At 58.1% G+C, this 56052-nt stretch carries 54 protein-coding genes and 1 pseudogene (2 of these 55 running past the window's edge); 29 read left to right on the top strand and 26 right to left on the bottom strand.

Annotation, left to right across the window (positions count from 1 at the left end):
- The 4 genes from AAEZ05_RS18230 to AAEZ05_RS18245 all read left to right on the top strand — a co-directional run.
- On the top strand, positions 1-450 hold the 3' portion of the coding sequence (locus AAEZ05_RS18230; RefSeq protein WP_350648352.1) for a carbohydrate porin. It extends 849 nt beyond the left edge of the window; only the last 450 of its 1299 coding nucleotides appear in the window; its start codon lies off the left edge, out of view; it ends in the stop codon at positions 448-450.
- Positions 451-605: 155 nt separating this feature from the next.
- On the top strand, positions 606-1034 hold the full coding sequence (locus AAEZ05_RS18235) for a MarR family winged helix-turn-helix transcriptional regulator (RefSeq protein ID WP_045058443.1): 429 nt from the start codon (positions 606-608) through the stop codon (positions 1032-1034).
- A gap of 51 nt (positions 1035-1085) precedes the next feature.
- Positions 1086-2342: a M20 family metallopeptidase gene (locus tag AAEZ05_RS18240; protein ID WP_350601018.1), complete on the top strand. Its 1257-nt coding sequence runs from the start codon at positions 1086-1088 to the stop codon at positions 2340-2342.
- 7 nt (positions 2343-2349) lie between these two features.
- Complete coding sequence (locus AAEZ05_RS18245; RefSeq protein ID WP_350648354.1) at positions 2350-2976, top strand: trimeric intracellular cation channel family protein; 627 nt, start codon at positions 2350-2352, stop codon at positions 2974-2976.
- Positions 2977-3103: 127 nt separating this feature from the next.
- Here the strand turns inward: AAEZ05_RS18245 and AAEZ05_RS18250 are convergent, their stop codons facing one another.
- The gene (locus tag AAEZ05_RS18250) at positions 3104-4006 is read right to left on the bottom strand and encodes a LysR family transcriptional regulator (RefSeq protein ID WP_045058446.1); all 903 of its coding nucleotides are present in this window, start codon (positions 4004-4006) and stop codon (positions 3104-3106) included.
- A gap of 169 nt (positions 4007-4175) precedes the next feature.
- Here AAEZ05_RS18250 and AAEZ05_RS18255 point away from each other — a divergent pair, with 169 nt between their 5' ends.
- From AAEZ05_RS18255 to AAEZ05_RS18265, 3 genes are all read left to right on the top strand, one after another.
- Positions 4176-4373 carry a tautomerase family protein gene (locus AAEZ05_RS18255; RefSeq protein WP_045058447.1) on the top strand — a complete coding sequence of 66 codons (198 nt, stop codon included), beginning with the start codon at positions 4176-4178 and terminating at the stop codon, positions 4371-4373.
- Between the two features lie 86 nt (positions 4374-4459).
- Entirely contained in the window at positions 4460-4813 is a 354-nt protein-coding gene (locus tag AAEZ05_RS18260; RefSeq protein ID WP_350648356.1) for a putative quinol monooxygenase, read from the top strand.
- Between the two features lie 70 nt (positions 4814-4883).
- Positions 4884-5498, top strand: coding sequence for a nitroreductase family protein (locus AAEZ05_RS18265; protein WP_045058449.1), 615 nt, complete (start codon positions 4884-4886; stop codon positions 5496-5498).
- A gap of 203 nt (positions 5499-5701) precedes the next feature.
- On the opposite strand, the gene AAEZ05_RS18270 is transcribed toward AAEZ05_RS18265, so the two are convergent.
- A complete protein-coding gene (locus AAEZ05_RS18270; protein WP_045058450.1) occupies positions 5702-6601 on the bottom strand; it encodes a LysR family transcriptional regulator in 900 nt (299 codons plus the stop codon).
- Positions 6602-6752: 151 nt separating this feature from the next.
- Here AAEZ05_RS18270 and AAEZ05_RS18275 point away from each other — a divergent pair, with 151 nt between their 5' ends.
- Genes AAEZ05_RS18275 through AAEZ05_RS18285 form a run of 3 tightly spaced genes read left to right on the top strand, consistent with a single transcriptional unit; the run spans position 6753 to position 8678 of the window.
- Positions 6753-7595, top strand: coding sequence for a DODA-type extradiol aromatic ring-opening family dioxygenase (locus AAEZ05_RS18275; protein WP_350648359.1), 843 nt, complete (start codon positions 6753-6755; stop codon positions 7593-7595).
- A complete protein-coding gene (locus AAEZ05_RS18280; RefSeq protein WP_045058452.1) occupies positions 7588-8259 on the top strand; it encodes an alpha/beta hydrolase in 672 nt (223 codons plus the stop codon). The genes AAEZ05_RS18275 and AAEZ05_RS18280 overlap by 8 nt, the downstream gene beginning before the upstream one ends.
- 17 nt (positions 8260-8276) lie before the next feature.
- Positions 8277-8678 (top strand): DoxX family protein, encoded by a 402-nt coding sequence (locus tag AAEZ05_RS18285; RefSeq protein WP_045058453.1) that lies wholly within the window; start codon positions 8277-8279, stop codon positions 8676-8678.
- A gap of 66 nt (positions 8679-8744) precedes the next feature.
- Here the strand turns inward: AAEZ05_RS18285 and AAEZ05_RS18290 are convergent, their stop codons facing one another.
- Entirely contained in the window at positions 8745-9626 is an 882-nt protein-coding gene (locus AAEZ05_RS18290) for a LysR family transcriptional regulator (RefSeq protein WP_045058454.1), read from the bottom strand.
- 158 nt (positions 9627-9784) lie between these two features.
- On the opposite strand from AAEZ05_RS18290, the gene AAEZ05_RS18295 reads away from it, so the two are divergent.
- From AAEZ05_RS18295 to AAEZ05_RS18310, 4 genes are read left to right on the top strand one after another with little or no spacing between them, the layout of a single operon-like run.
- The gene (locus AAEZ05_RS18295) at positions 9785-10801 is read left to right on the top strand and encodes an LLM class oxidoreductase (protein ID WP_350648361.1); all 1017 of its coding nucleotides are present in this window, start codon (positions 9785-9787) and stop codon (positions 10799-10801) included.
- On the top strand, positions 10798-11598 hold the full coding sequence (locus AAEZ05_RS18300) for a sugar phosphate isomerase/epimerase family protein (protein ID WP_045058455.1): 801 nt from the start codon (positions 10798-10800) through the stop codon (positions 11596-11598). The genes AAEZ05_RS18295 and AAEZ05_RS18300 overlap by 4 nt, the downstream gene beginning before the upstream one ends.
- A gap of 15 nt (positions 11599-11613) precedes the next feature.
- Positions 11614-12420 (top strand): TIM barrel protein, encoded by an 807-nt coding sequence (locus AAEZ05_RS18305; protein WP_045058456.1) that lies wholly within the window; start codon positions 11614-11616, stop codon positions 12418-12420.
- Positions 12421-12455: 35 nt separating this feature from the next.
- Positions 12456-13439, top strand: coding sequence for an LLM class flavin-dependent oxidoreductase (locus AAEZ05_RS18310; protein ID WP_045058457.1), 984 nt, complete (start codon positions 12456-12458; stop codon positions 13437-13439).
- Positions 13440-13551: 112 nt separating this feature from the next.
- Here the strand turns inward: AAEZ05_RS18310 and AAEZ05_RS18315 are convergent, their stop codons facing one another.
- From AAEZ05_RS18315 to AAEZ05_RS18345, 7 genes are all read right to left on the bottom strand, one after another.
- Positions 13552-13776, bottom strand: a complete 225-nt coding sequence (locus AAEZ05_RS18315; protein ID WP_052672971.1) for a hypothetical protein — start codon at positions 13774-13776, stop codon at positions 13552-13554.
- Positions 13770-14075 (bottom strand): dehydroquinate synthase/iron-containing alcohol dehydrogenase family protein, encoded by a 306-nt coding sequence (locus tag AAEZ05_RS18320; protein ID WP_052672972.1) that lies wholly within the window; start codon positions 14073-14075, stop codon positions 13770-13772. The genes AAEZ05_RS18315 and AAEZ05_RS18320 overlap by 7 nt, the downstream gene beginning before the upstream one ends.
- A gap of 74 nt (positions 14076-14149) precedes the next feature.
- The gene (locus tag AAEZ05_RS18325; RefSeq protein ID WP_045058458.1) at positions 14150-14932 is read right to left on the bottom strand and encodes a (S)-acetoin forming diacetyl reductase; all 783 of its coding nucleotides are present in this window, start codon (positions 14930-14932) and stop codon (positions 14150-14152) included.
- 60 nt (positions 14933-14992) lie between these two features.
- Positions 14993-16324, bottom strand: coding sequence for a carbohydrate porin (locus AAEZ05_RS18330; protein WP_350648365.1), 1332 nt, complete (start codon positions 16322-16324; stop codon positions 14993-14995).
- A 111-nt stretch (positions 16325-16435) separates the two neighbouring features.
- The gene (gene gabD, locus AAEZ05_RS18335) at positions 16436-17884 is read right to left on the bottom strand and encodes an NADP-dependent succinate-semialdehyde dehydrogenase (protein WP_045058460.1); all 1449 of its coding nucleotides are present in this window, start codon (positions 17882-17884) and stop codon (positions 16436-16438) included.
- Positions 17881-19560, bottom strand: coding sequence for a flavin-containing monooxygenase (locus AAEZ05_RS18340; RefSeq protein WP_045058461.1), 1680 nt, complete (start codon positions 19558-19560; stop codon positions 17881-17883). The genes gabD and AAEZ05_RS18340 overlap by 4 nt, the downstream gene beginning before the upstream one ends.
- Before the next feature lie 125 nt (positions 19561-19685).
- On the bottom strand, positions 19686-20486 hold the full coding sequence (locus AAEZ05_RS18345; protein ID WP_045058462.1) for an SDR family NAD(P)-dependent oxidoreductase: 801 nt from the start codon (positions 20484-20486) through the stop codon (positions 19686-19688).
- Positions 20487-20799: 313 nt separating this feature from the next.
- On the opposite strand from AAEZ05_RS18345, the gene AAEZ05_RS18350 reads away from it, so the two are divergent.
- A complete protein-coding gene (locus tag AAEZ05_RS18350; RefSeq protein WP_350648367.1) occupies positions 20800-22668 on the top strand; it encodes a sigma-54-dependent Fis family transcriptional regulator in 1869 nt (622 codons plus the stop codon).
- A 42-nt stretch (positions 22669-22710) separates the two neighbouring features.
- Here AAEZ05_RS18350 and AAEZ05_RS18355 read toward each other — a convergent pair whose 3' ends face one another.
- Genes AAEZ05_RS18355 through AAEZ05_RS18380 form a run of 6 tightly spaced genes read right to left on the bottom strand, consistent with a single transcriptional unit; the run spans position 22711 to position 29304 of the window.
- Positions 22711-23655: an electron transfer flavoprotein subunit alpha/FixB family protein gene (locus AAEZ05_RS18355; RefSeq protein WP_045058464.1), complete on the bottom strand. Its 945-nt coding sequence runs from the start codon at positions 23653-23655 to the stop codon at positions 22711-22713.
- A 16-nt stretch (positions 23656-23671) separates the two neighbouring features.
- Positions 23672-24436 carry an electron transfer flavoprotein subunit beta/FixA family protein gene (locus AAEZ05_RS18360; RefSeq protein ID WP_045058465.1) on the bottom strand — a complete coding sequence of 255 codons (765 nt, stop codon included), beginning with the start codon at positions 24434-24436 and terminating at the stop codon, positions 23672-23674.
- Positions 24437-24495: 59 nt separating this feature from the next.
- Positions 24496-25734: a CaiB/BaiF CoA transferase family protein gene (locus tag AAEZ05_RS18365; RefSeq protein ID WP_045058466.1), complete on the bottom strand. Its 1239-nt coding sequence runs from the start codon at positions 25732-25734 to the stop codon at positions 24496-24498.
- Between the two features lie 24 nt (positions 25735-25758).
- Positions 25759-26961 carry a 3-oxoadipyl-CoA thiolase gene (locus tag AAEZ05_RS18370; RefSeq protein WP_350648370.1) on the bottom strand — a complete coding sequence of 401 codons (1203 nt, stop codon included), beginning with the start codon at positions 26959-26961 and terminating at the stop codon, positions 25759-25761.
- Positions 26962-26985: 24 nt separating this feature from the next.
- Entirely contained in the window at positions 26986-28515 is a 1530-nt protein-coding gene (locus AAEZ05_RS18375; RefSeq protein ID WP_350648372.1) for a 3-hydroxyacyl-CoA dehydrogenase, read from the bottom strand.
- Positions 28516-28518: 3 nt separating this feature from the next.
- A complete protein-coding gene (locus tag AAEZ05_RS18380) occupies positions 28519-29304 on the bottom strand; it encodes an enoyl-CoA hydratase (RefSeq protein WP_045058469.1) in 786 nt (261 codons plus the stop codon).
- 237 nt (positions 29305-29541) lie between these two features.
- Here AAEZ05_RS18380 and AAEZ05_RS18385 point away from each other — a divergent pair, with 237 nt between their 5' ends.
- The 3 genes from AAEZ05_RS18385 to AAEZ05_RS18395 all read left to right on the top strand — a co-directional run bounded on the left by AAEZ05_RS18385 (position 29542) and on the right by AAEZ05_RS18395 (position 32954).
- On the top strand, positions 29542-30408 hold the full coding sequence (locus AAEZ05_RS18385; RefSeq protein ID WP_045058470.1) for an IclR family transcriptional regulator: 867 nt from the start codon (positions 29542-29544) through the stop codon (positions 30406-30408).
- Between the two features lie 61 nt (positions 30409-30469).
- Complete coding sequence (locus tag AAEZ05_RS18390; RefSeq protein WP_045058471.1) at positions 30470-31624, top strand: acyl-CoA dehydrogenase family protein; 1155 nt, start codon at positions 30470-30472, stop codon at positions 31622-31624.
- A gap of 55 nt (positions 31625-31679) precedes the next feature.
- Positions 31680-32954 (top strand): MFS transporter, encoded by a 1275-nt coding sequence (locus AAEZ05_RS18395; protein WP_350648374.1) that lies wholly within the window; start codon positions 31680-31682, stop codon positions 32952-32954.
- A gap of 103 nt (positions 32955-33057) precedes the next feature.
- On the opposite strand, the gene AAEZ05_RS18400 is transcribed toward AAEZ05_RS18395, so the two are convergent.
- The 4 genes from AAEZ05_RS18400 to salA form a co-directional block, all read right to left on the bottom strand.
- A complete protein-coding gene (locus AAEZ05_RS18400; protein WP_045058473.1) occupies positions 33058-34509 on the bottom strand; it encodes an aldehyde dehydrogenase in 1452 nt (483 codons plus the stop codon).
- Positions 34510-34536: 27 nt separating this feature from the next.
- Positions 34537-35682, bottom strand: coding sequence for an NAD(P)-dependent alcohol dehydrogenase (locus AAEZ05_RS18405; protein ID WP_045058474.1), 1146 nt, complete (start codon positions 35680-35682; stop codon positions 34537-34539).
- 48 nt (positions 35683-35730) lie between these two features.
- On the bottom strand, positions 35731-36669 hold the full coding sequence (catA, locus tag AAEZ05_RS18410) for a catechol 1,2-dioxygenase (protein ID WP_045058475.1): 939 nt from the start codon (positions 36667-36669) through the stop codon (positions 35731-35733).
- Positions 36670-36745: 76 nt separating this feature from the next.
- Positions 36746-38029 (bottom strand): salicylate 1-monooxygenase, encoded by a 1284-nt coding sequence (gene salA, locus AAEZ05_RS18415; protein WP_045058476.1) that lies wholly within the window; start codon positions 38027-38029, stop codon positions 36746-36748.
- Between the two features lie 126 nt (positions 38030-38155).
- Between salA and AAEZ05_RS18420 the strand changes: the two are divergent.
- The 8 genes and pseudogenes from AAEZ05_RS18420 to AAEZ05_RS18455 form a co-directional block, all read left to right on the top strand.
- Positions 38156-38323, top strand: a pseudogene (locus AAEZ05_RS18420) (LysR family transcriptional regulator); the annotation flags it as partial.
- A 59-nt stretch (positions 38324-38382) separates the two neighbouring features.
- Positions 38383-40350, top strand: a complete 1968-nt coding sequence (locus tag AAEZ05_RS18425; RefSeq protein WP_236695843.1) for an oxidoreductase — start codon at positions 38383-38385, stop codon at positions 40348-40350.
- Positions 40347-40889 carry a VOC family protein gene (locus tag AAEZ05_RS18430; protein ID WP_350648377.1) on the top strand — a complete coding sequence of 181 codons (543 nt, stop codon included), beginning with the start codon at positions 40347-40349 and terminating at the stop codon, positions 40887-40889. Before AAEZ05_RS18425 ends, AAEZ05_RS18430 begins: the two co-directional genes overlap by 4 nt.
- 170 nt (positions 40890-41059) lie before the next feature.
- Positions 41060-41986, top strand: a complete 927-nt coding sequence (locus AAEZ05_RS18435) for a helix-turn-helix domain-containing protein (RefSeq protein ID WP_350648379.1) — start codon at positions 41060-41062, stop codon at positions 41984-41986.
- Between the two features lie 40 nt (positions 41987-42026).
- Entirely contained in the window at positions 42027-42950 is a 924-nt protein-coding gene (locus AAEZ05_RS18440; RefSeq protein WP_350648381.1) for a LysR family transcriptional regulator, read from the top strand.
- 335 nt (positions 42951-43285) lie between these two features.
- Entirely contained in the window at positions 43286-44575 is a 1290-nt protein-coding gene (locus AAEZ05_RS18445) for an MFS transporter (protein WP_045058480.1), read from the top strand.
- Between the two features lie 4 nt (positions 44576-44579).
- A complete protein-coding gene (locus AAEZ05_RS18450; RefSeq protein ID WP_045058481.1) occupies positions 44580-45764 on the top strand; it encodes a M20 aminoacylase family protein in 1185 nt (394 codons plus the stop codon).
- Positions 45765-45975: 211 nt separating this feature from the next.
- Entirely contained in the window at positions 45976-47316 is a 1341-nt protein-coding gene (locus tag AAEZ05_RS18455; protein WP_045058482.1) for an OprD family outer membrane porin, read from the top strand.
- A gap of 233 nt (positions 47317-47549) precedes the next feature.
- On the opposite strand, the gene AAEZ05_RS18460 is transcribed toward AAEZ05_RS18455, so the two are convergent.
- Positions 47550-48023, bottom strand: coding sequence for a MarR family winged helix-turn-helix transcriptional regulator (locus AAEZ05_RS18460; RefSeq protein ID WP_045058483.1), 474 nt, complete (start codon positions 48021-48023; stop codon positions 47550-47552).
- A 255-nt stretch (positions 48024-48278) separates the two neighbouring features.
- Here AAEZ05_RS18460 and AAEZ05_RS18465 point away from each other — a divergent pair, with 255 nt between their 5' ends.
- A complete protein-coding gene (locus AAEZ05_RS18465; RefSeq protein WP_350648384.1) occupies positions 48279-49232 on the top strand; it encodes a PDR/VanB family oxidoreductase in 954 nt (317 codons plus the stop codon).
- A gap of 36 nt (positions 49233-49268) precedes the next feature.
- Positions 49269-50348 (top strand): Rieske 2Fe-2S domain-containing protein, encoded by a 1080-nt coding sequence (locus tag AAEZ05_RS18470; protein WP_045058486.1) that lies wholly within the window; start codon positions 49269-49271, stop codon positions 50346-50348.
- Positions 50349-50430: 82 nt separating this feature from the next.
- Here AAEZ05_RS18470 and AAEZ05_RS18475 read toward each other — a convergent pair whose 3' ends face one another.
- On the bottom strand, positions 50431-51048 hold the full coding sequence (locus AAEZ05_RS18475; RefSeq protein ID WP_045058487.1) for a dTMP kinase: 618 nt from the start codon (positions 51046-51048) through the stop codon (positions 50431-50433).
- Between the two features lie 193 nt (positions 51049-51241).
- Positions 51242-52066 carry an alpha/beta fold hydrolase gene (locus AAEZ05_RS18480; protein WP_350648438.1) on the bottom strand — a complete coding sequence of 275 codons (825 nt, stop codon included), beginning with the start codon at positions 52064-52066 and terminating at the stop codon, positions 51242-51244.
- Positions 52067-52488: 422 nt separating this feature from the next.
- Here AAEZ05_RS18480 and AAEZ05_RS18485 point away from each other — a divergent pair, with 422 nt between their 5' ends.
- On the top strand, positions 52489-52899 hold the full coding sequence (locus AAEZ05_RS18485; protein ID WP_052672973.1) for a helix-turn-helix transcriptional regulator: 411 nt from the start codon (positions 52489-52491) through the stop codon (positions 52897-52899).
- A 10-nt stretch (positions 52900-52909) separates the two neighbouring features.
- On the opposite strand, the gene AAEZ05_RS18490 is transcribed toward AAEZ05_RS18485, so the two are convergent.
- The 3 genes from AAEZ05_RS18490 to AAEZ05_RS18500 all read right to left on the bottom strand — a co-directional run.
- On the bottom strand, positions 52910-53857 hold the full coding sequence (locus tag AAEZ05_RS18490) for a helix-turn-helix domain-containing protein (protein WP_045058488.1): 948 nt from the start codon (positions 53855-53857) through the stop codon (positions 52910-52912).
- Positions 53858-53992: 135 nt separating this feature from the next.
- Positions 53993-54556, bottom strand: a complete 564-nt coding sequence (locus AAEZ05_RS18495) for a cysteine hydrolase family protein (protein ID WP_045058489.1) — start codon at positions 54554-54556, stop codon at positions 53993-53995.
- An 80-nt stretch (positions 54557-54636) separates the two neighbouring features.
- Positions 54637-56052: the 3' portion of a catalase gene (locus AAEZ05_RS18500; protein ID WP_045058490.1), read on the bottom strand. 51 nt of this gene lie beyond the right edge of the window; 1416 of the gene's 1467 nt are visible here — the last part of the coding sequence; its start codon lies off the right edge, out of view; the stop codon is at positions 54637-54639.

Genomic DNA, 56052 nt, shown 5'->3' on the forward strand with positions numbered 1-56052 from the left:
CAAGTGTCCGGCCGCGGCGGTCATTACCTGCTGGTTGATCAGGCCGTGTGGCGTTCGCAATCGTCCGAGGGCCGCAGTCTGCACGCCTTCGGCCAATACTCGGCGGCCAGCGAAGCGGCTTCACCTTTCAGCAAGTGGTACGGCACCGGCGTGGTTCTTTACAAACCGTTCGAAAATCGCCCGCGTGACACCGTCGCCCTGGGCTATGGCCGGGCGGTGCCCAATCCACGCAGCCGGGATGTGCAGCAGGACGCCGCGCTCGCCAATGGCGCATCGTTTCCGAATCTGGACAGTGCCGAACAATTGATCGAGCTTGGCTACGGCTACCAGGCCACTCCCTGGCTGACGCTGCGCCCGAATGTGCAATACATCATCGAACCAGGCGCGTTTTCCGGGCAGGACATCGACAATGCGCTGGTGTTCGGTTTGCAGGTGAAAGCTGCGCTCTGAACGGGTCACGCAGCAATGTGCCGGACGGATTCAAGCTTGTCCGGCAACGGGGGTTCACGGCTCCAGGGCTCAACACAGAGAGCGACCAGTCATCAGAATATAGTTGAATGTTTCAACTATATAGCTATACTTCAGCCATTCGACTGGAGCCTGCCATGTATTCCGACTTTCTGAATTTCAAGCTGGATATGACCAGTGCCCTGCTGATGGAGCACGCGAACGCCGTGTACCGTCAGCACTGGGATCTGGATGTCCGCGGATTGCGGGTTTTGCGTCTGATTCAGGCCTGCCCGGACATCACTCCAAAAGAAGTTTCATCACGCGCCTTTCTCGAAAAAACACTGCTCTCCAAGACGTTGGCGCAGCTGGAGTCGCGTGAGCTCATCTCGCGCGCCCCTCACCCTGTCGACCGCCGCAGCGTTGGTTTGCGCACAACCGCCGAGGGCTCGCGGATCGCTGACGAGTCCTCTGTCGTCGGTTCTCAACTGGAAGACCAACTGGTTTGCGCGCTCTCGCCCAAGGAACGCGTGGCACTTGATGGCCTGCTTTCAAAGCTGATGGAAAGTCTGCTTCCGCCTTCCTGACACCGTCTCTCTCCCACTTTTTGCGCCCTCTTTTACATAAAGGAGTACCCCATGTCGTCCCTAGAAAAGTTGATTCCCGATCTTGATGCCTTGTTACCTGAGCTGGAAGAGGTCTACAAGGACTTGCACCGTCATCCTGAACTGTCGATGTATGAGTATCGCACCGCAGAAATCGCCGCCGAATACCTGGTGCGCTACGGATACGAGGTGACACGCGAAATCGGTGTCACCGGTGTTGTCGGCGTGCTGCGCAACGGTGACGGCCCGGTGGTGATGCTGCGCGCCGACATGGACGCGTTGCCGATGGCCGAAGCGACAGGCCTGCCCTATGCCAGCGACGTAGTCACCCGTGACGAAGACGGCGTTGAGGTTTCTGTCTGCCACTCCTGTGGGCATGACATGCATGTCACCTGGTTGATGGGGGTTGCTCGGGTATTGTCCGAAAACCGCAGCACGTGGCGGGGTACTCTCCTGGCTGTTTTCCAACCGGGTGAAGAAGTGGGTGTGGGCGCGCAGAACATGATCGACGACGGCATGCTCGATCGCTTTCCCAAGCCAGACATCATTCTGGGGCAGCATGTAATGGTGGGGCCAGCCGGTACGGTGGGTCACCGCAGCGGCACCATCCTTTCGGCAGGTGACAGCCTGAAAATCAAGATGTTCGGCCGTGGGGCTCATGGCTCACAGCCACAAACGTCAGTAGATCCGGTGATCATGGCGGCATCGACGGTGCTGCGCCTGCAGACCATTGTGTCGAGGGAGATTTCCCCGCTGGATCAGGCAGTCCTTACGGTTGGTTCGTTACAGGCTGGCACCAAGGAAAACATCATCCCGGACAATGCGACGCTGAAACTCAACATGCGCACCTACGACGAGGGCGTGCGCAAGCACATGCTGGGCGCCATCAAACGCATCTGCTGCGCTGAATGCTCCGCATCCAACGCACCACGCGATCCCGAGATCACCACCATCAACCGCTACCCGTTGACGGTTAATGATGAGCGCGCCTCTGCCCGTTTGGCTGGTGCATTTGGCGCCTGGTTTGGCGACAGAGCCTATGAAACGGCACCGGCCGCCGCGAGTGAGGATTTCAGTGTGTTCGGCCGCGCATGGAAGGTGCCCTACGTGTTCTGGTTTGTAGGTTGTACAGACCCGCAAGTGTACGAACAGGCCAAGGCCGAGGGGAAAATAAACAGCATCCCGAGCAATCACTCGCCCCACTTCGCGCCTTTACTGCACCCGACAATGCGTACCGGGCTCGAAACGATGCTTTGTGCAGCATTCGCCTGGTTCGGGAACGCCGAATAGCACAGTCATGGACACCCACCTTATTTACACCGTCATCGATCTGCTCGGCACGTTTGCATTTGGTGTAAGCGGTGCAGTTGCCGCTCGCCAGCAGCGATTGGACCTGTTCGGCATTGCTACCATCACGTTCATCGTTGCATGCGGTGGCGGGATTCTTCGGGACCTGTGCCTGGGCACATTGCCGCCGGCCGGGCTGTCGAGTTGGCGCTATCTGATGGTGTCGCTGTTCGCTGCAGCGTGGGTGGTGTGTGCTTACCCGATGGTGTGTCGAATGAAATCACCGGTGCAGCTGTTCGACTCCATTGGCCTTGGACTGTTTGCGGTGGCAGGCGCGAAAAAGGCGCTGGCCGTGCAGGCCGGCGCCGAGGTCGCGATAGTTCTGGGGATGATCAGCGCTGTCGGTGGCGGCGTACTCAGGGATGTTTTGCTGTCACGCGTGCCAGGCATCCTGCAGCGGGAAATCTACGCGTCAGCCGCGTTGGCAGGCGCAGCTGTAGAGGTTTTGTTCAGCTACAGCGGCGCCAATTCGGTGGTGACCTCGTGGCTGACCGCCGCGGGATGTACCACGCTGCGCATGGCGTCACTTCACTACGGTTGGCGGCTGCCCTCTATTGGCGATGATCCTGATAATTAGCTAGCCAGTGCTCTGGTCGCGAGCATGGAGTATTTCTGGGTGGTCGTCGTTGTCGCTAGTGTTGCGCTGGTGATTTCCGTGACCCGGAAGACTTTCAATTGAGACCTGCTGCACCTGTCAGCCTGAATCACTGCCAATGCGCACACAGCCTGACCAGTTCATCGACCACATACCTGACCTTCGGCCGCAGATGCGACACCTTCGGCCATACGGCATGCACATCGACAGCTTCGGGTTCATAACCTTGCAGAACCTCCACCAGCCTGCCCGCCTGGATATCATCCTGGAACAGGCTGCGTGGCATCTGGCACAAACCGGTGCCGGCGACCGCCGCGAGAATCATGGCTTCCCCGTCGCCAATCTGATGGGTCGACGGTGGTGCGTATCGTACGGTTTGCCCCGCCTGCATGATCCGCCACGACAGCGGCTGGCCGCGTCGATGCCCGACAATGCAACGGTGCTGGCTCAAGTCTTCCAGGGTCTGCGGAATGCCAAAGCGTGTCAGATAGTCGGGGGCGGCACAAATGGCCCAGCGTTGCCGGGTCAATCGCCGAGCCACCAAGCCGCTGGTGTCCTGGAGTTCTCCGAACCTGACCAGCAAATCGATGCCCTCCTCAATCGGATCAACCAAGTGGTCGGAGAACGTCAGGCTGAGTTGCAAAGCCGGGTACTTGTTGGCGATCTCAAACAGCAATGGGGCCACGACCCGACGCCCGAATGCCACAGGAATGTCGACTCGCAGGCGTCCCGAGGGCTCACCACCACCGGGCCCCAACCCGCTCTCTGCGGCACCGATTTCTTCCAGGGCAGTAGAGCACGCCACAAAATAGGCCTCACCATCTGCGGTCAGGGAGATACGACGCGTCGTGCGATGAAACAACTGTGTGCCCAAGCGTTCTTCCAGGCGCGCAATGGCTTTGCCAACGGCGGATTTTGACACGCCGAGGCGTTCGCCAGCCTGGGTGAAGCTGGTCGAGCGCGCCGCCACGACGAACGTGATGACGCCTTGAAACGAATCGATAGGTACCATGCAGAGGCCCGGTAATTGTAGAGTTTAGATCTACCCAGACTATAGTTTTAGGCTATTTATCGCCAGCATACTCGACAGTAAGATGGGCTCCAGCAATGCAACGGCGCAGATCGTGTTCGCACGCCGCGCACCGCTCTCCCGATCATCAAAGCCCAAAAAGGACATCACCATGCCCGTCGTACGTGTGAGCTGGTTCGAAGGTAAAGAACACGCGCAAAAAGCCGCGGTTGCCGCCGACATCACTGAAAGCATCGTTAAACACACCGGTACAGATGCTAATTACATCTACGTCATCTTCGAGGACGTTGCGGCTTCGGATTGGGCTGGCGCTGGCAAGCTTTTCGGGGAAGCACCCGCCAAGTCCTGACGCCCCCGACCTGCACTGCATGCATCGGCTACACCTGCAATGCTGCCGTGCAGGTATTTGTGATAAATCTGCCGGAGAAAACCACCATGCAGCCGCATATTTCCTGCCTGTTCTCTCTCGCGGTCAAACCCGCAGAGTTCACTGAGTTCAAGGCATTGATCGCCACCATCGTCGCTGCAACTCGTGCTGAGCCGGGCACACTGGTTTACGAGTACAGCGTCAATGAAGACAACAGCACCGTTCACATCCTTGAGCGTTACAACGTCGATGCCGTGGTGAGCCACGTAGACACCACGTTCGCGCCTTTCGGCCAGCGCTTCCTGAAGCTGTGCACCATCACTAGCCTGGTGGTCTATGGCACCCCCGATGCTGAAATCCGCAAGCGCCTGGACCCGTTCGGCGCCGTTTACATGACCCCGTTCGACGGTTTCAGCCGCTGAGTTGAAACGAGGCGCAGGCTCAAGAGTGACAACCGTGTCCTGCGCATCCCTATCCCGCACAGAGGTCACCATGTCCGCTATCGCTGAAGTTATTAAGTCCCGCATCTCCGCCAATAGCTACGACACTGAACGTTCATTGACGGACGCCCAGGTCGCCGAGCTGGTCAATCTGGCGACCCACGCCCCCTCCGCTTTCAACCTGCAAAACTGGAAGTTTCTGGCCGTGCGCAGCACCGAAGCCAAAGCGCGCTTGTTGCCATTAGCGTTCGGCCAGCAAAAGGTCATGGATGCCGCCGTGACGTTTATTGTCTGCGGCACCCTTAACCCACATGTAACCTTGCCTGCTGCATTGAAGCCGACCCTGGATGCCGGAATCATTGACCAGTCCATCTACGACATGTGGGTGGGTGCGGCTCAAGGCATGTACCAGGAAAATGCTCAATTGCAGCGCGACGAGGCCATTCGCTCTGGCTCACTCGCGGCAATGACCCTGATGTTGGCCGCCAAGGGCCAGGGCCTGGTTTCGACGCCGATGATCGGGTTCGATCAAGCTGCAGTGGCCAAGGAATTTGGCCTGTCAGATGAAGAAGTGCCGGTGATGTTGGTCACGGTTGGCTACCCGGGCGCGGCCAACTGGCCACAAAAGCCGCGTAAAGCCGTGAACGACGTCTTGCAGTTCGTTTAATCTGCCGCCCCGCATGTTCGGATTATCCGGGCATGCGCGGGTATTTTTGACCGGTTGGCATTAAAGCAACCCATGCTTCAACTCTCTGTATCTGTATGAGAAGGCTGAACAGGGCGACTACTTCCTGGCATTCAAGAATTCGCTGGAGTTCGCCGCTGACCTGCACAGCTTTTCGCAGCCCTGATGCGTGCCAATTAAACCCTTTAGCGCTCCCACTCGGGATGTGCGAAACGTTCAGTCAGAAAGCTGATCAGCGCCCTCACCTTGCTCGCCAAGTGCTTGCGCGTGGGGTAAACCACGTAAATGCCCAACTCGATGGAGCGGTACTCCGGCAGGATTTCCACCAGGGCTCCGCTGCGTAAATCCTCACCGACCATAAAGCTTGGCTGCAGGGCAATGCCGCCACCCGCCAGGGCGATGCTGCGGCACGTATCGCCATTGTTGCAACGCACGCTGGAACGGGTGCGCACGCTGACGCGACCATCGGGCCCGTCGAACAACCATTCATTGCCAGTCGCAAAGTTGGTATAGGCAATGACGCCATGGTCAGCCAGGTCCGCCAGAGTGCGGAGCGGCGGATGACTGGCCAGATAATCGGGGGCTGCACACAGGCACATACGCGTGCCAGCCAGCCGTCGCCCCACCAGGGACGAATTCTCCATGCGCGCAATGCGTATGGCCGCATCAAAGCCCTCATCCACCAGATCCACCAAACGATCATTCAGGCTGATATCCAACTCGACATTCGGGTGGGCGTTCATGAACGCTCCCCACAGCGGCGCAAGGTGCAGAACGCCGAAACTGACCGGCGCATTCACTCGTAGTACACCGCTTGGTTCCGGCGCGGCGGACGAGACAGCCTCCTCGGCCTGATCCATCAGGGCCAGCACCTCTCGCGCCTGATGGTAGAACTGCCGGCCTTCCTCGGTCAGCGAGAGCTTGCGCGTGGTGCGATGCAGCAACCGAGCCCCCAACCGCTCCTCAAGGGCACTTACATACCGCGAGATAGCCGCCTTGGACATTTCGAGGGCGTCGGCTGCGCCTACAAAAGTACCTTTATCGACCACCGTGCAGAACACCTGCATCTCCAACGCCCTATCCATAACTGTCTCACTTAGTGGAACTATCTATCACATGTGGCCTTATTTATCTCAAATTCACAACCTATAAACTGAGCCCATCGAAACAAGCATCAGCGCGGCATTTCCGTCGTCCTGCCTGCCTTGACCCGTTACTCCTTTAGAGCATTCCACCATGAACACCCCGTTCCCTCTGCTGTTTGTGTCTCATGGTGCTCCCATGTTCGCCATCGAGCCTGGACTTGCAGGTCCCCGCCTGGCTCAGGTCGGTCGCGACCTGCCGCGACCTGACGCCATCGTCGTCCTCTCTCCGCATTGGATGACGCGCGGCGAAGTCCTTGTCACGGCGAGCACCGCGCCTGCGACCATCCATGATTTTGGCGGTTTTCCCGACGCACTGTATCAACTGACCTATCCCGCACCGGGCGCTCCAGCCTTGGCTGGGCACATCGTAGACCTGTTGCAGGTCGCCGGCTGGCAGTCGCGACTGGAAGCTCAACGCGGGCTGGACCATGGCGCGTGGGTACCGCTGTTGTACCTGGCACCCGAGGCGGACATCCCGGTGGTCCAGGTCTCCATGCCGGCCAGTCTTGACACCCATCAGGCGTGGAAGCTGGGCGACGCGCTGAAGCCACTGCGGGATATGAATGTACTGATCGTCGCGTCAGGCAGCCTGACCCACAACTTGTACGAGTTCCGCGGCGCAACCCGCGAGAGCGCTGCCTACGTCGATGCGTTTGCCGCGTGGACAGCCCAAACCCTGCAGGACGGTAACACCGGGCATTTGCTGGACTTCATGCACTATGCCCCGGCTGCTCAGCGGGCTCACCCCACCGACGAGCACTTTCTGCCCTTGCTGATCGCCCTGGGCGCGGCCGGGGAAGGCTACAAGACACAGGTATTGGAGGGCGGCGTGACCTACGGCGTGCTGGCAATGGACAGTTACTTGTTTACCTCGGCCCCGTCCAATGGACACGAACCTATTCAACTGACTCAAGGCACTCTCGACCATGCGTGACACTACATTTTCCGACGCAGCCCGTGAACCACAAACCGGTCTGTTTTTCCGCAAAGGCTGCAGTACCTTCACCCCGAAAGGCCGCTTGATTCTGCTGCATGGTGTGGGTTCGAACGAAGGCAATCTTGCTTCCCTGGCCGAATCACTTCCCGAAGAGTTGGAGGTCATTCTGGTGCGCGCGCCCTTGCATGTGGGCCCCCAAGGCTTCGCCTGGTACCCAGTGAACTTCACCAACAACGGCCCATCCTTCAACCAGGAACAGGCTGAAGCCAGTCGCTTGCTGTTGCAGCGCTTTATCGAAGCGCTACCCGCCCTGCCGACGGTCATCGCAGGTTTCAGCCAGGGCGGCATCATGAGCGCGAGCCTGGGTGTCACTGAACCCGAACTGGTGGTGGGCTTTGCGATATTGAGCGGCCGCATGCTGCGCGAGATTGCGCCTCGGATCGCCTCAACCGAGCGTCTCAAGTCAGTCACGGCGTTCATCGCCCACGGCCACCAGGACGCCGTCCTGCCGGTGGACTGGGCAAACGAGGCAGATGCCTGGCTGGATCGTATCGGCGTCAAGCACGAAACCCATTTCTACAACATGGCCCACGAGATTATCGGTGAAGAACTGGCCGACTTTTCTCAATGGCTAAGCCACACGCTGTCCCTTGCCAACTAAACAAAAGGAGCTACACCATGATTGATTCTCGCACTGCACCCTACGCCGCAGTCGTGATGCGTCTGGCACTCGGCGTCATGTTCATCGCCCACGGTTTGACCAAAGTGCTGGTGTTCACGCCAGCGGGTACCGCAGGCTTTTTCGAGTCCATTGGTTTTCCGGGCTTCCTGGCCTATCCGGTCATGGCGTTCGAAGTGATCGGCGGTTTGATGCTGGTACTCGGGGTCTATGCCCGCTGGGTTGCCGCTCTGGCCGTGGTCCAGTTGTTCGTCGCGGCGACCGTGCACTTCGGCAATGGCTGGAGCTTCACCAACGCCAACGGCGGCTGGGAATATCCGATCTACCTGAGCGTCACGGCACTGGTCGTTGCATTGCTGGGTGAAGGCGCCTTTGCGGCCAAGCCATCCAACAATGCTTGATTGAGCCCCATATAACAGCTGCCGGCGCCCAGTGCGCCGGCATTTGCGCTTGTGGCACAGCGGGGTTCACGTCAAGCGTGAGGCCATGAAGCTGACAAACGCCTTGATCTTGGGCAGGGGCTGCCGGCTGGATGGCCACAGGATGCTGAACGTACGGTGATCACTGATGTAGCGGTCCAACACCGGCACCAAGCGCCCAACCGCGATGGCGTCCTCGATAAAAAAATCGGGCAGGCAGGCAACGCCCTGCCCCGCCTCCGCCATAGCCAGTAAGGCTTCAATCGCGTTGGATGTCGCCGATTGCCCCAGCTCCAGCGTGTCTTGCCCTTTCTTCATCACCAATGGCCAGGGATCAAGCTTACCGCTGGTGGGATAGCGGTATCGCAGGCAAGCATGGTTCGTAAGGTCCGCTGGCCGCGAAGGGACCCCCCTACGCGAAAGGTAGTCTGGCGATGCAACCAACCGATGGCTGTAGCCATTGAGCTTACGCATCATCAGTCGGGAGTCGTCGACTTCGCCGATGCGCATCACCGCATCGAAGCCCTCCTCGATCACATTGACCAAGCGATCACTGAACTCCAGCTCCAATTCCACTTCGGGATACGCTTGCTGAAACGCAATCAAATGAGGCATCAACCGCATGCCGAGCTGTGGCAAACCGAGGCGTAACTTGCCCTGGGGATTGCCTGCAGCCTGCGTGAGCTCTCGCTTGGCGACTTCATACTCAGCAAAAATCCGTTGGCAACGCTCCAGAAAAAGACTGCCCTCCGCCGTCAAGGTAATCGCCCGCGTGGAGCGATGGAATAGGCGCACTCCCAACTCTTCCTCAAGCCGCGCGACGGCCTTGCCAACGGCCGACGAAGACACCCCGATCCTGCGTCCGGCCTCAGTAAAACTGCGGGTATGCGCCGCCTGAACGAATGCGCTGAGCGCGCCGAAATGATCCATAAACAGCCTCGCCTATTTGAGCTTTATTTTCATAAATGATCGGAATTGCATCCTGTTTTTCTTTCTAACTATACCGTTTATAGTCCCCTCCATCGTGACTTTAGGGAGTGTTTCTTGCCTTCAACGTCGCGGCCATCCGCTAATACGAGCCTACCCCGATGACCTCTCAGACTCGCGCGCGCGCAATCGCCCAGGACCTTCAGCAGCACCCCGGCTATGCCCGTGTATTCAAACCGGGGCATTTGACCTTCGGTTTCATTGCTCCGCTGGAAAGCTACCCCAACAGCCCAGGCCCCACCTTGCAGGATCACGCGCAGATGGCTCAACGCGTAGACGAAGCTGGATTTTCCGCGATCTGGCTGCGCGATGTGCCGTTCTATGACCCTAATTTTGGGGACGTTGGCCAGATTCTCGATCCACTGGTCTATGCGGGCTACCTGGCTGCCGTTACCGAGCAAATTGCGATTGGCACCGCGGGTATCGTCCTGCCGTTGCGTGATCCATTGATTGTTGCCAAACAGGCCGCGAGCGTGGACCAACTGCTGGGCGGGCGGTTCATCCTGGGGCTGGCCACCGGCGACCGGCCGATCGAATACCCGGCGTTCGGACTGAATTTTGACAACCGCGCCGAACGCTTCCGGGACGCACTGGGCATCATCTGCGCGACCACGCAAAGCCATTGGGCCACGCATACGTCGCGTTTCTATGGCCAGTTGAACGGTGAAATTGACTTGATCCCCAAACCCGTCGGGGCGCGCTTGCCCACCCTTATCGTCGGCCACGCGGGCCAGTCGCTGGAATGGATCGGTGAACACACTGACGGGATTCTTTCCTACACCTCCAACCCCGCGTTGATTCCCCAGGTGATCGAGCGCTGGCGTGCCGTCTGCGGCAACGAGGTGCACAAACCCTATGGCTACGGCACGTTGTTTGATCTGGATCGCGATCCGAACCATCCCGTTGAGGCGGGACGCGTGCTGCGCGCCGGGCGTAATACCCTGATAGAGCATTGGAAACGCCAGCAGGATCAGGGCGTGGGTCATGTCGCCCTGCACTTCAAACCACAGCGCCGCCCTGCCGCTGAAGTCATCGACGAACTGGCTGAATACCTCCTTCCGCATTTTCCAAGCATCGCCCTCCCCGTTGCCCCTCAACCTACGCAGGCCGCCCGATGAAACACCCCCTTCACCACATGGATTTTATCTTCCAGACCGCCATGGGCACCTATCCTCTGGCCGCACAGTGCGAAATGCTCGCCGAGCATGGCTATCAAGGCTTGACGATGTCTGCGTGGAGCCAAGACCTGAAGTCGATTCCTCGCGTCAAACCGACCTGGGGCCTGGACGTAGGCGCGGTCTACTTGATCTACCGCAAGGGCCTGGAATCATTCGTGACCCAGGTTTTCGAGAGCATTGAAGGTTGCACCACGATTGAACTGGCGCTGCATTCAGGTGATGAAGTCACGAATTTTGACCGCCGCATGCTTGAGCGCCTGTTGCCTATTTGTGAGCGCAGAGGCCTGAACATCAACCTTTATCCCCACGCACGCTACGGTATGCAAACGACCTCGGAAGCCGTCGCACTGTGCCGGGAGTTCAACCATCCCCTGCTCAATATCGTGTTCAACGGTTATCACTGGTACGCCACTGAAGAACAAGCGTTGGAAGAACGCCTTGATGCGATATGGCCTTGGCTCCAACACGTGAATATTGCCGGCACACGTCGCTCTCCATTGGGTTGGGGTGGTCTGGCGACCATCGAACCGCTTGATGAAGGCGAGATGGATAATTTCGTTCTGCTGGGCGCCCTTGAGCGCCGCGGTTTTACCGGGCGTGTTGGCGTGCTGGGGTGGCAAAGCATGGGTGGCGACGTCTACGGCAACCTGCGCCGCTCAGCCGCGGCATTTCGCTCCATGGAGCAACGCCTGGCCGCACACCCTGAATGGGCCTTATTGACCGAAACGCCACGCTAGGCGAGGAGACAGACCGTGGCCCATCGCGTCCATGCACTCGATTCATTTTTTTACTCTTCAATGGGCGTTTACGCCTTCCAGTCGCAGTGCGAAATGCTCGCCGAACTCGGTTATGACGGCCTCACCGTTTCGGCCTGGGGCGGCACGCCGCTGACCGACCTGCGCCTGCTGCCGCGCGTGGGTGAACTGTATGGCCTGCGCGTCGAAGGCCTCTACCTGGTGCTGCACGAAGGTCGCAATGATCACCTCATAAGGCGAATCATCGAAAGCGTCGAAGGGGTGGAACTCATCGAACTGGCGGTCCAGACCTCGGTCAACGGCAGCCCGGCCATTATGCGGTTCATCGAGTCGGTGCTGCCTATTGCAGAACGTCGAGGCTTGAGAATCGCGCTGTACCCCCATCTTCATCACGTCACCCAGACCACGGCTCAGGTGATTCAGATCTGTGAATACTTCGCTCATCCGCGCCTGGGTGCATCGTTCAATGGTTATCACTGGTACGCCAGCCAGGAAGGCGGACTTCAGCAGCGTCTTGAAGCCATGCAACCCTGGTTGATGCAAGTCGTACTTTCAGGGAGCGCGCTCAGCGAACTGGGCTGGGGCGGCGTGGCCACCATGGAGCCGGTTGACCGTGGAGAGCTGGACAACTTCGCCGTGGTCGCAGCGCTGAACAGCGTGGGATACACAGGCAGCATTGGCGTGCTCGGCTGGGACTACGGCGGCGATATTTACCTGAAGCTGCAACGCTGCCTGGTAACCCTTAGGGACATTGATAGTCGCCTGGAACGTCATCCGCATTGGTCGGACTTTTCATCGCTGTAACGCCCTCTCCACCTGGTATGAAAAAGGAGTCTGCAATGACTGCCCTCTCTGTGCTTGACCTGATGATGATAGGCGAAGGTAAAACCTTCACTGACACCCTGGATGACGCGGTCGCACTGGCGCGACAAGTGGAAGCCCATGGTTACAAACGTTACTGGGTTGCCGAGCATCATGACCTGCCGGGCATCGCCTCTTCGGCCACCACCCTGCTCATCCAGCATCTGGCAGCGGCCACACGCACCCTGCGGGTGGGCTCCGGCGGCATCATGCTACCCAACCACTCCCCGTTGATGGTGGCCGAGCAGTTCGGAACATTGGCCACCTTGTTCCCTGGCCGCATCGACCTGGGTATCGGTCGAGCACCAGGTTCTGCAGGGGCAGCCATCCGCGCCTTGCGTGGTGACGCTTCTGAGCGTGACTTCACTCAGGATATTCAACACTTGCAGGATTACCTGGCAGACAACGGGCATCAGCCGGTGCGGGCGATTCCCGGAGCCCACGACGTGCCACTTTGGCTCCTGGGCTCAAGCATGGCCAGCGCAGACCTTGCCGCCAAGCTCGGGCTGCCCTATGCCTTCGCGTCACACTTCGCACCGCGCTTTTTGATGGATGCGATCACGCACTACCGTACGTCGTTTCGCCCATCGGCGACGCTCGAGCAGCCCTATGTGATCGCAGGCGTCAATGTTTTTGCAGCCCCGTCGCGGGCCGAAGCCGATTACATCGCCAGCTCTCACCGGCAGTGGGTGTGCAACCTGTACACAGGTAAAGCAGGCCCGCTGCCCCGTCCCTCGGAGGGCTTCATGGATAAGCTTACAAATAGTGATCGGCACACGCTCAATCAGGCGATGCTATGCACCGCAACAGGTGACCAGGACGACGTCAGCAGTTGGCTACGCCAGTTCATTACAACGACCCAAGTCGATGAAGTGATCATTGATGCGCGCATTTATGACGCCAAGGCGCGTTGCCGCTCCTATCAACTGATCGCCGAATCCCTTGCCGATGTAATGGCTTGAGCCGGTCTGAGTTTCGTGATCAAAAAAGGCGCCGGCAATCCGGTTGAACGATTGACGGCGCCAAACCGTTTCAGCGCTATGGACGCCTCAAAACGGGTACTCAATCAAATCGCTAGTGCACAGCCTTTTGTCGCTTGAACGCCTGCATCAGTGCGTCCGTCGCCACGATCGCGTCATACACCAGGTCCGGCGTCACCGTGAACGGCATGTTGTGCATCGTGTCGTTTTTATCGCAGGCCAACTCCGCCAATTTTCTCCACTCCGCTTCCTTGAAGTGTTTGAGACCCAAGTCTTCGAGCGTCAGTGGCAAACCGACGGCTATCGCAATGTCTACCACTTCCTCGATTCGGCCAGAATGCGCGTGTCGCCTAGAACCACGTCATCACCCCCACGTGCCGCTTCCACGTGCCTGTTGATTTCGCTGTCGGAACACTGCCCGCCAAACACGGCCAACTCCGCGCGTTGTTCGTTCTTGAACCCCGGCATCGCTTTCTCATGAACCCGGCCGACGATAAATTGATCGCAGATCAAATAGCCATTGGCCCCGAACGCTTTGCCATGTATCGCTAAATCCACCAGCGCATCGGCCTGGACCAGAAATTTGGCCGGCGATGCAATGCCTTTGGTAATAGTCATCTCATTCCCTCATGTCGCCTGGGCAGAACGCTCAACGTGTGCACGCTTGAGCGATCTTCTGCGCTGATGACGAATCAGTTAAATACCATTCCGCCATCAATGATCACGGCCTGACCGGTCATGTAGTCGGAGTCAGGGCCGGACAGGAACGACACGCAGGCTGCCACGTCTTCGGGCTGGGAAAGCCGCTTCAAGGTGATGTGCTGGGCAAACTGTTCCATCCCCCACTCAATGCTTTGACTGGCGTTATCAGCCACATCCTGGGCAACCTTGCGCATCATCGGTGTATTGACGATGCCAGGGCAGTAGGCATTCACGGTGATACCCAGGTGCGCCAATTCCCGCGCCGCTGTCTGGGTGATGCCACGCACGGCAAATTTGGTTCCGCCGTACACCGCCAGATTCGGATTGCCGATATGGCCCGCCTGCGACGAAGCACTGATGATTTTGCCGCCATGTCCCAACGCCTTGAACGCGTTGACTGCCGCCTGTATGCCCCAGAGCACACCGCCCACGTTGATGTCGAACGTTCGCCGATAGATCTCTGGCGTAATCGCCTCGATGGGAGCAATGGGCGCAATGCCTGCGTTATTGATGAGCACATGCAGGTCACCCAGGCCATCCACCGCTGCCTGGACGGCCTTGAAAACATCCTCCCGATCGGCCACATCGACCGTTATCGCCAGGGCTTTGCCGCCCGTTTTCCTGATGTTTTCAGCCACTTGATCGGCCGTTTCAAGATTCATATCGGCGCAGGCTACGGCGAAACCATCCGCCGCCAAGCGCACGGCAATGGCTTCTCCGATCCCTTGACCGGCACCGGTTACAAAAGCAACTTTTCCCAAGGACTTACTCATGCTGGTGTTCCTTCTTATTCGTGATGGGGGGTTAAAGACTGCTCACACATCTGCCCAGGCTCAGAAACTCGCCTGCAGCTTCACACCGGCGACCCAGGCATTGTCCACCTCGTAAACGCCACCTGGATTGCGCACGTACTGCACGTTCGGGCGCACGGTCAGCCAATCGGTGACGTGCACGCCGTAATTGAGTTCGATGTTGTATTCGCTGTGCTGCACGGGAACGTACTGCGGGTCGTTGTAGTCACTGATGCCGGTGCTGTCATTGATCAGGCGCTGGCGCTTAGTGACGTCGTCATTGACCTTGAGGCGGGCGATGCCCACGCCGAGGTCATCTTTGGGCCGCGCATCAAACGGGCCTTTGTAGACCGCGCCGATATTCTGGAAGCTTTCGATGCCACTGGTGGCCTTGTCGTGCACGGTCAAGCTGGCAAATACGCTCAGACCGCGTGAGGCATCGCCGTTATGGGCAGTGAGCTGCTGTTGGCCAATGATCCATGCGCCGTGTTTGCTGCTGCGCGACTTTGGCGCCTGCCCGGTCAACACCTGCGGGTTACCGTTGACGTCGTCGTACAGGTCGTTGGCGCTGGCACTGCTGTGGTAGTAACCCAGGCGGTATTCACCGGGTAAGGCTTCTTCGCCGAGGGTTGGCTTCCAGATAATCTCCACCGGTACCAACGCGCCTTTGGTACCACTGCCGCTGAGCTTGAAACCGTTGCCTGTCTCCAGATACGACGGATTCTGCTCATACACCCCGACCTGCACCGCCCAGTGTTCATCGAGGTTATAGCGCACACGCCCGCCCCACTGGCTCACCGGCCCGCTGTACCAGATATCGCCGGCGACGTTGCCGATGGGGGCACTGCAAAACGACAGACTTTGAAAGTCGCATGGGAAGCTGGCGAAGTCATCGTTGACGCCCACGCGGCCGAATTTGAGGTCCAAGGCGCTGTTGAAAAATTTCTGGCGGTACCACATCTGGGTCAGGCGCCAGGTTTGTCCCCTGCCCCACACTTCCTGCACTGAGCTGAGTTGCGGTGCGCGGGGGTCAGAAACGCGATCGTTGGAGAGGTTGTTGCCATTGCGCTCCGTCACCAGCAGTTGGAACTCGGCCTCATTCCAGCCCAGTAATTTTTGCAGATCCAGGTGCGTGCCCAGTGCCCATTGCGCGGTGTAGCGCGCCGTGCGGTCATGGTTATAGCCCCCGTGCACATTGGTGGCGGCTTCGCCGACATAACCGACGATCACGTCAACGCCCTGCTCCAGCAGCTCACTGCGTACCCCTCCCCAATCTCCGGTCCCCCATTTCGAGTAAGCGTCGTCGGCAGAGGCAGGCACAGCGATGCATGACAGGAGCCCGAGCCCCAGCGGCAATTTCCAAGCGATGTTCATGTCGATTTACCCTATTGTTTTTATGTTTACGACACAGCGTTGACCGGACCGCAGGGCAGCGCCCTTGCGGTCACTCAAGAAAGCAATCAGTTGAAAATGGGTCGATACAGATCAAATGCCGGCCAGGCACAGGTATTTGATCTCCAGGTAATCCTCCAGCCCGTATTTGGAGCCTTCCCGGCCGACACCCGACGCCTTGACCCCACCAAACGGTGCGGCTTCGGAACTGATAATCCCGGTGTTGACGCCAACGATGCCGTACTCCAGCGCCTCGCCCAAACGAAACACCCGGCTGAGGTTCGCGGTGTAGAAATACGCCGCCAGGCCGAACTCGGTGTCGTTGGCTTTAGCGATAACTTCGGCGTCATCGAAGAAGCGAAAGACCGGTGCAAGCGGACCGAAAGTTTCTTCCTTGGCGACACGAGCGGTGCCCGGCACATCCACCAAGATCGTGGGCTCAAAGAAATTGGCGCCCTGGGGGTGCGCACCACCGCCCTGGACAACCTTGGCCCCTTTAGCCAAAGCATCCTCGATATGCTCGCGCACCTTGGCGACGGCCTTGCCATCAATCAGCGGCCCAAGCGTGACGCCCTCGGTAAAACCATCGCCAATCTTCAGAGCGGCCACGGCTGAGGCAAGTTTGTCGACAAAGGCGTCATACACCTTGTCTTGCACATACAGTCGATTCGCGCAGACGCAGGTCTGCCCTGCATTGCGAAACTTCGACGCGAGTGCGCCTTCAACGGCAGCGTCCAGATCGGCATCGTCGAACACAATAAAGGGCGCGTTGCCGCCCAGTTCCAGAGAGACTTTCTTGATGTCGTGGGCACATTTTTCCATGATCTGGCGACCGATCTCAGTGGACCCCGTGAAGGAAATCTTGCGCACCACCGGGTTGCTGGTCAGCTCCTCGGCAATCTCTGCCGCTGCGCCCGTCACCACCGACAGCACCCCCTTGGGAATGCCCGCCTGTTCGGCGAGGTAAACCAGCGCCAATGCCGAGAACGGCGTCTGGGATGCCGGCTTGATGACCATTGTGCAACCAGCGGCCAGCGCCGGACCGGCTTTGCGGGTGATCATTGCGCTGGGAAAATTCCACGGCGTGATGGCGGCGCACACGCCCACGGGCTGTTTGATGACCAGCAAGCGTTTGTCCGTTGCGCCCGGAATAATATCGCCGTAGACCCGCTTCGCCTCCTCCGCATACCACTCGATATAGGAGGCACCGAAGACGATTTCACCCAGCGCCTCAGGCAGCGGCTTGCCCTGTTCCAAGGTCATGATGTGAGCCAGGTCGCGCTGGTTTTCGATAATCAAGTCGTACCAACGCCGCAACGCATTGGCGCGGGCCTTGGCAGAAAGCTCACGCCACGCCGGCAGAGCGCGCTCGGCCGCTTCGATGGCGCGGCGGGTTTCAGCCTTGCCCATGCGCGGTACTTGGCCAATGGTGGCGCCCGTCGACGGGTTGTTCACCGTGATCGTGGCTTCGTTGTCTGCAGCCAGCCATTCACCGTCGATAAAGGCTCGATGACGCAAGAGTTCGGGGTTGTTCAAGCTCATTGCAGGTTCTCCGTTACGCGACGTTTGGGCGCCCCTTCGACACTCACGGCCTTGAACTTGAAGCCCCGGTAGTCATCGTTCTTGACCGCTGCCAATTGCTCGCTGAACGCGCCCAACCCCCCCATGTAGAAATACACCTTGTTGCTTTTGCCGGGGATATTGGCGCCGAAGATCCATGAGTCAGTCTTGGCAAACAGCGTCTGATCGGCAATGTCCTGGCAGGTCTTGCCCCATTCCTGCTCGCTTTGCGCAGACGGTTCCACACAGGCCAACTCGTTCTGCTCCATGAAACCAATCAGATCGGAGACCCACTCCACTTCGGTCTCAATTGTTGGTGGCAGATTGGTAAACGGACCGTTAGGCCCCAGGATCATGAACATATTCGGGAATTTGGCGGTGGCCACCGACAAGTAGCTGGACGGTCCGTCCGCCCAGTGATCCTTCATCAAGACGTTATCGCGGCCGCGAATATCGATGCGTTTGTAGTTACCGTCCACGGCGTCAAAACCGGTGGCAAACACCAGCACATCAAGCTCGTGTTCTATGCCATCGGCCGTCCGAATGCCCTTGGCGGTAATTTCTTCGATCGGGTTGGCCTTGACGTCAACCAGAGACACATTGGGACGATTGAAGGTCGCGTAGTAACCGCTGTCGCACAGCGGGCGCTTGGCGTAGAGATCGCGGGGCATCAACTTGCGGGCGATTTCCGGATCCTTGACGATCTCGGCGATTTTCTCGCGAACGAAATTTTGCGCCTCGATATTGGCCTCTTCACTGGTGGCGATATCGTTGAAGGTTTGGAACATATAGCGGAAGCCGCCGCCGCCATCCCAGGCGCGCTGGAAGATGGCTTTGCGTTCAGCTGCGTCCACACTCATGGTCGGAATGTCGCTTTCGGGGAAGCCGAATGCCAGGCGCGAGGACCGCACCTCCTGCCAGATGGCGTCGTAGTTACGTTTGATATCGTCGACGTATTCGCGACTGACCGGACCGTTGCCCACCGGCACGGTGTACTGGGCAGAGCGTTGGAAAACGGTCAGGTGGCCAACGGTCGGTGCGATCGCGGTGATGACCTGGCAACCTGTCGAACCCGTACCGATCACACCTACGCGCTTGCCTTCCAGTACGGCATCGGCCGGCCAGTTGGCGGTGTGATACATGCTCCCCTTGAACTGATCGAGGCCTTTGATCTTGGGCACATTCGTTGCGGACAACAGGCCTAGCGCCGTCACCAGGTATTTGGCGCTGTATTGACGACCGTCATCGGCCGTGACCAGCCAGCGGCTGCTCTGCTCGTCGAACACGGCGGCAGTGATGCCTGTCTCAAGCTGGATATCGCGCCGCAGATCGTGGCGATCCACGGCGTGGTTCAGGTAGGACAGGATCTGGGGCTGGGTCAGGTAGCGCGTGGTGATGTCCCACGCCTGGCACAGCTCACGGTCCCAGGAGAAGCAATAGACAAACGATTCACTGTCGGATAAGGCGCCGGGGTAGCGGTTCCAGAACCAGGTACCGCCTATACCACCGGCCTTGTCGAAGGCGCGCACCTTCAAGCCTAATTCATCACGCAATTTCTTGAGCATGTAAATGCCGCCGAAACCTGCGCCGATCACGATGGCGTCGTAGTTGATAACGTCGGTGCCAACGGAACGTTTGGCCAGAACTGTAGTTGTCATTATGTTCTCCTGTTTCGATCAGTGCGCCTGCAGGCTTCACTCAACAACAAAGCTGCAGGCAAGCCGTATCCGCTCCCTGAATAAGGATTCAGCGGACATGAACCTGGTAAGTGAACGGGGGGCAGTTAGAGCGAGAAGCCGCCATCAACAGCGATCGCCTGCCCGGTAACGTGGGGAGCGCACGCCAGGTAAACCGCCAATTGGCCCATGTCTTCCACGGTTTGCGCTTCCCCCTGAGGCAGCAGGCTGGACTGATGCCGCTCCCAGGATTGCACTTCGGTTTCGCCGGGTTGCGCCCAACGCGCAGAAAGCCCCTCATCACCGCGCCACATTCCGGTGCCCACCACACCGGGGCAGAGGGCGTTAACCGTGATGCCTTCGCGGGCAACTTCCTTGGCGAAGGCATTGGTAAAACCAATCACGGCGAATTTGGAGGCGCTGTAGTGAGAGAGGTCCGGGAAACCGACTTTGCCGGCAATTGAGGCAAGGTTGATGATGCGGCCGAAGTTATGCTCACGCATCAGCTTGAGTTCGGCTTGGCAGCAGAGGAATACGCCACGGGCGTTGATATTCATGATGCGGTCCCACTCGCTGACGGCCAGTTCATCGACCCGACCGAGGCTGACCACGCCCGCGTTGTTGACCGCCACATCCAGGCGGCCAAATTGCGCTCTGACCTGCTCAATCAAACTGACGACACTCTCGGGTTTGCTGACATCAACTTGCAGGGCCACAGCCCGACGACCCAGGGCCTGGACCAAGGCGGCAGCCTCTTGCGCGATGCCCAGGTCGTAATCGGCCAGCACCAGTTCTGCACCGGCCCGGGCCAGGCTCAGCGCAATACCCTGGCCAATGCCACGGCCAGCGCCGGTCACCAGGGCAACCTTGCCGTTCAGGGAGAAATTCACAGCGTTGAATTCGCTCATGTATTGCCTCTGTCGTTATTGTTGTTGAGATGCGACCGTTCGACGCGGCCTGCTGAGACTGACAGAGCAAGTCGGGTGCCAACCTCTTGCTGTCGGGCTATAACGCCCGGAATAGAGCGCTAGACGCATGATGGATCGCTGCTGCCCGACCGGCCGCCGCAAGACATAACCGCTCGTGTCTCCCGCGAGGCGCTGCGAATACTGAGCGGTTATGTCTCACCGGCACCGGCCGACTGATTCAGCTTGAAGAGATTGGCCAAGCCGCCTTTAATGGCCATCAACAGAAAAATAAGATCCAACCTTCGGAGGTACCATGTCCTCTGGTTTTTCGAAGACTCATGTGGAACACGTGAGTCGCGTACTGCGCACTGCCCAGAATGCCCCGACCCTGCCGGTGCCCAACGCCATCCTCGATTCCTGGCGTCGCTCGGTGCAGCATTACAAGCTCGACCCTGGGTCCCTGCAGGGGCCAAGGGTGCTGGAGGCTCACCAGATCAATGAGCACCGCCAGCGTGTCGACGACTTCCTGCATCTAGCAGGTGATGAAATGTCACGGCTTCACAGCCGCGTACGCGACGCCGATTACTGCGTGATGCTCACCGATACGCTGGGATGTACCGTCGACTACCGGATCGACTCAGCCCTGCGCGGCGAGTACCGGCGCTCCGGCATGGACGTCGGCACGTGCTGGTCGGAGAAGGAAGAAGGCACGACAGCGGTCAGCGCGGTGTTAATCGACAAGCTGCCGGTCACCGTGCACAAACTCGATCATTTCCGTGCAGCGTTTATCGGCAATACCTGCTCTGCGGCGCCGATATTTTCACCTGGCGGCGAGATCCTGGCGGTATTGGACGTTTCTTCAGTGCGTGCTCCCGATGACCGGCGCAGTCAGCATTTGATTCGGCAAATGGTCATTCAAAGTGCTACCGAACTCGAAAACGCGTACTTCATGTACAGCACCCAAGACCTATGGGTACTAAGGGCACACCCTCTGCCCGGTTATGTCGACAGCCAACCGCAATGCCTGTTCGCCTGGGACCGGGATGGCCTCATAGAGGCGCTCAACCCCGCTGCGCGGCGCCTGCTGCTACAGCGTTGTGGCCGAATCCCCGCACATGTCGACGAAGCCTTTGCCTCAGCAAAGCTGCCCGCCGCTGGGGACGACAACATCCACTTTCTGCCGTCGATGGGGTTGCACGTGCGCCTCAAGGCGCCCCGCCGCCCCATTAGCGCCCCACTGGCCAGCAGCCCGGCATCAGCGCTGGACCCCAAGGTTGCGCAGGCGCTGGAGCTGGCGGTACGTGTCAAGGATCGCGGTTTGCCCGTGCTGATCCATGGTGAGACCGGTGCGGGCAAAGAGTTTTTTGCCCTGCAACTGCATGCCGCCAGCAAGAGTCGAGACAAGCCCTTTGTCGCAGTGAACTGTGCAGCGATTCCCGAAAGCCTGATAGAGAGTGAGTTGTTCGGTTATGCCGCTGGCGCCTTTACCGGCGCTTCGACCAAAGGCATGCGAGGACTGTTGCAGCAGGCTGACGGCGGCACATTGTTTCTCGATGAAATCGGCGACATGCCCCTGGCCCTGCAAACCCGCCTGTTACGAGTACTCAGCGAAGGCGAAGTGGCCCCCCTGGGCGGTGCACGCACCCAGTCCATCGATATTCAGGTGGTGTGTGCCAGCCACCGTGATATTGCCACGCTGGTTGAAGCTGGCAGCTTTCGTGAAGACCTGTTTTTCCGCCTGAGCGGCGCACGCTTCGATATTCCGCCGCTACGCGAACGCAAAGACAAACTGGCGTTGATCAACAGACTCCTGGACGATGAGTGCGAGCGCTCGGGCGAGCGTGTTGAACTGAGCGAGTCTGCGCTGGAAATGCTCTTGAATTACAGCTGGCCGGGCAACATGCGCCAACTGCATCACGTGCTGCGATACGCCTGTGCTGTGTGTAAAAGCCAGGTGATCGGCGTGGACGATCTGCCAGCGACGCTCGGCGCGAGTACGCCGGTAAAAGGCCAGGATACGGCCAGCGGCAGCCCGGAACGCCAGGCGTTGATCGACACGCTTGTGCGCAACCGCTGGAAACCTCTGTTGGCCGCGCGCGAACTGGGGGTCTCCCGTGCAACGCTGTACCGCAAAGTGAACGCGCATGGCATCAAAATGCCCGGCAAGGGCTCGTACGATTGAGTCTGTGCCAGGCGAGCTTTTCGCTCGCCTGGCGTGCGGTGCTTACAGAGCCTGCTGCAGCTCAGGGATGGCTTCGAACAAGTCCGCCACCAGGCCGTAATCGGCCACCTGGAAGATCGGCGCTTCTTCGTCCTTGTTGATCGCGACGATCACCTTGGAGTCTTTCATGCCGGCCAGGTGCTGGATCGCGCCGGAGATACCGACGGCGAAGTACAGCTGTGGCGCAACGATCTTGCCGGTCTGACCGACCTGCATGTCGTTAGGGACAAAACCTGCGTCGACCGCGGCGCGGGAAGCACCCACGGCAGCGCCCAGCTTGTCAGCCAGGGCGTACAGGTGTTTGAAGTTATCGCCGTTCTGCATGCCACGGCCGCCGGAAACGACGATCTTGGCAGCGGTCAGTTCCGGACGATCCGATTTGGCGAGTTCTTCGCCAACGAAGCTGGAAGTGCCAGCGTCGTGAGCAGCAGCAACGGTTTCAATCGATGCCGAACCGCCTTCCGCCGCCACCGGGTCAAAACCGGTAGCACGCACGGTGATCACTTTCACCGACGCGTTCGACTGAACGGTGGCAATGGCATTACCGGCGTAGATCGGGCGCTTGAAGGTGTCGGCGCTTTCTACCGAGATGATCTCGGAGATCTGGTCAACGTCCAGCGCAGCAGCAACGCGCGGCAGGATGTTTTTGCCGTTGGAAGTGGCGGCAGCCAGGATGTGACTGTAGCTCTTGCCACCTGCTTCTTGGACAAGAGCAGCGATCAGAGGCGCAACATTTTCCGGCAACTGATGCGCATAGGCGGCGTTGTCGGCCACCAGCACTTTAGCCACGCCAGCGATTTTCGCAGCGGCTTCAGCCACGGCGCCAGCGTCAAGGCCGGCAACCAGAACGTGGATGTCGCCACCGATTTTGGCAGCAGCAGCTACGGTATTCAGGGTGGCTGGAGCCACTAATTTGTTGTCGTGTTCAGCGATTACCAAGATAGTCATGATTAGGCTCCTAAGCTCAAAGCACCTTTGCTTCGTTTTTCAGTTTCTCGACCAGTTCAGCCACCGACTTGACCTTGATACCCGCGCTGCGTGCAGCAGGCGCTTCGACTTTCACAGTCTTGTTGGTGGAGGCGGTGGAAACGCCCAAAGCATCCGCAGTCACTACTTCGAGAGGCTTCTTCTTGGCTTTCATGATGTTTGGCAGGGACGCATAACGCGGCTCGTTCAAACGCAGGTCGGTGGTGACGATGGCCGGCAGTTTCAGGGAAACCGTCTGCGCGCCGCCGTCGATTTCGCGGGTAACGGCAACGCTGTCACCGCTGATTTCAACTTTCGACGCGAACGTGCCCTGGCCATAACCGCTCAATGCCGCGAGCATCTGGCCAGTCTGGTTGTTGTCGCTGTCGATCGCTTGTTTGCCAAGGATCACCAGCTGTGGCTGTTCCTTGTCGACAACAGCCTTGAGCAGTTTGGCAACGGCCAGGGAAGTCAGATCTTCAGTGGATTCGACGAGGATGGCGCGGTCGGCACCCAGGGCCAGCGCAGTGCGCAGTTGCTCCTGAGCGGTGGACGGGCCGACGGACACGACGACGATTTCAGTCGCAACGCGCCCTTCTTTTATAGAGAGCTCTTTCAGGCGTACGGCTTCTTCCACGGCGATTTCGCAGAAAGGGTTCATCGACATCTTGACGTTAGCAAGGTCAACGCCGGAATTGTCCGCCTTGACGCGAACTTTCACGTTGTAGTCGACCACCCGCTTGATGGCTACCAGAACTTTCATGGATAACTCCATAGCAACATAGTGAACCCGATACGCCACCGGCATACCGGGAAAAAAGATCAGTGCTCGCCCAGTTGCTCGATCACACCGCTGGCCTTCAACTGCGCCAGACGCTCGTCGTCCAACCCCAGCTGACGCTTGAGCACCTCATCCGTGTGCTCGCCCAGCATCGGCGCCGGACGCAGGTATTCCACCGGTGTGCCCGACATCTTGATCGGGCTGCCAACCGTCACGAAGTCTGCCTTGAGCGGGTGTGGAATGGTCACCAGCATGTTGCGCGCCTTGACCTGAGGTTCATCCAGGGCCTGGGCAATGCTGTTGATCGCACCGATGGGCACGCCACGCGGATGGACTCGGTCAATCCACTCCTGTGCCCGACCATCCAGGAAGTGCCGTGACAAGATCTCGATGATCGCTTCGCGATTGGCCACACGGTCGGCGTTACGCGTAAATCGAGGGTCTGCCGGCAGGTGGCCCAGGCCAATGGCGTCGCACAGCGCGACAAACTGCGAGTCGTTGCCGCAGGCGATGATGAAGTCCTGGTCGCTGGCACGGAACACCTGATACGGCACGATATTGGCGTGAGCATTGCCATAACGCCCCGGCGGTTTGCCCGAGGCCAGGTAGTTCTGGCTCTGATTGCACAAGGTTGCGACCTGCACGTCCAGCAGCGCCATATCGATGTGCTGCCCTGCACCGGTTTTTTCCCGGCTGAGCAGCGCCGCCTGGATGGCAACCGTGGAATAAAGGCCGGTCATCAGGTCGGAAAAAGCCACGCCAACCTTCTGCGGACCGCCACCGGGCAAGTCATCGCGCTCGCCGGTAATGCTCATCAGCCCGCCGATGCCCTGCACGATGAAGTCGTAACCGGGTTCGGCCGCACGCGGGCCGGTCTGCCCGAATCCTGTGACGGAGCAGTACACCAGCCGAGGGTTCAACTGCGACAACGAGGCGTAATCCAATCCGTACTTGGCCAGGGAGCCAGCCTTGTAGTTTTCGATCAGCACATCACAGCCGGTCGCCAGTGCACGCACCAACTCCTGCCCTTGCGGGCTAGCCAGGTTCAGCGCTACCGATAACTTGCCGCGATTGGTTGATTGGTAATACGACGCTTCAGAGGTCAACTCATCGCTCTGGCCTTTCATCCAGGGCGGGCCCCAACCCCGGGTATCGTCGCCCACACCCGGCCGTTCAACCTTGATCACTTCTGCGCCCAGATCGGCCAGTGTCTGTCCGCACCAGGGGCCGGCAAGCACACGGCTCAAGTCGAGTACGCGGTATCCAGTCAAAGCACCCATGTCATTTCACCTTTGCTTGAGCGGTTACACACGCTCGATCACCATCGCCAGCCCTTGGCCGACACCGATACACAGACTCACCACGGCATAGCGCTTACCGCTGCGTTGCAACGTGCGCGCCGCAGTGAGGGCCAGACGCGCACCGGAGGCGCCCAAGGGGTGGCCCACCGCAATCGCGCCGCCATTGGGGTTGACGCGAGGGTCGTCGAACGCCACGCCGAGCCCTTTGAGGCAACCCAGAACCTGGCTGGCAAATGCTTCGTTGATTTCGATGATGTCCATGTCCGCCAACGTCAGGCCTGCCCGCGCCAGCGCTCTATTGACTGCCTCCACAGGCCCCACACCCATGATGCGAGGTGCGATACCTGCAACTGCGCTCGACAGGATGCGCACCATGGGCACCAGACCATGGTGTTCGCCTGCCGCACGCGAGCCGATCAATAGCGCGGCAGCGCCGTCGTTGACACCGGATGCATTGCCGGCGGTGACCACCCCGCCCTCGTGCAGAGGTCGCAGCCGGCTCAACGCCGCGAGGTCAGATTGCGGGCGCGGGTGTTCGTCGTGTTCCACAAGGTTGGGCGGTGTTTTACGGCCAGTGGGCACGCTGACGGCCAGAATTTCATCGTCAAAGAAACCGCTTTCCCGCGCGGCTTCGTAATTGGCTTGCGAGCGGGCCGCAAAAACGTCGGCCTGTTCACGGTCGATGCCGTATTCCTGCGCCACGTTGTCGCCAGTCTGCGGCATGGTGTCATTACCAAACTCCGCCAAGATTTTGGGGTTTGGAAAACGCGCGCCGATGGTGCTGTCGTACACCGTAAAATCCCGACTGTAGGCAGCCTCGGCTTTGGCCATGACGAAGGGTGCGCGCGACATGCTCTCCACCCCACCGGCCACATACAATTCACCTTCCTGGCAAGTGACTGCGCGCGCGGCATCAATCACGGCTGCCAGCCCGCTGGCGCACAATCGGTTGACCGTCTGCCCAGGCACAGTAACGGGCATCCCGGCAAGCAGTGCCGCGTGACGCGCAATATTGCGACTGTCCTCACCGGCCTGATTGGTATTGCCGAGAATGACGTCCTCGATAGCTTCGCCAGGGATGGCGTTGCGCGCGAGCAGTTCCCGAATCACGTGGGCCGCAAGGTCGTCAGGCCGTACTGGCGCGAGGGCGCCCGCATGGCGACCGAAAGGCGTACGTAACCCCGCAAAAATATAAGCATCAAGCATGGCAGTTTCCTAAGCGTTGATAGATCAGGTCAGTGTCGGTTCTGGATGGCACAGCGATAAGCCCAGGGCCGCACGACGGCGCAGCCAGGGGCCAGGCCGATAACGCGGGTCCCCGGTCAGTTCGGTCATGCGTTCGAGGATGGTCAGCAAGCGCTGCGCGCCGACACTGTCGCCCCAGGCCAGCGGGCCCTGCGGGTAACCCAACCCACGACGCACGCCTTCATTAAGGTCTTCGACGCTGGCTATGCGTTGTTGGACGATATCGCCCGCCAGGTTGACGATCATCGCCAGCACCCGCTGAGCGACGAAGCCGACACTGTCATTGATCACGCTGACGCCCACACCGTCGCGAGACAGCAGCGCATGAGCCGCTTGGCGCATATCGATGCCGGTTGCCGGTGTGAGCATGAGTGTGCGGTAGCGCGTGCAATCGAGCAGCGGGTCAATACAGATCGTGCGCGTCGGGTCTACGCCAAAACGCTGCGCTGCGCGTGTCGCGTCCACGCCATAGGGCGCCAGTAGGCAAAGCGCAGCGTCGGAAGGCGTGCTGCCCTGCTCCACCTGGGCGCCCAGGCGCCCCAACAGCGCGCTGAGGCTGGTACGGTCAGCATCATTCTCGGTACCCAACCACACAGGCGGCATAGACTCCACAACAGGCACGGGCTGGGGTTGCGGAACATCGACCATTTGGCCGTTGGCATAGCGGTAAAAACCACGCCCCACCTTACGCCCTACATAGCCAGCCTCAAGCATTTGGCGGGTCAGCGCAGCGGGCCGATAACGGGGTTCCTGGTAGAACTGGTTATAAATAGACTCGATCACTGGGTGGGAGACATCCAGCGCGGTGAGGTCGAACAGCTCCAGGGGGCCCATGCGGAAACCCAGGCCTTCGCGCAGAATGCGATCAATCTCGGCGGGCTCGGCGACGCCTTCCTTGAGTATCTGCAAGGCTTCAGTGCTGTAAGCGCGACCCGCGTGGTTGATGATGAAGCCAGGGGTGTCTTTGGCGCGGATCCCTCGGTGCCCCATCCGCGCGGCCAATGCCTGCAGGCTGTCACCGACGCGAGGATCACTGGCCAGGCCATCAATGACCTCCACCACTTTCATCAGCGGCACCGGATTGAAAAAGTGAAACCCTGCCACACGTTCAGGCTTGCGGCACTCGCGTGCGATGCTGGTGACCGACAGCGAAGAGGTATTGGTAGCAAGAATACAGTCGTCGCCAACGACGCCCTCAAGCTCGGCGAGCAAGGCTTGCTTGGCATCGAGGCGCTCAATGATGGCTTCCACCACTACGTCAACGTCGCTGAGATCAGTCAATGCGCTGGCAACACGCACACGCTCAAGGGTTGCGTGGGCGTCACTGGCCGCAATTTTGCCTTTGGCCACCAACTTGTCCAGGGTCTGTTGGAGGTTTTCGCGAGCGGCCTGCGCGGCACCTTCACGGTTATCGAACAGCATGACCTCAACGCCGGCCTGTGCCGCAATCTGGGCAATGCCCGTGCCCATGACACCCACGCCCACGACAGCCATCCGTTTGATTTCACGTGTCATGGGTCATTCTCCAGTAAAGGTTGCTTGGCGTTTTTCAAGGAACGCAGTGGCGCCTTCCTTTTGATCCCTGGAATCAAACAGCAACTGAAATGCCTTGCGCTCCAAGGCCAATGCGCTCTCCAGAGGCAGGTCGGCACCGAGCAGCATGACTTCTTTGATCTGTGCGACGGCCAGAGGCGGCAACGCGGCTATTTGCGCGGCCAGTTCAAGGGATCGGGGCAGAGTGAGCTCATCACTGACCACTTCGCTGACCATGCCCATCGCAAGTGCTTCGGGGGCAGGCACCAGGCATCCGGTCAACGCTATTCGCATGGCCTGGAATTTGCCGACTGCGCGGATCAGCCGTTGAGTGCCGCCAGCTCCAGGCATCAGGCCAAGCTTGACTTCGGGTTGACCGAAGCGCGCCGATTGACCGGCAACAATGATGTCGCAGTGCATCGCCAGTTCGCAGCCGCCGCCCAGGGCAAACCCATTCACGGCAGCGATGATCGGTTTGGGGCAGCGAGCGATAGCGTCCCACAAGCGTTCCGTGTGACGAAGATACATCTCGACAGGGCTGGCCTGGGCAAACTCGCGGATGTCGGCGCCGGCAACGAAGCACTGCTCGCCGCCCGTGAGGACGATTGAACGCACGCGGTCATCTGCGGCCAAGGCGCGAAAGATATCGGCCAGTTGCTCACGGACGGCGCTGTTAAGGGCGTTCTTGACTTCGGGCCGCTCAATGCGCACGACTGCGACTGCATTGTCTTGTATGTGCAGATGCACGACGTGCTCTGGGTGGGAGTTCATATCGACCTCTTATTATTGTTTCGCCAGGCGAAACTGGATTCCGTATTTACCATCAATCATAGGTATTCTTACGAAGTCCTGTAAACAGAAAAAGCTTAACCCTGCGTAAAGACCAGTATTTACTGGTCTTTACCGACATAAAACATGTCTGTTGGTTTTTAGAACGCTAGCGCATATAATTTCGCCTAGCGAAACTACATTTTATTTTCTTGCATTTATTTAAATTGGGGTTCTACCATGGCTCGCATCAAGGCAGATCAACAGGCCGCCGACACGAAAAGCGGAGCGGACGAAATCGGGTTACTTAAGATGGGCATGCTCGACCCCACCAGCGCGTTGAGCGATGACGAAAACAGCGGTCAGTTCGTAACGGCGCTGGCACGCGGGCTGGAGTTGATGCGGTGCTTTACCCCACGCGACAACGTGTTGGGCAATCAGGATCTGGCACGTCTGACCGGCCTGCCCAAACCGACCGTTACGCGATTGACCAACACGCTGATGCGTCTGGGTTGCCTTAAACGTGAAGTGCATTCGGGCAAGTATCAGCTGGATGTCGGGGTGCTGGGTTTTGGCTACGCCATGCTGTCGAACCTGGCGATTCGCACGGTGGCTCATCCGTTGATGGAAGAGCTGGCCAATCATGCGCAGGCGGCGGTCGCCATGGCTTCCCGTGATCGCCTGCAGATGGTGTACCTGGATGTGGTTCAGGGTCAGGGCAACATGACCATGCGCCGCCAGACCGGCAGTTACTTGCCACTGGCACAGAGCTCGGTAGGCCGCGCTTGCCTGGCGGCAATGCCCGAGACCGAGCGAGAGTTTTTGCTCGACCATATCCGCCAGCGTGAATCGGAGCAGTGGCCAACCATTCGCAAGGGATTGGACCGGGCCTTCAGGGATTACGCCGACTATGGCTTTTGCCTGTCGATCGGCGAGTGGCATCGCGACGTGAACTCCGTAGCGGTACCGCTGCTGCATCCGCAGTACGGGTTGCTGACCTTCAACTGCGGCGGACCGAGTTTTCAACTGCCGCGTGAACGACTGATGGACGATATCGGGCCGCGCCTGATCAACATGGTTAACAACATTGGCGCCGCTGCTCGCTGACGCAACGGAGTAACGGCGCCCTGATAAAAGAACCGCTCGCCTGCGAGCGTTAGGAGCGCACATGATCCGTGATACCGAAACCCTGCAGATTCTGTTGGATTCACTTCGCCAATTTGTCGGCGAGGTGCTGATTCCTCGCGAAAATGAGGTGGCTGACACCGACTCGATCCCCCAGGACATCGTCGAACAGATGCAGGCCATGGGGCTGTTCGGTCTCACGCTGCCGGAAGAGTTCGGCGGACTGGGCGTCACGATGGAAGAAGAGGTGAATATCGCCTTTGAATTAGGGCGCACATCCCCGGCGTTTCGATCCTACATCGGCACCAACAACGGCATTGGCTCCATCGGTATTCTCCTGGATGGCACCGCCGAGCAGAAACAGCATTACCTGCCCAAGCTTGCCAGCGGCGAGTTGCTCAGCTCTTTCTGCCTGACTGAACCCGATGCCGGCTCTGATGCCGCCTCGCTCAAGACCAGCGCCGTGCGCGATGGCGACAGCTACATCCTCAATGGCACCAAGCGTTTCATCACCAACGCCCCACACGCCGGCATCTATACCGTGATGGCGCGTACAAGCAACGAAATTAAAGGTGCTGGCGGTATCAGCGCGTTTATCGTCGAACGCGGTACACCCGGTGTGTCCTTGGGCAAACCCGACCACAAGATGGGCCACAAAGGCGCCCACACCTGTGACGTCATCTTTGAAAACGCTCGCGTGCCAACCAGCCAATTGATCGGCGGCCTCGAAGGCGTGGGTTTCAAAACCGCCATGAAAGTCCTCGACAAGGGCCGCCTGCACATTGCGGCTTTGAGTGTGGGGGCGGCTGAGCGGATGCTCGACGATGCCCTGCGCTATGCGCTGGAACGCAAACAATTTGGTAAACCTATCGCTGAGTTCCAGCTGATCCAGGCAATGCTGGCCGACAGCAAAGCGGAAATCTACGCGAGCCGCTGTATGGTCCTGGATGCTGCCCGCAAACGCGACGATGGCCACAATGTGAGCACCGAAGCCTCGTGCGCCAAGATGTTTTCTACGGAAATGTGCGGGCGCGTTGCCGATCGCTGTGTGCAGATCCATGGCGGCGCCGGCTATGTCAGCGAATACGCCATAGAGCGCTTCTACCGGGATGTGCGCCTGTTCCGCATTTATGAAGGCACCACCCAGATCCAGCAGATTGTAATTGCGCGAAACATGATTCGAGACGCTCAAGGCTGAGGCAAACGCCCTTTCCTGCTCCAGTTCTACCCCATAAATACAATAAGGTAACTCTATGGACGCTGCTGCTCAGGCAAGCGCGACGGCGCACGCCAAGTCCAGTACTTGGGTACTGGTCTTTATTTTTTGTTTTCTCGGCTTGTTAATCGACGGCGCCGATTTGATGTTGCTGTCTTACAGCCTCAATAGTCTGAAGGCTGAGTTTGGCCTCACCAACGTAGAGGCCGGAAGCCTGGGCAGTTTCACCTTGGCCGGGATGGCGATCGGCGGAATCTACGGTGGCTGGGCGTGTGACAGATTCGGCCGGGTGAAAACCGTGGTCTGGAGTATTTTGCTGTTCTCCGTCGGCACAGCCGCCCTGGGCCTGACGCAAACCTACTGGCAGTTCGCAACTATCCGGTTCCTGGCTTCATTAGGAATCGGCGCGTTGTATGTGGCGTGCAATACCCTGATGTCCGAGTACGTCCCTACCCGTTATCGCACCACCGTGCTTGGCACCCTCCAGGCCGGTTGGTCTGTGGGCTACATTGTCGCGACCTTGCTGGCTGGCTGGATCTTGCCGGTCCATGGCTGGCGCTGGCTTTTCTATATCGCGATTATCCCGGTGATCCTTGCTCTGGTGATGCAACGTTTCGTACCGGAACCACAGGCCTGGATCAACGCCCAGGCCGAGCGAGCCAAAGAAAAACTCGCGGGAATCCGTCAGGGATCAGTGGTGAAACGTGACAGCATGTACAAGCAGATTTTCAGCGATCCCCAGGCGCGCCGGATGTTTTTCTGCTGGGCGCTGACTGCCGGTTTCCTACAGTTCGGCTACTACGGAGTGAACAACTGGCTGCCAACCTACCTGGAGAGTGAGCTGGGCATGAACCTCAAGTCCATGACCGGCTACATGGTGGGCACTTACACCGCCATGATCCTCGGCAAAATTCTCGCTGGCATGGCTGCAGACCGCGTGGGACGTAGAAGCGTATTCGCCTTTGGCGCACTGGGAACGGCAGTGTTTCTGCCGGTGATCGTGCTGTTCCAGAGCCAGGAAAACATACTCTGGATGCTGGTGGTGTTCGGCTTTTTGTACGGTATTCCCTACGGCGTGAACGCCACGTACATGACCGAAAGCTTCGAAGCCAAATTTCGTGGATCTGCCGTGGGTGGGGCCTACAATATTGGGCGTCTGGGTGCAGCGATTGCTCCGGCTGCTATCGGGTTCCTCGCCTCTCATGGCTCGATCGGTGTGGGTTTTCTGGTCATGGGCGCTGCCTACTTTATCTGCGGCGTGATTCCGGCGCTGTTTATCAGGGACAAGCAGTTCGACCCGCAAAAGCAGTAGCGCTTGTAAGCCTTGGAGGTCTGGTAGTGCGGCTAATGAGACAAGGTTGTTCCGTGGTACCCGAGTGCAAAAAAAACCGGCGCATTACGCGCCGGTTTCAAATTTAGAATGGATAAGGTTGGTTGGAGGGTTCAACCGTGACCCACTTGACCTCGGTAAACTCCTCGATGACTGCGCTGCCATCAAAGCGTCCATAGCCGCTCTTCTTCATTCCACCGTACGGGGCCTGCGGCTCGTTTTGCACGGTGGCGCCATTGATGTGTACGCAGCCGGCATCCAGTCGGCCAGCCAACTCCAATGCCCGTGTGACATCGCGACTGAATATGGATGACGAAAGGCCGTAGGCGGTGTCGTTGGCCACCTGCAGCGCCTGCTCGGCACCTTTTACCCGGACGATCGTTGTCACCGGGCCAAAGGTCTCTTCGTCATAGATCGACATCTCACGGGTCACCCAATCGACCAGTGTCGGCCCCATCAAGGCATTTTCCGCCAAGCCGCCAGCCACGATATCAGCGCCTTTCCCGATGGCGTCGTCAAGCAAATGATTGATCCGTTGCACTGAACCCTGGCCGATCATTGGACCGATCACGCAGGCGGGTGTTGTCGCTGGCACGCCGACTTCAAGCGACCGTACGCGTTCCGCGAAACGGGAAACGAATTGGTCGGCAACCGCTTCATCGACTACAAAGCGCTCGGTCGACATGCAGATTTGTCCCTGGTAAAGAAATGCGCCGAAAACGGCAGCGTTGACTGCCCCGTCGATATCCGCGTCATCCAGTACGATGAAAGGGGCTTTGCCACCCAGTTCCAACAGGCAACGTTTGAGATGAGTGGCACAGGTCTGGGCAATCATGCGGCCGACCTTGGTCGAACCCGTAAAATTCACCCGACGCACCACGTCATGGGCGATCAACGCTTCAGTCACAGCAGACGCGTCCTCTGGCGCGCTGATCAGAAAGTTCAATACTCCCGCCGGCAAACCGGCATCGTAAAACGCTTCGGCCAGCAGCGCGTGCGTACGTGGGCTGCTTTCAGACCCCTTGAAGATCACCGTGTTGCCACATGCCAGAGGGTAGGCAATGGCGCGTGCGCCAAGAATGACCGGGCCATTCCAGGGCACGATGCTCAGCACTGCGCCCACCGGTTGGCGCAACGTCATCGACAGTGCGCCTGGCTTGTCAGTCGGAATGGTTTCACCTTTGATTTGCGTGGTCAGGGCCGCGGCTTCACGCAGCAGGTTCGCCGATGCGCCCACGTTGAATTGTGCCCACAGTTGCGAAGCGCCGATCTCTTCAGCCATGACCGAGCAGAACTGCGCCATTTTCGATTCAAGGGAGTCGGCTGCCGCCAGCAGAATCCGCCGACGCTCGGTTGGGCCGGTTTTGGACCACGTCCGGAAAGCGCGCTGGGAAGATTCGGCGGCGCGGATGGCATCCTCGACGCTGCAGGCTGCACCTACGCTCACAGTCGCGGAACTGAGCGGATCGACACGTTGAAAAGTCTTGCCAGTGGAGGCGGCAAGTTTTTGGTTGTCTATTACGAGTTGAACGGTCATTGCGGGTTCCTATAGAGATCGAAAAAGTCACACCGAAGCGGGGACTGGCATGCGCAGGATCGGCTTGATGGTGACACCGCGTTCGCTATCGGCCATCGCCTGGTTCACCTCATCAAACTCGTAAAACCTGCACAGCTTGTCGAAGGGGAATCGGCCCTGCAGATAGAGATCAACCAGCTTCGGGATGAAGGCATTGGCAACGACATCGCCTTGGACAATGCCCATGATCCGTTTTCCGGGAATCATCACGTCGTTGATATTAAATGCCACCTCGGTGCCAACTTTGGTAGCGCCTACGATGCCACAGGTGCCAAGCGTGGTAAGTGCGTCGATTGCCTGGCGAAGAACCTCGGAACGGCCGGAACATTCAAGGCTGTAATTGACGCCACCCTGGGTGATGGACTGAATGCGTTGAACCGGATCTTCTTCGCGGCTATTGATGACGTGGGTTGCGCCCAGTTCCAGTGCCAGTTCCAGCCGGCTCGGGGTGACGTCCACAGCGATGATGGTCGTAGCGCCGGCGACCTTCGCGGCCATTACCGCCGCCAGTCCGACTGCGCCCGCACCAAAGGCGGCGAAGCTCGATCCGGCTTCGACCTTGAGTGCATTGAGAACCGATCCTGCGCCCGTCTGGATGCCACAACCCAGCGGCCCCAGCAATTCCAATGGCGCCTGTTTCGCGACCTTGACCACGTTGCGCTCATTGGCAATCGTGTAAGTGGAAAACGAGGATTGACCGAAGAAATGGTCGTGGATGGCGTGGTCGCTGCCACAGGCGCAAGCGGACGTACTGCCATCGAGTCGGCCGCCACCGAAGTTCAGCGGATGCATGTGCGTGCAATGTGCCGGGTGGCCGGTTTCGCAAGGCAGGCAGAGGCCGCAAGACATGTACGTCATGACCACGTGATCGCCCGGTTGAACCGTGGTGACAGCGGAACCGACTGCATCCACGACGCCCGCACCTTCATGACCGAGGATGATCGGCAGTGGCGTTGGGAACAGCTGATCTCGCACCACCATGTCAGTGTGGCAAACGCCTGTAGCGACTACACGGACGCGCACTTCTGTGGGCCGAGGCGCCTCGAGCAAGACATCCTCAATTTCTAATGCAGCCCCTGAGGCGCGCAGCACTGCGGCACGGACTCTCATCGATTGAGCAGCGGTCTGGGACATTGTTGTCTCCTTGGAGTAGTTCGTCGAAGTCGAGAAAACGTCGGTTTGTCAGGCAGACTGCAACGCTCGCGGGCGTTGGCTACGATGGATTGCTGCAACGCTCGCGGCCGGACGCAGGCTGAAATTGAACGTCATCTCGGCAAAGCGCCCCGTCACACCATTGGCAGCAGCCTGTTCCTCGTCGTCGACGAAAATGACTTCGCCAATCAGCCCGTCACGTGTTGCATACGCGAAGTCGTCCCACAGGTACTTGTCATTCGACAGGTTGATCTGCGTGGTCAAATGTTCGTGGCCTGGGGCGCAGATGAAGAAGTGGATATGCGCAGGTCGCTGCCCGTGACGGCCCAATTGATCCAGGCATTCCTGAGTGGGGCCGGTTGGATCGCAACCGTACCCCGAAGGCACGATGCTGCGAGCCCGGTAGCAACCATTGGCGTCCGTGAGAATCCGGCGCCGCAAGTTGAACGCCGTCTGGCTCTTATCGAAGTATGAGTAGTTGCCTTGGGTGTTGGCTTGCCACAAGTCCACAGTGGCTCCGGCGATAGGCTCACCGTTCAAGTCGGTTACGCGCCCTTCCAGAAACAACACCGTTGCTGTGCCATCCTCGCTTCCATCATCCATGCGAGTTTGGTACTCACACAGTGGCGCGCCTGCTACGTACAACGGACCTTCGATGGTCCGTGGCGTGCCTCCGGTCCGGCCCGCCTCTGCGTCCCTGGCATCCGCCAGCAGATCAAGGAAATGTTCGATGCCGAGTCCGGCGACCAGCAAACCTGCTTCGTTTTTGGCACCCAAGCGGTTGACATAGTCCACCGCCCCCCAGAATTCATCGTCGCTGATCTGCAAATCTTCAATTACTCGGGCGACTTCCTGCAGCAAACGCAAAACGATCTGCTTGCGGCGTGGATCGCCTTGGTTGTTATCCAGTCCCGAGGCTTGTCGGAAGAATTGCTGCAATTGCGGCAGTTGAGAAATTTTTACGATCATCTTGATTCACCTGATCTTATTGGTATCCACGAAGAGAGCCGCTGGACGCTCCCTCCCGTGCATTTCGGTCAAGTCGTTAAGCAGATGCTCGCCAACCTAACTGGGCACGCGCCTCTTGAAGGTCGGACTGCATATCGTGATTCCACAGCCAGTCGAAACGCTCGGCGAGGGTTTTGCCCAGCAGTTGTTCGTCATCGGCTACAACTGGATCACGCATTTCATAAAGCTCCCCGGCTTCCCATGAGGTGCGCTGCACACGGCAGGCACGTGGACGACGGATAGCGTCGTAAGCCGCCAGCACTGCTTGTGGCTGACTGTCCAGGACCTGCGGATCGGCGAGCAAGCGCGCCAGCAGCCAGGCGTCTTCCAGCCCCTGACCTGCACCAGCGCCCTGGTGGGGCAACATGGCGTGCGCAGCATCGCCTATCAGCCCCACGCGGCCATGCACGTAGCCCGGCAATTCATCGAGCTCATGCAGCGCCCAAAGAGTGGGTGCCGGAATGCATTCGAGCAGCACCTTTGCAGCGTCACCCCAATGATCGAAGGCGGACAGCATTTCTTCCTGGCTGGCATTGCGCACCCATGGCGCATCGCTTGGCCAGGTGGGATCAGGGCGACTGCGGTCGGAAATAAAGGCGACGACGTTGATCAACCGGCCTTGTTTAACGGGGAAGGTCAGAATGTGCGCGTCAAGTCCCAGGTACATCTGCGGCACGTCAATCAAATGCTCATCGACCCCCCGGGCCCGGTAGGCTGCGCGCAGCTGTTCACTGTCGATCATCCCGCGGTAGGCGCAGGTACCACTGAAACGCGGCGCCACCAGGGGGTAGCCAAGACCGTTGAGCACATGATCACGAATTGAAGACTTGATACCGTCGGCAGCGATCAGCAGATCGCAGCGATGCTCAGTGCCATCGGTGAACACCACGCGAGCCTGTTCGCCATCCTGCTCTACGCTGACTGCACGTTTACCGAACTGGGCGATCCCTTCGGGCAACTGGCTGGCCAGGGCATCGAGAAAGTCAGCACGGTGTACCGATGACTGCCCTACCCCTTCGGCCAGGCTTGCGCCCAGATAACCGGCATCTTCACCGCGACGCCATTCGAACCAGATGTCCTGCCAGGGATCCTGAGTCTGGTCGGCAATCTTGCGGTAGGGTTCGGCAATACCCAGACCCGCGATGGCTCGAACGGCATTGGCGCCGAAAGAGACACCTGCTCCGACCTCGCCAAAGGCTGGTGCCGCTTCGAACAGCTGCACACTCAGGTGGGAATGACGGCACAGGTCAAGGGCCAGCCCCACGCCGGCAATACCACCGCCAACAATACCGATGTGCAATTTGGATTCAGAAGTACGCATAGCAAGTTACCCAGTAGGCTGATTGTTATTGGAGTCACCAAATCATCGCCACCTGAGCTCTATTGATAAATACCGTAAATCCCATACATGCCATCACGGTTGTGAATATTACTCTTCAGGACGAGCATTAAACGATTCGCCAGCAGTTGCGAACAACCCTTCGGGCTCGCGGTGCTACCGACTCCGGTGGTGCTGCCCAACATCGAAATAAACCTGTTCTGGCACGCACGCTATTACAGGAGGCCGGCCGATCGAGAGCTTTGCCAGCTGATGTTTGAGTTGTTCTCAGATTAAGTCACCTGAGCGAGTACCGCTGAGGTGCTAAAGGAGGATTCTTCAACGCCTCGGCATGAATGTTCAATACTCAGGCCGCCTCTCACTCCATGCTCGAAGCTCAAAACAAAAAAAATAATGAGGAGATGGCAATGGCACACCCAGACATCCGAAATCTTGTAGCTTCAGACAGCCCTGCCGCGGCGCTCTACCAGCCCGGGCGGATCGGCTCACTGCAATTGCGCAACCGTTTTGTGCAGGCACCGATCTTCACTCAGTTCGCGAGCACCTTCGGTGAAGTTGACGATAAGCTCATCGAGTACCATCGGGCCCGCGCTCGTGGAGGAGTTGGTCTCATCATTACAGAGAACACCTCTATCGACTGGGAAGTCGGGCGCACAGCCGGCCACCCTATGCGAATTGACCACGACAGGTTCATTGGCGCACTCAGCAATCTGGTCGACGCTGTCCACGGTGAAGGCGCAAAGATCGCGGTGCAGTTGCACCACACCGGGCGCCAGAACTCCCAAGGCAACACGGAACGTAACGAACCGCCTCTCGCGCCGACTGCAGGCATCACCAGCGCGTTCGGCACTCCGCCACGAGCCATCGAAGAACATGAAATTCCCGGGTTGATCGACAAGTACGTCCAGGGGGCCCGGCGCGCCATGGCTGCTGGCTTTGATGCCGTTGAACTGCACGGTGCACATGGCTATCTGCTCGGTCAGTTTCTCTCACCTTTTACAAATAAACGCACTGACCGCTGGGGCGGGTCCCTGGAGAACCGCGCCCGTTTTGCACTCGACGTCGTGCGCGGGATTCGCGCACAGGTCGGTGCGGATTTCCCGATCCTGTATCGCCTGAGCGTCATGGAGCCTTACGAGGGAGGCCTCTCATTGGAAGATGGCCTGGCCTTTTGCGAAATGCTCGAACCTTACGTCGACGCCCTGGATGTCAGTGCCGGGAACTACGACACGGCGATGACGTTGCTGCCTATGGTCGCGCCAGGATCGCTGGTGGATTACGCCAAGCTGGTAAAAAAGCGTGTTTCGATCCCGGTAATCGGCGTCGGTCGTCTCACATGGCTGTTCGACGAGATGGCACAAGCGGTGTCTGACGGCGAGCTCGACTTCGTAGCCTTGGGTCGATCGGGTCTAGCGGACCCCGAAACGGTTAACAAGACACGGCGCGGGCAGCCGCAGAGTGTCCGCCGCTGCCTTGCGGTGAATGAATGCATATCACGGTGGATGTTCAACGGTAAGGGTACCCAATGCGTGATAAACCCCACCCTCGGACAGGAGCGCCGGGCGAGTGATGCTCGTCGCCCTGCTCCCATACAGCAGCGGGTTCTGATCGTCGGTGGTGGGCCTGCCGGCTGTGAAGCCGCGATCCTGGCTGCCGAGCGCGGGCACAGTGTGCGCTTGGTTGAGAAATCAGATCGTATCGGCGGCCAGCTTCATGCCTGGGCCGCTGCGAGCCCGTTTCGCATGGAGGTCAGGAACATGATCCAGTTTTACGAGAGCGAACTCGAACGCGTTGCCGTCGACGTGCAACTCAATACCGATGCAACCGACATCGACTTGGCCCCATGGGACACCGTACTGCTCGCCACCGGGACCGTTGCGCAGAATCAGGGCGCGGATGTGGCCGACATGCTGGCAAACGGGGCTCTGCCCATGGCTGACGAAGTCACCGTATTTGGAGAAACAGAGACTGCAATGTTTGCCGCCCTATGGTTGGCCGAGCAAGGTAAAAAAGTCAGCCTCGTCTCCCCCGCAGATGGGGTAGGAATCGATACCAATGATATGCAGCGCGACCATCTGAGCGGGCTTCTCAACAGTCTCGACGTATCGATCAGAACGGCAGTCGCGGCGGCGGATGACGGTTACGTGGTGATGGCGACTGCGCGCAATGCCTCGACTGTCCTGGCGTCGGCCGTCGATGACATTCGCGTCCACAGCATCGGAACGAGGTTCCGTGGCGGTCGGATGTATGAGGCGACCCAGTCTGGCTTCTGGGCGGCAGCGAAAATAGGAGAGCTGTCATGAATGTTCGCGCGATCGAACACGTCGGCATTACGGTTCCCGATATGGAAGCGGCGACGCAGTTCTTCGTCGAGGCCTTCGGTGCCGAGAAACTTTACGACATGCTTGAAGCGCCCTTGGGGGGCCCTGAAGTGGAGGCGGGACTGGGGATCGTACCCGGAGCCGTGATTAGCGCAATTCGCATGCTGCGCCTTGGCAACGGTCCCAACCTGGAGCTATTTTCCTACACCGGGGTGCAGCAGTTGCAGCCAGTAGTTCCAAGCGACTTGGGTATTCAGCACATTTGCATCTACGTTGACGATATCGACGCTGCGGCCGAACAACTGGAGAAGGCCGGTGGAACTCTGCTCAGCCGTCCTGGTGAGCTCCCAGGCCGTGACGCCGGGAAAGGTAATCGTTACGTCTACACCCGCACGCCTTGGGGAAGCACGATTGAATTGGTGACTTACCCGTCGGCGCAGGCCTACGAGCGTCAGACTCATTTGCGCCGATGGCGACCGGAGTTGACCGAGCCCAGTGATCACGAAATCCAGGCGAAGTAAGAGAACGCTTGCCATTCGGTCGGGTGGAAATCCCCGATCGATGGCAGGCCAGTTTTTCGTACAAACTCTAAGGATGTGTTAGCTTTTTGAATGTCATGACACTGCGATCAACATTCTAAAACTGCCAAGTGCTGATAAAAAACTCCACTGCCAATAAAAAGGGAGTTGTGATGAGTGCCATCCTCCAAACGCCAGAAAAAATGCTGGACGTTATCCCCGGCGAAGTCACGATCAACGGTACCGTCGAGACTGCATCCGATAACGGCATGTCGATCCGGGGCTACCGCTTTGACAAAACCGAAGTCAGCATTCCGTGCATGCGCGATTACGAATTGGTGAGATGGAAATCGGGAACTTCCAATCTGGGTTTCCACGATGGCAAGCAATGGCAAAAATGGTCCGTTGGCGATAACGACGTGACCATTTTGACCCGAGGCGAATCGTCCAGGTGGTACTGGATGAATGATATCGAAGTCAGTCATATCTACATCTCGCAAACAATGATGGCCAAGGTTGCCAATGAAGTCTTTCAACAGGATGTTGACCGTGTTTTTGTCGACCATTGCCCCATCGTCAACGACGCGACCCTCTCCAGGCTCATGGCCGCCTATGAAATGGAATGCCTGAGTGGTGAACCGGGAAGCAGCCTCTTTGCCCAGACGCTGGAAATACAGATGTGCATTCATCTGCTGCGCCAGTATGTGCGCTGTGATCTGAGAGGCAACGATCAAGCGTCTCGCCTGACAAACCTTAAACGCGACCAGCTTCAGCAGTACATCGACTCACACCTGTCCTGCCCGATTTCGGTCAAGGACATGGCCGCAATAGTCGACCTGAGCCCGTCGTATTTTGTACGGGTGTTCGGGGCTGTGTATGGGGTGTCTCCCCATCAGTACGTTCAGTCGCGCCGCTTGAAAAAAGCTGAGCGAATCCTCTCTACGGTGCGTGATGTACCTTTGAAAGCTGTCGCCATGGATTGCGGGTTCTCGGACCAGAGCCACATGACCCGACTGTTCCAGGAAAAACTGTCCATGACGCCCAAGCAGTATCGCGAGAAAAACGTTTCCAGGCTTTTTTGCTCCTCGGCCTTGCAGTAACGTGCAGCACCTTCGTCGCACCGCAAGGACCTGTCGTTAAGTGAAACTTCATCAAATCAGGGCACTGGTAGCCATCCACCAGACCGGAAGCATCAGTGAGGCCTCGCAGATCCTGCATGTCACCCAGCCTGCCATCAGCCGATCAATCAAGGATCTGGAGAGCGAACTGGGCTTGGCACTGCTGCAGCGTTCCCACAGGGGAATGTCGCTCACCGACGAAGGTCGCCGCATCATTCGCCATGCACAGTTGACGGTCGAGAGCATGCGACGACTGCAACTGGAGGCTGAAAACATCAGGGATATGCAGGTCGGTGAGGTCAGCATCGGGGTCACGTCCCTGACATCAGTGCTCAAAGGGCTGGGAGAATGCATTGCCGGGTTCCAGACGAAGAATCCACGTGTGCGGATTCGCCTGGTGGACCTTCGTCCCAACCAGATGCTGCAGCGACTACGCGACGGTACGCTGGATTTCGCCATTACCTCGCAGCAGCACACACAAAGGCTGAACCTGGATTGGGAAGCGTTGAGCCGCATGCAGGGGCTGGTGGTCTGTAGAAAGAATAATCCTCTGCGCCACTCGCATTCTCTCCGCCAGCTGCAGTTCGCGAACTGGATCAGCCTCGATGTGATCGACGATCACTCATCCCAGTTCTATCAAATGTTCGAAGACAATGAGATCCCTGCGCCGCAGCGAATAACCGAGTGTTCCTCGGTATTGCTGGCGCTGGATCTGTTGCACCACGCCGATGCTTTCATGACGCTCAGTGAAGCCGGAATGGAAAACACACTGCCCAAAGGGCTCAACGAAGATCTGGTACAGGTCAAGATCGAAGAAAGTATCCCCGAGTACCCGATCTACCTGGTCTGTATTGACCGCAACGCTCTGACAACGACAGCCAGCGACCTTTACTACGCGATCAAAAACGTACTCTCAAAAAATCAGTCAATCGATACGTCGCGCTAGTGCGCAATCGACTCGAGCAACTTAAGAAAAACGCAACGATATGCCCAACGGTTAAGTCTGTCCCCGTTTCCTGGGGCCGGACACCCTGAACCGGAGGTCATTTGGTTTCCACCGCACAACAGCAGCCTGCGCGGCTTGCCACGTCGATTGTGTCGCTGTCGTAAAAGGGTGCGCGTGATCGATAAACGGACAATATCGCACCGAACTGACGCTGTCTTTCCCAGAGGCTGCTATGCATCATAACTAACAGTTAATCATCGAAGAAAAGCGCAAGTGCGCAGTGACAGTGTTTGCCGGATATTCGGGCCACAACAAAACTGTCACAGGAAAAATCGATGACAACTCTGCAAGCGCCTCCCCTCCGCTGCGCCGCGACGCCCTCCGTGATCGGTTCCAGGAAAGCCACAGTCGCTTGCGCTCTAGGCAATGCCCTGGAAATGTATGACTTCACGATCTACAGTTTCTTCGCTGTGGTGATCGCAAAGAACTTCTTCCCCGCACAGTCGGCAGTGGCATCGCTACTGATGTCGTTGGCCACCTTTGGTGTCGGGTTCCTCATGCGCCCGGTCGGTGCTCTGGTGATCGGTCGCTTTGCCGACCGCCGTGGCCGCAAGGCCGCGTTGAGCCTCACGATCAGCTTGATGACCTTCGGCACGGCGATGATTGCCTTCGCGCCTTCTTATCAGGATATCGGCTTGTTCGGCACCCTGATGCTGGTGGCGGGCCGCCTCACCCAGGGTTTTTCAGCAGGAGGTGAAGTAGGCACCGCGTCGGTGTATCTGATGGAATCCAGCGCTACGGCCAACCGCTGTCGCAATGTGAGTTGGCAGGCGGCCAGTCAGGGTTACGCGGCCATGGTGGGGGCTGGTCTGGGTCTGCTGCTCAACAACACGTTGAGCGTCGAGGACCTCGAAAGCTGGGGTTGGCGCATTCCCTTTGTGCTGGGGCTACTGATCGGGCCGCTGGGCTGGTACATCCGTCGCTGCCTGCCGGAGACACACGAAGCCCACCCGACCCAGCGCGAAGGTCGGTTGCGCGACCACATCGATCTGCGTCACACCCTGCTGGCGACTGGCCTGATGGCCAGCGCGACCATCGGCATCTACCTGTTCATTTTCTATATGCCCGCCTACCTGACTGTCACCCTGGGTTACCCGCAACGTAGCGCCTTGGCTATCGCCTGTGTGGCAAGTGCCTGTCTGGCTGTTATCACACCTTTGGCCGGGCGCTTTGCGGATCGACACGGCCTGCGCAAAAAACTGCTGGCCTGGACGATCACCCTGCCCGTGCTACTGGCGTGGCCAGCCTTCTACCTGCTCGGCTTGAGCACAAATTTGTGGGTGGCTATGTTGGTCATCGCGCTTCTGGTGCTGCCCGGCTGTATCGGTTCGGGTGCCTTCTTCGCCCTGATCATGGAAGCCTTTCCAAAAAATCGCCGCGCGCTCGGCACTGCCGTCAGTTACAGCTTCGGCGTTACCTTGTTCGGCGGGTTCTCCCCGTTGATCGCCACTTGGCTCACGGCGGCCCTGGATAACCCCCAGGCGCCAGCACTGTATTTACTTGTCGGCGGTGCCATCAGTTTGGCGTGCCTGGCTGCGTTCCCCGAAAACCCTGGTCGGGAGTGACCTGATGAATGCATTGACCCAAACCGGAACCCAAACCCTGGCCGAATTGGACCTGGAGACGTTCATCCAGCTGCGTCGGGAGATCCACCAAAACCCTGAATTGGGCGCAAACACCCCGCTGACCGCCGATTTGGTGGCCAGCAAGCTCGAAGACTGGGGCTACGAAGTTCATCGCGGTATCGGTGGACATGGCGTGGTCGGCGTACTGCGTCGAGGCAGCGGCACTCGCCGCTTGGGCCTGCGCGCCGACATGGATGCCCTGCCGATGCAGGAGAAAAACCGCTTCGCCCATGCAAGCAGAATCGAGGGACGCATGCACGCCTGCGGCCACGACGGCCATACCGCTACCCTGCTGGCCGCAGCGTGGCACATCGCTCAGACGCCCGATTTCAATGGCACGCTCAACCTAATTTTCCAGCCTGACGAGGAAGGCCTGGGCGGCGCCAAGGCCATGATGGATGACGGTCTTTTCAACCGTTTTCCTTGTGACGCAATTTTTGCCTTGCACAACTTGCCGGGAATACCGGTGGGTACTGCCGTGATCCAGGCAGGCCCGACCATGGCTTCTTCGGAATGCGTGCGCGTGTTTATCAAAGGTCGCGGCGGTCATGGAGCAATGCCCGAGCGCGCCATAGATCCGATACCGGTTCTGGCCAGTATGATCAACGCGATCCAGACAGTGAAATCGCGCAATCTCCGCGTCGATGAACATGCCGTGATCAGCATCGGCATGGTCGAAGCCGGCACCGTCTACAACATCATTCCTGACACGGCATCGATGCTGATCAGCGTGCGTACCGACACAGCGCAGACCGAAGGCAAAATCAATCAGCGCCTGGCGGAGATCGCCCAAGGACATGAACAGATGTTCGGCGTCGAAATTGAACTTGAAACCACGCAACTGGCGCCGGCGCTGGTCAACACGGCTGAGGAGACGGAGATGCTTCGCCATTACCTGGAGCCGCTATTCAAGCCCGGACACTTGTTGCCGCACGCGGCGAAGATCATGGCGACAGAAGACTTCGCGTGGATGTTGACAGAGGTTCCAGGCTGCTACTTCTTCCTGGGCAACGGCGAAGGCGAGTTTCATGGCTGCTCCGTGCATAACCCCCACTACGACTTCAATGACGAGTTGATTCGTATCGGCTCCGACTGCTGGTTGAAACTTGTGAAGGATTATCTCCACTGAGGTCGCAGGCTTGGGTCCGCATCTTCATCGATAGTTGATGACTTCAAAGTGCTCGAGCCGCTAAACCGGCACCCAATAGCTGAACGACCACCATCAGGCCTCTGCGGCCTGATGGGCAAGTCGGGCCACGCCCTGCCCGCGCAAAAACTCCAAAACGATGACTAGGCGACTTACTTCTTATCTGCCCTAAAAACAACAACAGGCATGGTCTATGTATCGCACAGGTAACTTGGCATTATTCACCGTCGGCACGCTGGCGGCCGCAGTTCTTACTTCCAACGTCCATGCCGAGGAACAAGGTTTTCTGGATGACAGCTCACTGACGCTCAATACCCGTCAGTGGTACTCACACGAGGTCGGCCACAAGGCCACTTATTTCAAACTGCAAACACCAGACGGGGTACGCATACTGCGTGACCGCACGGCCTGGCTGGAAGGCTTCAGGCTCGACTTCGTCTCCGGCTTTACTCAAGGGCCGGTCAAGTTCGGGCTGGATCTTTCGACCTTCTCGGCAGTGGCGCTGGAGCGCAGCCGCATAGCGGCGGCGGGCGGCAGTAATCGATTGTTGGTCGACAAGGACGGCGATGTAGTCGATGACTGGAGCAAACTTGGCATTGCGGCGCTGAAGTTCAAGGTCGCCGACACACTGCTCAAGGTTGGCAGGCAGCAAGTCAGGACACCGATGATGTCTTACACCGACACCCGTACATTGCCTTCAACGTTCAATGGTGTGTCTCTGGAAAGTCATGACGTCGAAGGTTTGACGATCAAGTCTGGCTACTTCGACAAGGGCTCGCCGCGTACCGGGGCCGGAAGCCAGGATTTGAGTCCCACTTACGGTTCGCCCCTGGTCACCAGTGACTTTAACGCCTACGCCGGGGCCGACTATGTGTCGAGCGCTGGCTGGCGCAGCAGCGCCTATGTCTCCCGCTTCGATGATATCTGGGATCGCGAGTATTTGGGCCTGGGCACGAAAACCAACTGGGGATCGGTTAACGTCGATGTGCAATTGGACGCCTACAATACCCAGTCGAGTGGTCGCGAAATTGGCGGCACAATCGATCAGCAGGCCTACGGTCTAAGTATCACTCCCCAATGGCGCAACCACTCGTTGAAAATTGGCCTTCAACAGATCAAGGGCGACGAATATTTCGATTATCCCTTCGAGTCCAATGCCATCAGCCTGCCCAACACCATGATGTCCTTTTTCAACGGCCCCAATGAGCGCTCGATAGGGATGTTCTACAACAATGATTGGGTGGCCTATGGTCTGCCTGGTCTCAAGACAACGCTCTGGTACATCAAGGGCATGGGCATCGACGGCAGTCATTACGACGGTGGCCCGAACGGCATCTACAACTCGGTACTCAAGCAGCGCGGTGAGAGTCACTATGAAGTGGGGGCCAATGCCAGCTACACGGTGCAATCGGGCACTTTCAAGAACATCAGTCTGATCACCAGTTACTCTTCGCACCGTGCCAGTGAATATCAACTGGAAGGCAATCTTGATGAATTCAGGCTTATCGTCAATGTACCGATCAAGGTGTTCTAGTTTGTCACACCGCATGTTCGCACGATGAAACGGCGAAACAGCCGCAAGGTGCAAAACCGGCCTTGCGGCGCATCCACCTAGCAGAATCATTTTGCGCATCTGCAGGTAATGGATCAGTTCGAACAATGTTTTGGTCGCAGTTATCGGCCATGGCCGCGTGTGACACCCCCTTGCGCCAAATCCTCAGGGAAGTTGTCTTCTACCCGCTTTAGCCTGCGGCACGCTTTTCCGGCCTACCCCTGAACATCTGGCTCAACTGCATTCACTGCATCCAGCTGAGCGCTCATGCGATGCAAGAAACCAATTAGCGTTTCAATTTCTGCTTTCTCAAGATTTGCCAGGAGCAGCCTCTCTCTCTCAAGGGCCGTCACCAGCACTTGGTCATGCAGCTTACGACCTGACGGTGTCAGAGATACGGTGTATCGGCGAGCGTCCTCCACATCGACTTGCGTAGACACATGACCCTCGAGCTCTAACAACTTCAGCGCTCTGCTCACGGCACTTTTGTCCAGCCCAATGACCTGAACCACCCGGTTTGCGCTTATTTTGTCTTCTACAGCAAGCATTGCCAGCACCCGCCACTCAACGATTCCGATCCCGAAGTGCTTGCGGTAGCAAGCTGAAGCACCGCTCGCCATCTTGTTGGTCAGCGAGGTCAGCAATGCAGGAACGTATTGATCAAGATTCAGGGGAGAGGGTTGGGTCATGACGAATGGTTCCTGACAGTCGATATAATTAGTTGACACCGCAACCAAAATGCTTAGGATAAGAATCACACAACGATTGCACGTGTGCATCATAAGCGCGCGACAAAACAATAAAAAATTCAGAGGTACCGTGTAATGACTTTCCTGCTCCGATCCCCCTCTTGTTGATCTGCACGCTTAACGCATTTAGCCGCTAACGCCGGCACAACATCCGTTTGCCTTCAAACACTGCACATCCGCGGTGGGGTTACGCTCATGCTCGAAGTTTATGTATCTCGTAAAATATCTGAAGCTGCTGGTGTCTGCAGCTTCGAACTGTTGGCTACCAACGGTGCTGAACTGCCGGCGTTCTCTGCCGGGGCACATGTCGACGTACATGTGGCTCCAGGCATTACTCGGCAGTATTCGCTGTGCAACGCTCCCCACGAACGCGGCAGGTACTTCATTGCGGTACTTGACGAGCCCGCGTCTCGTGGCGGATCCAGAAGCATGCATGCCCATATTTCAGTGGGTTCGGTTCTCTCCATTGGCATGCCCCGAAATCTCTTCGATCTAGACCTTTCAGGCAGGCGCTATGTCTTGTTCGCCGGTGGTATCGGCATCACTCCGATTCTCGCTATGGCGCACACCTTAATCGCAGCGGGCAAGCTCTTTGAGCTTCACTATTGTGGTCGATCCATTGAGCGATTGGCATTTCTGGGAATCCTGAATGAAGCGCCTTTCGCTGATCATCTCCGGATTCATGTTGATAATGGCCCGGCTGAGCAACGCCTGGATGCTGGTCGGATCCTGGCGAATCCAGTCGCTGGCGATCAGCTGTACGTCTGCGGCCCATCTGGGTTCATGTCACACATTCAATCCACCGCGAAGGCGTCTGGATGGCGTGACCAACAGATCAATCGGGAAGACTTTAGCGCCCCACCTCAGGTTCTCGAAGGCGATCGGCCGTTTGAAATCGAGCTGTCCCGCTCGGGTCGTGTACTCGAAGTTCCCGCGCAAAAGACCGTTCTTGAAGTGCTGCTTGAGCACGATGTGGAGGTTCAAAGTTCCTGCGAGCAAGGCATCTGCGGCGCTTGTATTACTCGCGTTCTGGCGGGTGAACCTGACCATCGGGATCAGTATATGAACGTTCTGGAACACGCTCGCAACGACAGCTTTACACCTTGCTGTTCCCGCTCTAACAGTCCACGCCTTGTGCTGGATCTGTGACCCCTGACAAGAACAACCTGAGAATCGGAGATCGCCATGAGTACGCCGCAAACCCAGTCCCTTGCCTATGAAGTTGGAGCACTGACCGAGCTACCCAAGTTCCCACTCAACCAATGGTACGTCGCAGGATTTTCCTGGGAGCTCAAGGACAAGCCAGTGGGCAGAACCTTGCTCAGTCATCCCGTTGTTCTGTTCCGCACAGCAGATGGTCAGGTGGCAGCCCTGGAGGATCGCTGCTGCCATCGAGCGCTGCCTCTCTCTCACGGTAGCCTGGAAGAGCAAGGCGTGCGCTGTGGCTATCACGGACTGCTGTTCGACGGTAAAGGACAATGCCTGGAAGTGCCCGGTCAGGCGAAAATTCCTGCCAAAGCAAAAGTTCCTGCTTATCACGTCCAGGAACGCGATCAGATCATCTGGATCTGGTTTGGTAGCACTGATCAACAGGAGCCCGCCAGTGAGCCTCCGGCATACGACATCCACACCGAGGGCGAATATCTCTTCGAAGGGGACGTTTACCACTATGACGCGCCCTACCAGCTCATCCATGACAACCTCCTTGATCTGAGCCATCTGGGCTACGTGCACCTGCGCACTATCGGCGGCAATGCGAAAATCCACATGAATGCGCAAATGCGTGTCGAAAGTGATGAGGCCACTGTGAAGGTGACTCGTCACCTGCCGGATTCGGTACCGCCCCCCACCTACACCGCAGCCTATCCTTTCCACGGCCAAGTGGATCGTTGGCAGGAAATCGAGTTCCAGGTGACGCATCTGCGCATTTGGACAGGGGCGGCTGATGCAAACACAGTGTCGCTCGATGACCCAAAGCGCGGAGGATTCCATATGCGCGGTTTCCACGGCGTGACCCCGGAAACGCAAACCACCAGCCACTACTTCTGGACGATCGCATCCAATCCGAAGAGCAATTCTAAAGAAGTGATGGCGAAGGTCGTCGAACAGACAGCCATGACCTTTGATGAGGATAAGGTCGTTATCGAAGCTCAGTACCGGAACATGCTCGAGTTCGGCCCCAAGCCGATGGTCGACATCCATGTGGACGTGGGAGCAAACCGCGCACGCAAGATAATCGAGCAACTCCGCAAAGCCTCTCGATGATCAATCAAGAAAACCGTCCAGAACAGCACTGTTGACCAGGTCTCACATTCTCATGAACACAAACCAGCCCGGTGAACTTCGCCTACGGGCATCGAAGGACTTTATGGATCTCGGAAACCACCTGCATCGTTGCGTCTTCGATCGTTCCTTCATTACGGCATAACACCCAGCCGTGATCTGCAACCGCTCGCTCGAACGCCTGGGTACAAGCGACCTGTTCTTCCAGCTTGTGGATCACGGTACTGCTCAGCCCACGCCGGCGTGCCGCGGCCCTCGCCCATGAAATTTCAGGGGTGGTGACAACTCCGACGTGCAGGTCTGGCACTTGTACGTTTCGATCAATGTTCAACTGGAGAATTTCCGCAAACGGGACTATCCGGCGAAACGCGGCATCAGACGGGTACCAGCGATCGATCAGGACGATGCTGCCTGGTGGCTGTTTAGCCAGCACATGCCGGGAAATCCAGTTACGGCTATCAGCCAGGCGCTCACAAACTTCCAATTCCAGATCCCGGGAGGGATGCCTGACGAGTTTGTTCACGAGGGCCATTGTTTCACCCCTGTAGGGATCGCTTTTTTTTTCGCAAAGCCGGATCACCATTTTGTTGTCTGCCCTCAGTACTTTCGTAACGGCCTCCAACAATGTGGTTTTTCCGGCTCCCTTGGGCCCATCCAGAGAAACAAACAGCGGACGATTCATTCTTCAAACAACGATTGATATACGATTTTTTGGCCCGGTTCGTTCGCTGCAACCGCTTGGCGCGACTACGCGAATCGAATGGAGGGTGCTTGAGAGTAGACATTGATCAACACTCTAACGTAGTTTCCGGCCGGCTGTATGCAGCATGCCGAAAGGTGTCATACCCAACTATGCGGCGCCAGATATGTGCTTCTCAGGATTTCACAAATGCCAGGAGGTCGGCATTCAGGCGCTCTTTGTGGGTGTCCGTAATGCCATGAGGTGCGCCTTCGTAGACGATTAATGTGCTGTTCTTGATCAGTTTGGCCGATGCGCGGCCAGCTGCATCGATGGGCACGATTTGATCGTCATCTCCATGGATGATCAGTGTTGGCACATCGAACTTCTTCAGATCCTGGGTGAAATCGGTTTCCGAAAATGCCTTGATGCTGTCATACGTATTTTTGTGGCCACCCAACATGCCTTGCATCCACCAAGCATTGATGACGCCTTGCGATGGCTTCGCACCAGGGCGGTTGTAGCCAAAGAATGGTCCGCTCGGGATGTCGATGAACAACTGCGATCTGTTGGCCAGGAAGGCTTCGCGAATGTCATCGAATACTTTGATGGGCAAACCGCCGGGATTGGCTTCGGTTTTGATCATCAGGGGCGGCACGGCGGAAATGAGCCCGGCCTTCTTCACGCGCTTGGTGCCATGACGACCGATGTACCTCGCCACCTCGCCTCCGCCCGTGGAGAAACCGAACAGGGTCGCGTCCTTCACATCCAGGTGGTCGAGCAACTGCGCAAGATCATCCGCATAGTGATCCATGTCATTGCCGTCCCAGGGTTGGCTGGAGCGGCCATGACCACGCCGGTCGTGGGCGATGCAGCGACAGCCGTTGGAGGCAAGGTGAAACATCTGCGATTCCCAACTGTCCGCGTCGAGCTGCCAGCCATGGCTGAAGACCACAACCGGGCCTGTGCCCCAATCCTTGTAATAGATATCTACGCCTTCTTGGGTGGTGAAAATACTCATGGTTTTACGCACTCCTTTGGAGGTTTTCTGGGTGGATGCAGGTGTAGCGGATTGCGAGGCCGCCAGGCTCAAGCCCGGCATCCAGGCTCCGATCGCCAGCACTGCGCCGCCCATGAGGAGCGCGCGCCGGGCTTCATCGATGTCGATTTTTTGTTTTGTCATGATTTCCTCGAACTGTTGCGATGACTGAAGCCTCACTGCGTGGACGATCAAGTGCGTATGCCCATAGCCCGATACGCTCATAGCATGCGCAAATCGATCAGATATGAACTACGTAAATTCGGCAATTTGAAAGGTTGCAGGTCGTTTTCAGAGTCTTACGATTCCATCGAAAATTTGTGCTATTTGCCTGTTTTACGTAGTGCCGCCATTGAGATCGCGAGAGTCTTTATCAATCTGACCGAGCTTGATAGCAGGTTGAAATGGAAAAGCCCCTGGCCACGCTCCCGAGTTGCAATCCCACGCCGCCGACCGCAGGGGGCGGCTGGCAGCAACTGACGCGCCAAAGCAACATCGCCAAGGTGATGGAGCTACTTCAACGTTATGAGGAGCGACCGATCGGTTTGTCACAGCTGTGCCGCGATGCGGGTGTGAGCGAGCGCACATTGCGCTCGATTTTCAAGGAGATGTTCGGTGTCGGGCCTAATCGCTACCTGCACATTCGACGCCTGCACCTGGTTCGAGTAGCGCTGTCGATCGCCGGTCCGGATACCGGATCTGTTGGTCAGATAGCTCTACGATTCGGCTTTACCGACAGTGGCCGCATGGCGTCCGACTACAACAGGCTGTTCGGTGAGTACCCCAGCACAACCCTGATGCGAACGCTGCGGTGAGCGCCGGCGTCTATGCAGAGGTCAACGCCTTCGCGTTTTTAAGCGATTGCGCCGGCAGCAATCCAAAGTACTGGCGGTACAAACTGGCGAACCGGCCAAAATCCCAGACGCCAAAGCGCGCACAGATACTGGTGATCGTATCCTCGGGGCCAGCGTGACGGATGGCGTCGCGAATCCCGTGCAAGCGGCGAATCATCAGATATCGGTGCGGGCTCATGCCCAGGTACTCGTTGAAGACATTGCGCACAGTACGTTCCGAGGCGCAGGTCGCCTGACAGATGTCTTCGGTATAAACCGACTGGGTCTCCAGCGTATCCAGTAACTCCAGCGCACGCTTGAGGATATCCTTGTGATCGCGATGGTGCCGTGGGGCGGCGTGCAGTGGGTCCACTGGCAGCAGCATGCGAAACACTACATCCATCACCTCCCGACGCGCGGCCTCCTCTGCCCCCTCGGTGTGCAGAACCTCGGGTGACTGGGCCTCGATCTGGAACAGACGCCGCGCCAGCCACAGCAACGGACCGAGATTGCGCTGGGCATTGCTGACCAGGTTGCGATGCAGTACGCAAAAGTCGAATTCATCTTCGCGCACCGAGGCCCAGCGCAGCACCAACTCGCAGGACATCGCCACCGTCAGCCAACTGGCCGGGCTTTTCGCGTTGATGTGGAACATGGCATTGGGCACCATCCAGCCGATGCGTCGGCGATTGAACGGATGGCCGTCGACCAAGGTGGTCTCATGCCCCGTCAGCGGCAGGAAGATGTTGAAGTAACCGGGCAGCCCAATGCCTGTGTAAACCGTACCCGCGCCTTCGCGCCCGCTCATCAGTGCCACGCCGTTCAAATCGACCACGTTGAGTTGCCAGTTGCGTTGTTGCCGAGTGCGCAGCACGTAGCGACCTTGCACCCCGTACAACGCCTCTTCGAATTCGTCGAATTCCGAGCAGATCAGTTGCACCGCCGCACCTCACCGGTCCCGAAACAGTGGAAGGCAGCCTCCGTGCCAGATCAGTCCAGGTGCTCAGCATAGACGACGAAAACGGCAGGCGGATGGAAGACCATGGCCGCCCATCCGCCTGCCCGGTGCAGTGGATCAACGGCTCAGGTATTCGCTGGTGGAAATGACCGGCGCGTAACCGAAACTCAGTGCAGCCATGAACGCGGCATGCACGTGCGCGGCGGGCACCTTGACCCCGTTAAACTCAAGATCGAGCGTGGCACAGGCGTCGTGCAGTACGGTGGTGGTGTAGCCGAAGTCGATCGCTGCGCGGGTCATGCCGTCCACGCACATGTGGCTCATATTACCGACGACCACCACTTCGTTGACCCCGTGCTGATCGAGTATGGCTTTCAGTTCGGTCTCACGGAACGAATTGATGAAGTGCTTAAGCACCACGGGCTCGTCTTCGCGATTTTTTGCGCTTTCGTGTATCTGCGCCCCCTCACTGCCGGGGCGGAAAAAAGGCGCATTTTCGTCCTTGAATTCGTGACGAATATGCACCACCAAATCGCCGCGCTCACGAAACCGATCAATCACTCGCGCCGCCTGGGCTGCCGCGTCCTCGACGTGCGAAAGAGCCCATCTGCCACCTGGAAAATAATCGTTCTGGATATCAACGACCACCAGTGCTTTCTTGTTCGAATCAGTACTGCCCATGATTTTTCTCCCAATCGCGTATTATAGAAATGGGTGGCCTGCAGGGCTTGTTCCTTCAAGTTGGCCGCACGCCCTTGGACTTACTTCGCATTTTCCAGTTCTTGCGCTACAAGACTCAGACCAAGTGCTTGCGCCACTCCATCACCGTAAGCAGGATCGGCCTTCGAGCAATTGACGATATGCCGATGCTTGATCATCACCGGAGCGTCACCCATAGCCCGTGCCGTATTCTGAAACAACAGGTGCTGCTGAAGCGGCGTCATGAGTCGAAAGAGATTACCGGGCTGCTCGTAATGATCTTCGACCACACTCTGATCCCAATGGGCCGCGTCGCCATCTAGCGACAGTGCCGGCTCGTGGAGTTGCCGGTGATCCTGCCACTCGCCAAAACTATTGGGAAAATAGGACAGCGTTGAACCGAGGTTGCCGTCAGTGCGCATGGCACCATCGCGGTGGTAACTGTGGAATGGACACCGTGGCGCGTTGACCGGGATATGATTGAAGTTCACGCCCAGCCTGTAGCGCTGCGCATCACCATATGAAAACAGGCGAGCCTGAAGCATTTTGTCTGGCGAAAAACTCACGCCAGGCACAACGTTAGCGGGCGAAAATGCCGCTTGTTCAACCTCGGCAAAATGGTTTTCAGGGTTCCGGTTTAGCTCCAGTACTCCTACCTCCTGAAGTGGAAATTCGCCATGTGGCCACACTTTGGTCAAGTCAAAGGGGTTGTGACGATGGGTACGAGCCTGTTCCTCTGTCATGGTTTGTATGCACAGTTTCCAGCGTGGAAATTCGCCGCTCTCAATGCATTCATAGAGATCGCGCAAGTGACTCTCGCGATCACTGCCAACGACATCCGACGCCTCACCGTCACTGAGATTGGTGATGGTCTGCTGGCTGACGAAGTGAAACTTGGTCCATACACGCTCATTGTGGGCATTGATCAGGCTGAAGGTGTGGCTGCCGAAACCATGCATGTGCCGATAACTGGCGGGTATGCCGCGATCGCTCATGACGATTGTTACCTGATGCAGCGCTTCGGGCAGCAGTGTCCAAAAATCCCAGTTGTTGGTTGGCGAGCGTAGCCCGGTGCGGGGGTCGCGCTTGACCACATGGTTCAGGTCGGGAAACCTTAGCGGATCGCGGAAGAAGAACACCGGGGTGTTGTTGCCAACGATGTCCCAGTTACCTTCGTCGGTATACAGCTTTACCGCAAAGCCGCGAATGTCTCGCTCCGCATCGGCCGCGCCGCGCTCCCCCGCCACCGTGGAAAAACGCACAAATGCCGGCGTCTGCTTGCCGACCTCGGCAAATAGACTGGCTTTGCTGAAATGGCTGATATCGGCGGTGACGGTGAAGGTTCCGTAGGCACCGGCACCCTTGGCATGCATGCGCCGCTCCGGAATAACTTCCCGGTCGAAATGTGCCAGCTTTTCCAGCAGCCAAATATCCTGCAACAGCGCAGGCCCGCGTGGCCCGGCAGTCTGGATATTGAG

It is taken from the genome of Pseudomonas sp. HY13-MNA-CIBAN-0226, assembly GCF_040310305.1.
GTDB lineage: Bacteria > Pseudomonadota > Gammaproteobacteria > Pseudomonadales > Pseudomonadaceae > Aquipseudomonas > Aquipseudomonas gregormendelii.

What these genes read in the sequence shown, in the direction of transcription:
- AAEZ05_RS18235 (WP_045058443.1), top strand. Translation starts at nt 606, where the DNA reads ATGTATTCCGACTTTCTGAATTTCAAGCTGGATATGACCAGTGCCCTG.
- AAEZ05_RS18240 (WP_350601018.1), top strand. Translation starts at nt 1,086, where the DNA reads ATGTCGTCCCTAGAAAAGTTGATTCCCGATCTTGATGCCTTGTTACCT.
- AAEZ05_RS18245 (WP_350648354.1), top strand. Translation starts at nt 2,350, where the DNA reads ATGGACACCCACCTTATTTACACCGTCATCGATCTGCTCGGCACGTTT.
- AAEZ05_RS18250 (WP_045058446.1), bottom strand. Translation starts at nt 4,006, where the DNA reads ATGGTACCTATCGATTCGTTTCAAGGCGTCATCACGTTCGTCGTGGCG.
- AAEZ05_RS18255 (WP_045058447.1), top strand. Translation starts at nt 4,176, where the DNA reads ATGCCCGTCGTACGTGTGAGCTGGTTCGAAGGTAAAGAACACGCGCAA.
- AAEZ05_RS18260 (WP_350648356.1), top strand. Translation starts at nt 4,460, where the DNA reads ATGCAGCCGCATATTTCCTGCCTGTTCTCTCTCGCGGTCAAACCCGCA.
- AAEZ05_RS18265 (WP_045058449.1), top strand. Translation starts at nt 4,884, where the DNA reads ATGTCCGCTATCGCTGAAGTTATTAAGTCCCGCATCTCCGCCAATAGC.
- AAEZ05_RS18270 (WP_045058450.1), bottom strand. Translation starts at nt 6,601, where the DNA reads ATGGATAGGGCGTTGGAGATGCAGGTGTTCTGCACGGTGGTCGATAAA.
- AAEZ05_RS18275 (WP_350648359.1), top strand. Translation starts at nt 6,753, where the DNA reads ATGAACACCCCGTTCCCTCTGCTGTTTGTGTCTCATGGTGCTCCCATG.
- AAEZ05_RS18280 (WP_045058452.1), top strand. Translation starts at nt 7,588, where the DNA reads ATGCGTGACACTACATTTTCCGACGCAGCCCGTGAACCACAAACCGGT.
- AAEZ05_RS18285 (WP_045058453.1), top strand. Translation starts at nt 8,277, where the DNA reads ATGATTGATTCTCGCACTGCACCCTACGCCGCAGTCGTGATGCGTCTG.
- AAEZ05_RS18290 (WP_045058454.1), bottom strand. Translation starts at nt 9,626, where the DNA reads ATGGATCATTTCGGCGCGCTCAGCGCATTCGTTCAGGCGGCGCATACC.
- AAEZ05_RS18295 (WP_350648361.1), top strand. Translation starts at nt 9,785, where the DNA reads ATGACCTCTCAGACTCGCGCGCGCGCAATCGCCCAGGACCTTCAGCAG.
- AAEZ05_RS18300 (WP_045058455.1), top strand. Translation starts at nt 10,798, where the DNA reads ATGAAACACCCCCTTCACCACATGGATTTTATCTTCCAGACCGCCATG.
- AAEZ05_RS18310 (WP_045058457.1), top strand. Translation starts at nt 12,456, where the DNA reads ATGACTGCCCTCTCTGTGCTTGACCTGATGATGATAGGCGAAGGTAAA.
- AAEZ05_RS18320 (WP_052672972.1), bottom strand. Translation starts at nt 14,075, where the DNA reads ATGACTATTACCAAAGGCATTGCATCGCCGGCCAAATTTCTGGTCCAG.
- AAEZ05_RS18325 (WP_045058458.1), bottom strand. Translation starts at nt 14,932, where the DNA reads ATGAGTAAGTCCTTGGGAAAAGTTGCTTTTGTAACCGGTGCCGGTCAA.
- AAEZ05_RS18330 (WP_350648365.1), bottom strand. Translation starts at nt 16,324, where the DNA reads ATGAACATCGCTTGGAAATTGCCGCTGGGGCTCGGGCTCCTGTCATGC.
- gabD (WP_045058460.1), bottom strand. Translation starts at nt 17,884, where the DNA reads ATGAGCTTGAACAACCCCGAACTCTTGCGTCATCGAGCCTTTATCGAC.
- AAEZ05_RS18340 (WP_045058461.1), bottom strand. Translation starts at nt 19,560, where the DNA reads ATGACAACTACAGTTCTGGCCAAACGTTCCGTTGGCACCGACGTTATC.
- AAEZ05_RS18345 (WP_045058462.1), bottom strand. Translation starts at nt 20,486, where the DNA reads ATGAGCGAATTCAACGCTGTGAATTTCTCCCTGAACGGCAAGGTTGCC.
- AAEZ05_RS18350 (WP_350648367.1), top strand. Translation starts at nt 20,800, where the DNA reads ATGTCCTCTGGTTTTTCGAAGACTCATGTGGAACACGTGAGTCGCGTA.
- AAEZ05_RS18355 (WP_045058464.1), bottom strand. Translation starts at nt 23,655, where the DNA reads ATGACTATCTTGGTAATCGCTGAACACGACAACAAATTAGTGGCTCCA.
- AAEZ05_RS18360 (WP_045058465.1), bottom strand. Translation starts at nt 24,436, where the DNA reads ATGAAAGTTCTGGTAGCCATCAAGCGGGTGGTCGACTACAACGTGAAA.
- AAEZ05_RS18365 (WP_045058466.1), bottom strand. Translation starts at nt 25,734, where the DNA reads ATGGGTGCTTTGACTGGATACCGCGTACTCGACTTGAGCCGTGTGCTT.
- AAEZ05_RS18370 (WP_350648370.1), bottom strand. Translation starts at nt 26,961, where the DNA reads ATGCTTGATGCTTATATTTTTGCGGGGTTACGTACGCCTTTCGGTCGC.
- AAEZ05_RS18375 (WP_350648372.1), bottom strand. Translation starts at nt 28,515, where the DNA reads ATGACACGTGAAATCAAACGGATGGCTGTCGTGGGCGTGGGTGTCATG.
- AAEZ05_RS18380 (WP_045058469.1), bottom strand. Translation starts at nt 29,304, where the DNA reads ATGAACTCCCACCCAGAGCACGTCGTGCATCTGCACATACAAGACAAT.
- AAEZ05_RS18385 (WP_045058470.1), top strand. Translation starts at nt 29,542, where the DNA reads ATGGCTCGCATCAAGGCAGATCAACAGGCCGCCGACACGAAAAGCGGA.
- AAEZ05_RS18390 (WP_045058471.1), top strand. Translation starts at nt 30,470, where the DNA reads ATGATCCGTGATACCGAAACCCTGCAGATTCTGTTGGATTCACTTCGC.
- AAEZ05_RS18395 (WP_350648374.1), top strand. Translation starts at nt 31,680, where the DNA reads ATGGACGCTGCTGCTCAGGCAAGCGCGACGGCGCACGCCAAGTCCAGT.
- AAEZ05_RS18400 (WP_045058473.1), bottom strand. Translation starts at nt 34,509, where the DNA reads ATGACCGTTCAACTCGTAATAGACAACCAAAAACTTGCCGCCTCCACT.
- AAEZ05_RS18405 (WP_045058474.1), bottom strand. Translation starts at nt 35,682, where the DNA reads ATGTCCCAGACCGCTGCTCAATCGATGAGAGTCCGTGCCGCAGTGCTG.
- catA (WP_045058475.1), bottom strand. Translation starts at nt 36,669, where the DNA reads ATGATCGTAAAAATTTCTCAACTGCCGCAATTGCAGCAATTCTTCCGA.
- salA (WP_045058476.1), bottom strand. Translation starts at nt 38,029, where the DNA reads ATGCGTACTTCTGAATCCAAATTGCACATCGGTATTGTTGGCGGTGGT.
- AAEZ05_RS18425 (WP_236695843.1), top strand. Translation starts at nt 38,383, where the DNA reads ATGTTCAATACTCAGGCCGCCTCTCACTCCATGCTCGAAGCTCAAAAC.
- AAEZ05_RS18430 (WP_350648377.1), top strand. Translation starts at nt 40,347, where the DNA reads ATGAATGTTCGCGCGATCGAACACGTCGGCATTACGGTTCCCGATATG.
- AAEZ05_RS18435 (WP_350648379.1), top strand. Translation starts at nt 41,060, where the DNA reads ATGAGTGCCATCCTCCAAACGCCAGAAAAAATGCTGGACGTTATCCCC.
- AAEZ05_RS18445 (WP_045058480.1), top strand. Translation starts at nt 43,286, where the DNA reads ATGACAACTCTGCAAGCGCCTCCCCTCCGCTGCGCCGCGACGCCCTCC.
- AAEZ05_RS18450 (WP_045058481.1), top strand. Translation starts at nt 44,580, where the DNA reads ATGAATGCATTGACCCAAACCGGAACCCAAACCCTGGCCGAATTGGAC.
- AAEZ05_RS18455 (WP_045058482.1), top strand. Translation starts at nt 45,976, where the DNA reads ATGTATCGCACAGGTAACTTGGCATTATTCACCGTCGGCACGCTGGCG.
- AAEZ05_RS18460 (WP_045058483.1), bottom strand. Translation starts at nt 48,023, where the DNA reads ATGACCCAACCCTCTCCCCTGAATCTTGATCAATACGTTCCTGCATTG.
- AAEZ05_RS18465 (WP_350648384.1), top strand. Translation starts at nt 48,279, where the DNA reads ATGCTCGAAGTTTATGTATCTCGTAAAATATCTGAAGCTGCTGGTGTC.
- AAEZ05_RS18470 (WP_045058486.1), top strand. Translation starts at nt 49,269, where the DNA reads ATGAGTACGCCGCAAACCCAGTCCCTTGCCTATGAAGTTGGAGCACTG.
- AAEZ05_RS18475 (WP_045058487.1), bottom strand. Translation starts at nt 51,048, where the DNA reads ATGAATCGTCCGCTGTTTGTTTCTCTGGATGGGCCCAAGGGAGCCGGA.
- AAEZ05_RS18480 (WP_350648438.1), bottom strand. Translation starts at nt 52,066, where the DNA reads ATGAGTATTTTCACCACCCAAGAAGGCGTAGATATCTATTACAAGGAT.
- AAEZ05_RS18485 (WP_052672973.1), top strand. Translation starts at nt 52,489, where the DNA reads ATGGAAAAGCCCCTGGCCACGCTCCCGAGTTGCAATCCCACGCCGCCG.
- AAEZ05_RS18495 (WP_045058489.1), bottom strand. Translation starts at nt 54,556, where the DNA reads ATGGGCAGTACTGATTCGAACAAGAAAGCACTGGTGGTCGTTGATATC.